45 protein-coding genes and 1 other RNA gene (2 of these 46 running past the window's edge) are annotated in these 57,404 nt (G+C 72.7%); 16 read left to right on the top strand and 30 right to left on the bottom strand.

All coding sequences use genetic code 11. The features are described 5' to 3' along the window. Together QSK10_RS02790 and QSK10_RS02785 are read left to right on the top strand one after the other, a co-directional pair. On the top strand, window positions 1–884 hold the 3' portion of the coding sequence (locus QSK10_RS02790) for a S8 family serine peptidase (protein ID WP_285660979.1). It extends 1,582 nt beyond the left edge of the window; only the last 884 of its 2,466 coding nucleotides appear in the window; its start codon lies beyond the left edge, outside the window; the stop codon is at window positions 882–884. A gap of 2 nt (window positions 885–886) precedes the next feature. Further along, a complete protein-coding gene (locus QSK10_RS02785) occupies window positions 887–3,673 on the top strand; it encodes a hypothetical protein (protein ID WP_285660978.1) in 2,787 nt (928 codons plus the stop codon). Window positions 3,674–3,733: 60 nt separating this feature from the next. Here the strand turns inward: QSK10_RS02785 and QSK10_RS02780 are convergent, their stop codons facing one another. The 5 genes from QSK10_RS02780 to rnpB form a co-directional block, all read right to left on the bottom strand. Further along, window positions 3,734–4,951, bottom strand: coding sequence for a PT domain-containing protein (locus QSK10_RS02780; protein ID WP_285660977.1), 1,218 nt, complete (start codon window positions 4,949–4,951; stop codon window positions 3,734–3,736). Window positions 4,952–5,081: 130 nt separating this feature from the next. Next, window positions 5,082–5,915 (bottom strand): 3-methyl-2-oxobutanoate hydroxymethyltransferase, encoded by an 834-nt coding sequence (gene panB / locus QSK10_RS02775; RefSeq protein WP_285660976.1) that lies wholly within the window; start codon window positions 5,913–5,915, stop codon window positions 5,082–5,084. Window positions 5,916–5,975: 60 nt separating this feature from the next. Continuing rightward, window positions 5,976–7,736: an NAD+ synthase gene (locus tag QSK10_RS02770; protein WP_285660975.1), complete on the bottom strand. Its 1,761-nt coding sequence runs from the start codon at window positions 7,734–7,736 to the stop codon at window positions 5,976–5,978. 31 nt (window positions 7,737–7,767) lie between these two features. Then, window positions 7,768–8,514, bottom strand: a complete 747-nt coding sequence (locus QSK10_RS02765; RefSeq protein WP_285660974.1) for a sulfite exporter TauE/SafE family protein — start codon at window positions 8,512–8,514, stop codon at window positions 7,768–7,770. A 449-nt stretch (window positions 8,515–8,963) separates the two neighbouring features. Continuing rightward, an RNA gene (gene rnpB / locus QSK10_RS02760) (RNase P RNA component class A) lies at window positions 8,964–9,360 on the bottom strand. A gap of 927 nt (window positions 9,361–10,287) precedes the next feature. On the opposite strand from rnpB, the gene QSK10_RS02755 reads away from it, so the two are divergent. Next, a complete protein-coding gene (locus QSK10_RS02755; protein ID WP_285660973.1) occupies window positions 10,288–11,007 on the top strand; it encodes a TVP38/TMEM64 family protein in 720 nt (239 codons plus the stop codon). On the opposite strand, the gene QSK10_RS02750 is transcribed toward QSK10_RS02755, so the two are convergent. The 5 genes from QSK10_RS02750 to npdG form a co-directional block, all read right to left on the bottom strand. After that, window positions 10,958–15,181, bottom strand: coding sequence for a non-ribosomal peptide synthetase (locus tag QSK10_RS02750; protein WP_285660972.1), 4,224 nt, complete (start codon window positions 15,179–15,181; stop codon window positions 10,958–10,960). The genes QSK10_RS02755 and QSK10_RS02750 overlap by 50 nt on opposite strands. Further along, window positions 15,178–16,575, bottom strand: a complete 1,398-nt coding sequence (locus QSK10_RS02745; protein ID WP_285660971.1) for an AMP-binding protein — start codon at window positions 16,573–16,575, stop codon at window positions 15,178–15,180. The genes QSK10_RS02750 and QSK10_RS02745 overlap by 4 nt, the downstream gene beginning before the upstream one ends. Further along, window positions 16,565–16,798 carry an acyl carrier protein gene (locus QSK10_RS02740; protein WP_285660970.1) on the bottom strand — a complete coding sequence of 78 codons (234 nt, stop codon included), beginning with the start codon at window positions 16,796–16,798 and terminating at the stop codon, window positions 16,565–16,567. The genes QSK10_RS02745 and QSK10_RS02740 overlap by 11 nt, the downstream gene beginning before the upstream one ends. Before the next feature lie 66 nt (window positions 16,799–16,864). Beyond that, a complete protein-coding gene (locus QSK10_RS02735; RefSeq protein WP_285660969.1) occupies window positions 16,865–17,602 on the bottom strand; it encodes a helical backbone metal receptor in 738 nt (245 codons plus the stop codon). Between the two features lie 13 nt (window positions 17,603–17,615). Then, window positions 17,616–18,308 (bottom strand): NADPH-dependent F420 reductase, encoded by a 693-nt coding sequence (gene npdG, locus QSK10_RS02730; protein ID WP_285660968.1) that lies wholly within the window; start codon window positions 18,306–18,308, stop codon window positions 17,616–17,618. 130 nt (window positions 18,309–18,438) lie between these two features. Between npdG and QSK10_RS02725 the strand changes: the two genes are divergently transcribed. Next, entirely contained in the window at window positions 18,439–19,791 is a 1,353-nt protein-coding gene (locus QSK10_RS02725; RefSeq protein WP_285660967.1) for a glutamine synthetase family protein, read from the top strand. On the opposite strand, the gene QSK10_RS02720 is transcribed toward QSK10_RS02725, so the two are convergent. Beyond that, a complete protein-coding gene (locus QSK10_RS02720; protein WP_285660966.1) occupies window positions 19,788–20,474 on the bottom strand; it encodes a MerR family DNA-binding transcriptional regulator in 687 nt (228 codons plus the stop codon). The genes QSK10_RS02725 and QSK10_RS02720 overlap by 4 nt on opposite strands. An 88-nt stretch (window positions 20,475–20,562) precedes the next feature. Here QSK10_RS02720 and QSK10_RS02715 point away from each other — a divergent pair, with 88 nt between their 5' ends. Further along, window positions 20,563–21,687, top strand: a complete 1,125-nt coding sequence (locus tag QSK10_RS02715) for an erythromycin esterase family protein (RefSeq protein WP_285660965.1) — start codon at window positions 20,563–20,565, stop codon at window positions 21,685–21,687. Here QSK10_RS02715 and QSK10_RS02710 read toward each other — a convergent pair. Continuing rightward, window positions 21,684–21,953: a helix-turn-helix domain-containing protein gene (locus tag QSK10_RS02710; protein ID WP_285660964.1), complete on the bottom strand. Its 270-nt coding sequence runs from the start codon at window positions 21,951–21,953 to the stop codon at window positions 21,684–21,686. The two genes, QSK10_RS02715 and QSK10_RS02710, sit on opposite strands and share 4 nt — an antisense overlap. Before the next feature lie 65 nt (window positions 21,954–22,018). On the opposite strand from QSK10_RS02710, the gene map reads away from it, so the two are divergent. Beyond that, window positions 22,019–22,783 carry a type I methionyl aminopeptidase gene (gene map / locus QSK10_RS02705; protein ID WP_285660963.1) on the top strand — a complete coding sequence of 255 codons (765 nt, stop codon included), beginning with the start codon at window positions 22,019–22,021 and terminating at the stop codon, window positions 22,781–22,783. On the opposite strand, the gene QSK10_RS02700 is transcribed toward map, so the two are convergent. Further along, window positions 22,773–23,711, bottom strand: coding sequence for a S66 peptidase family protein (locus QSK10_RS02700; RefSeq protein WP_285660962.1), 939 nt, complete (start codon window positions 23,709–23,711; stop codon window positions 22,773–22,775). The genes map and QSK10_RS02700 overlap by 11 nt on opposite strands. Between QSK10_RS02700 and QSK10_RS02695 the strand changes: the two genes are divergently transcribed. Then, a complete protein-coding gene (locus QSK10_RS02695) occupies window positions 23,710–24,480 on the top strand; it encodes a type 1 glutamine amidotransferase (protein WP_285660961.1) in 771 nt (256 codons plus the stop codon). The two genes, QSK10_RS02700 and QSK10_RS02695, sit on opposite strands and share 2 nt — an antisense overlap. Window positions 24,481–24,482: 2 nt before the next feature. Beyond that, window positions 24,483–27,131 carry a bifunctional [glutamine synthetase] adenylyltransferase/[glutamine synthetase]-adenylyl-L-tyrosine phosphorylase gene (locus QSK10_RS02690; RefSeq protein ID WP_285660960.1) on the top strand — a complete coding sequence of 883 codons (2,649 nt, stop codon included), beginning with the start codon at window positions 24,483–24,485 and terminating at the stop codon, window positions 27,129–27,131. Here the strand turns inward: QSK10_RS02690 and QSK10_RS02685 are convergent. Then, window positions 27,119–28,081 (bottom strand): hypothetical protein, encoded by a 963-nt coding sequence (locus QSK10_RS02685; RefSeq protein ID WP_285660959.1) that lies wholly within the window; start codon window positions 28,079–28,081, stop codon window positions 27,119–27,121. The genes QSK10_RS02690 and QSK10_RS02685 overlap by 13 nt on opposite strands. Before the next feature lie 120 nt (window positions 28,082–28,201). On the opposite strand from QSK10_RS02685, the gene QSK10_RS02680 reads away from it, so the two are divergent. Further along, on the top strand, window positions 28,202–30,751 hold the full coding sequence (locus tag QSK10_RS02680; RefSeq protein ID WP_285660958.1) for a penicillin acylase family protein: 2,550 nt from the start codon (window positions 28,202–28,204) through the stop codon (window positions 30,749–30,751). Window positions 30,752–30,756: 5 nt separating this feature from the next. Further along, window positions 30,757–32,130, top strand: coding sequence for a glycosyltransferase family 87 protein (locus QSK10_RS02675; RefSeq protein ID WP_285660957.1), 1,374 nt, complete (start codon window positions 30,757–30,759; stop codon window positions 32,128–32,130). Here QSK10_RS02675 and mptB read toward each other — a convergent pair. Then, entirely contained in the window at window positions 32,086–33,489 is a 1,404-nt protein-coding gene (gene mptB, locus QSK10_RS02670) for a polyprenol phosphomannose-dependent alpha 1,6 mannosyltransferase MptB (RefSeq protein WP_285660956.1), read from the bottom strand. The genes QSK10_RS02675 and mptB overlap by 45 nt on opposite strands. 156 nt (window positions 33,490–33,645) lie before the next feature. Between mptB and QSK10_RS02665 the strand changes: the two genes are divergently transcribed. From QSK10_RS02665 to QSK10_RS02655, 3 genes are read left to right on the top strand one after another with little or no spacing between them, the layout of a single operon-like run. Next, complete coding sequence (locus QSK10_RS02665; protein WP_285660955.1) at window positions 33,646–34,224, top strand: TetR family transcriptional regulator; 579 nt, start codon at window positions 33,646–33,648, stop codon at window positions 34,222–34,224. After that, window positions 34,224–34,754 carry a dihydrofolate reductase family protein gene (locus QSK10_RS02660; RefSeq protein ID WP_285660954.1) on the top strand — a complete coding sequence of 177 codons (531 nt, stop codon included), beginning with the start codon at window positions 34,224–34,226 and terminating at the stop codon, window positions 34,752–34,754. Before QSK10_RS02665 ends, QSK10_RS02660 begins: the two co-directional genes overlap by 1 nt. Before the next feature lie 60 nt (window positions 34,755–34,814). After that, window positions 34,815–35,867 (top strand): glycerophosphodiester phosphodiesterase family protein, encoded by a 1,053-nt coding sequence (locus QSK10_RS02655; protein WP_285660953.1) that lies wholly within the window; start codon window positions 34,815–34,817, stop codon window positions 35,865–35,867. Here the strand turns inward: QSK10_RS02655 and QSK10_RS02650 are convergent. The 3 genes from QSK10_RS02650 to glnA all read right to left on the bottom strand — a co-directional run bounded on the left by QSK10_RS02650 (window position 35,864) and on the right by glnA (window position 39,998). Continuing rightward, a complete protein-coding gene (locus QSK10_RS02650; RefSeq protein WP_285660952.1) occupies window positions 35,864–37,399 on the bottom strand; it encodes a hypothetical protein in 1,536 nt (511 codons plus the stop codon). The two genes, QSK10_RS02655 and QSK10_RS02650, sit on opposite strands and share 4 nt — an antisense overlap. A 103-nt stretch (window positions 37,400–37,502) precedes the next feature. Then, entirely contained in the window at window positions 37,503–38,474 is a 972-nt protein-coding gene (locus QSK10_RS02645; protein WP_285660951.1) for an NAD(P)H-dependent flavin oxidoreductase, read from the bottom strand. Window positions 38,475–38,573: 99 nt separating this feature from the next. Further along, window positions 38,574–39,998 (bottom strand): type I glutamate--ammonia ligase, encoded by a 1,425-nt coding sequence (glnA, locus tag QSK10_RS02640; protein ID WP_285660950.1) that lies wholly within the window; start codon window positions 39,996–39,998, stop codon window positions 38,574–38,576. Between the two features lie 224 nt (window positions 39,999–40,222). On the opposite strand from glnA, the gene QSK10_RS02635 reads away from it, so the two are divergent. Beyond that, window positions 40,223–40,525: an RDD family protein gene (locus QSK10_RS02635; RefSeq protein WP_432705313.1), complete on the top strand. Its 303-nt coding sequence runs from the start codon at window positions 40,223–40,225 to the stop codon at window positions 40,523–40,525. Between the two features lie 45 nt (window positions 40,526–40,570). Here the strand turns inward: QSK10_RS02635 and QSK10_RS02630 are convergent, their stop codons facing one another. The 3 genes from QSK10_RS02630 to lipA all read right to left on the bottom strand — a co-directional run bounded on the left by QSK10_RS02630 (window position 40,571) and on the right by lipA (window position 42,823). Then, complete coding sequence (locus QSK10_RS02630; protein ID WP_285660948.1) at window positions 40,571–41,002, bottom strand: Fur family transcriptional regulator; 432 nt, start codon at window positions 41,000–41,002, stop codon at window positions 40,571–40,573. Between the two features lie 198 nt (window positions 41,003–41,200). Then, window positions 41,201–41,893: a DUF4191 domain-containing protein gene (locus tag QSK10_RS02625; protein WP_285660947.1), complete on the bottom strand. Its 693-nt coding sequence runs from the start codon at window positions 41,891–41,893 to the stop codon at window positions 41,201–41,203. A 27-nt stretch (window positions 41,894–41,920) separates the two neighbouring features. Next, on the bottom strand, window positions 41,921–42,823 hold the full coding sequence (gene lipA / locus QSK10_RS02620) for a lipoyl synthase (RefSeq protein ID WP_285662901.1): 903 nt from the start codon (window positions 42,821–42,823) through the stop codon (window positions 41,921–41,923). A 170-nt stretch (window positions 42,824–42,993) separates the two neighbouring features. Between lipA and QSK10_RS02615 the strand changes: the two genes are divergently transcribed. Together QSK10_RS02615 and QSK10_RS02610 are read left to right on the top strand one after the other, a co-directional pair. After that, the gene (locus tag QSK10_RS02615) at window positions 42,994–46,260 is read left to right on the top strand and encodes a S41 family peptidase (protein ID WP_285660946.1); all 3,267 of its coding nucleotides are present in this window, start codon (window positions 42,994–42,996) and stop codon (window positions 46,258–46,260) included. Between the two features lie 140 nt (window positions 46,261–46,400). After that, window positions 46,401–46,856 carry a hypothetical protein gene (locus QSK10_RS02610; protein ID WP_285660945.1) on the top strand — a complete coding sequence of 152 codons (456 nt, stop codon included), beginning with the start codon at window positions 46,401–46,403 and terminating at the stop codon, window positions 46,854–46,856. 55 nt (window positions 46,857–46,911) lie between these two features. On the opposite strand, the gene QSK10_RS02605 is transcribed toward QSK10_RS02610, so the two are convergent. From QSK10_RS02605 to pstC, 9 genes are all read right to left on the bottom strand, one after another. Then, on the bottom strand, window positions 46,912–47,706 hold the full coding sequence (locus QSK10_RS02605) for a phosphate ABC transporter ATP-binding protein (RefSeq protein ID WP_285662900.1): 795 nt from the start codon (window positions 47,704–47,706) through the stop codon (window positions 46,912–46,914). Window positions 47,707–47,722: 16 nt separating this feature from the next. Continuing rightward, window positions 47,723–48,631: a sortase gene (locus QSK10_RS02600; RefSeq protein ID WP_285660944.1), complete on the bottom strand. Its 909-nt coding sequence runs from the start codon at window positions 48,629–48,631 to the stop codon at window positions 47,723–47,725. A gap of 51 nt (window positions 48,632–48,682) precedes the next feature. Continuing rightward, window positions 48,683–49,468 (bottom strand): LPXTG cell wall anchor domain-containing protein, encoded by a 786-nt coding sequence (locus QSK10_RS02595; protein WP_285660943.1) that lies wholly within the window; start codon window positions 49,466–49,468, stop codon window positions 48,683–48,685. A gap of 86 nt (window positions 49,469–49,554) precedes the next feature. After that, window positions 49,555–50,301 carry an Ig-like domain repeat protein gene (locus QSK10_RS02590; protein ID WP_285660942.1) on the bottom strand — a complete coding sequence of 249 codons (747 nt, stop codon included), beginning with the start codon at window positions 50,299–50,301 and terminating at the stop codon, window positions 49,555–49,557. Window positions 50,302–50,377: 76 nt separating this feature from the next. Further along, window positions 50,378–51,475 (bottom strand): substrate-binding domain-containing protein, encoded by a 1,098-nt coding sequence (locus QSK10_RS02585; RefSeq protein ID WP_285660941.1) that lies wholly within the window; start codon window positions 51,473–51,475, stop codon window positions 50,378–50,380. Between the two features lie 221 nt (window positions 51,476–51,696). Beyond that, complete coding sequence (locus QSK10_RS02580) at window positions 51,697–54,129, bottom strand: hypothetical protein (protein WP_285660940.1); 2,433 nt, start codon at window positions 54,127–54,129, stop codon at window positions 51,697–51,699. 97 nt (window positions 54,130–54,226) lie between these two features. Next, complete coding sequence (pstS, locus tag QSK10_RS02575) at window positions 54,227–55,822, bottom strand: phosphate ABC transporter substrate-binding protein PstS (protein ID WP_285660939.1); 1,596 nt, start codon at window positions 55,820–55,822, stop codon at window positions 54,227–54,229. Next, window positions 55,819–57,033: a phosphate ABC transporter permease PstA gene (gene pstA / locus QSK10_RS02570; RefSeq protein WP_285660938.1), complete on the bottom strand. Its 1,215-nt coding sequence runs from the start codon at window positions 57,031–57,033 to the stop codon at window positions 55,819–55,821. Before pstA ends, pstS begins: the two co-directional genes overlap by 4 nt. After that, window positions 57,030–57,404, bottom strand: partial view of a phosphate ABC transporter permease subunit PstC gene (gene pstC / locus QSK10_RS02565; RefSeq protein ID WP_285660937.1) — the 3' portion only. Its footprint extends 636 nt past the window's final position; 375 of the gene's 1,011 nt are visible here — the last part of the coding sequence; the start codon falls outside the window, past its right edge; the stop codon is at window positions 57,030–57,032. The genes pstA and pstC overlap by 4 nt, the downstream gene beginning before the upstream one ends.

Raw genomic sequence — 57,404 nt, 5'->3', positions numbered from 1 at the left:
CCTCGGCGCGCGTCACGGTCACCGCCGGCGGCACCGCCACCGCCGACCTGCCGATGGCCCCCGCGCCGTCCCAGAAGGTCACCGGCATCGCCAGGGACGCCCGGGGCCGCGCCGTACCGGGCGCGACCGTCGAACTCAAGGGCACGCCCCTCCCGGCCGTCACGACCGACGCCACAGGCCGCTACACGTTCCCCAAGGTCGCCCAGGGCGCCTACACCGCCGACCTCACCGCCCCCGAACCCGCCCTCTGCTACGGCGGCTCCACCACCCCCGTCACCGTCGACGGCGACGAGACCGCCGACCTGAACGTCCCCTGGCGCGCCGACGCGCTCGGCTGGCACTGCGAGGACACCCGGCCCGACTGGGCCGACACCCGCGAGACCCTGACCCTGTCCGGCGACGAGGACGCAACCACCGTCACCCTGCCCTTCCCGGTCACCGTCCACGGCAGGACCTACGCCACGGTCAACGTCACCACCAACGGCACCGTCAACCTCCTCGCGCCCCGCCTCGGCGACTACCAGAACGTCCCCCTCGGCGACGTCCGCCAGCCCAACGGGCTCCTCGCGCCCTTCTGGGACGACCTCACCGTCGACGGCCGCGCCAGCGTCCGCACCGCCACCCTCGGCCAGACCGGCCACCGCCGCTTCGTCATCGAATGGCGCGACGTGCGCCTGTCCGGCACCCGCGACCGCGTCTCCTTCCAGGTCGTGCTCGCCGAGACCGGCGGCGTCACCTTCCAGTACCGGGGCCTGTCCGGCGACGCCGAGCGCGGCGCCTCGGCGACCGTCGGCATCGAGGACGCCGGAGGCGTCACCGCCACCCAGTACTCCTTCGAACTGCCGGTCCTGCGCGACGGCACGGCCATCACCTTCGGGAAGTAGACATGACAGCCAAGAAGCGCACACTGCTGCTGGCCGGGACCCTCGCCCTCGCGCTCGGGCTCTCCGCCGCCGCGCACGCCGACCCCACCGCGCCCGAACCCGCGCCCCAGACCGGGCTCACCGCCCAGCAGCGCGAGGACCTCATGTCCCGCCTGGAGAACCTCGGCGCCACCACACCCGCCGGTGAGCAGGAGACCGCCACCGCGCAGGCCACCGCCGCCAACGGCTGGCGCACCCACGACTTCAAGGAGACCGCCTCCCTGGAGACCGACAATGGACTCGGCGCGCTCGCCGAACTCGACGGCGACAAGCTGCTCATCAACCAGTACGGCACCCTCACCCGCCTCGACGGCGAGCAGAACGTCGTCTGGCGGCGCACCGCCTCCACGCTGTGGCCGGAGTGGAAGCTGACCTACCTGCGGCCCTGGAGCCGGGGCATCCCCGCCTTCCAGGTCAAGGTCGGCACCTACGCCACCAGCTCCGTCGGCGACTGGACCGATCGCGGCTACGCCGTCGGCGACCTCACCGGCGACGGCGTCGACGACGTCGCGTTCATCTCCTACGTCGGCGACACGCCGTCGTCCCCGGTGGTCCTGCCGGAGTCGAAGTCGGGCGCGGCCGGGATCGTCGACGTCCTCGACGGCGCCACCGGCACGACCCTGTGGTCGAAGCGGTACATGAACGCCCGCATGGTCCTCATCCAGGACGGGACGCTCGTGGTGGCCGACATGCCGATCGGCAACCGCCTCTCCGAGCCGACGTCCCTGGCCAAGGCCTACGCCTACACCTTCACCCGCTCCGGCGACACGCTCACCGAGACGCCGAAGTGGACGGTCGACACCGGCTCGCACACCGCCTACTGGAACGTCCTCGAACCCGCCGGGGACGGAAAAGTCGCCCTCGGCTGGAGCGAGAACCCGTCCAAGCGGCTCGGCGGGCACCTCATGGCGCTCGACACCGCCTCCGGCGTCAAGGCCTGGGACGTCGCCACGCCCAACCTGGTCCGCACCCTCGGCCTCGACGGCCGCCGCGGCGTCCTGGTGGGCACCGAGCAGGACACCTACGGCTCCGACAGCGTCGGCTACAAGCTGGTGACCTACACCCTCGCCGGTGGCGCGCGGACCGAACTGTCCACCCGCGTCAACGCGCTCCCGATGGCCATGGACATCGCCGACGTGACCGGCGGGCGCGGCCCGGAGTACCTGGTCACCGAGGGCCTGCCCGACCCGATCGGCTACATCGCCGCCTCGCAGGTCCGCGCCACCGACGGCGGCGCGCAGCTGTGGACCTACACCGTCAAGCGCAGTCCGGACTGGGGCAAGGACGGCCCCCTCATGTTCGGTCTCACCACATCCGGCGGCGACGTCATCGTCAACTGGATGGACGACACCCGCATCGAGCAGGTCGGCACGCGCACCCGCGAGCAGGCCGCCGGGATGGCCGTCCTGCGCGGCCGCGACGGCGAACCCCGCTGGGAGCACCGGGGCGGCCCGCACGCCTCACCGCTCTACGCCCTCCCCGGCGACGGCCGCGTCGCCACCGTCTCCTACGACCAGACCTACCGCGAGTACGGCCTGCGCGACGGCGACGAGGACGTCAAGACGCCGCTCTTCGGCGACTTCAGCCAGCTGGCGACCTACGACGTCAACGGCGACGGCGTGAAGGACCTCATCGTGGGCGGCGAGGCGCACGGCGTGCTCGCCTTCGACGGGACGAGGCTCGGCGCGCAGGCGAGGCCGCTGTGGCGGGCGACCGCGCCCGGCGCGATCCACCGGCTGGCCCTGGCGAACGTCTCGGGCTCCTCGCGTCCCGAGCTGGTGGTCGCGGCCACCGGCGCGGTCATGGTCATCGACCCCCGCGACGGCGACGTGGACGAGGAGTTCGGCGGCGGCCACGGCGACGTGTGGACCTTCGCGGTCGGCGAGCTGTCCGGCGACGCGAAGCACGCCGAGATCGTGGTCCCCACCGACGGCGTACGCGCCTATGACGGTGACGGCGACCGGCTGTGGACCTACGGCGAGGACGAGACCCTCGCCTGGAGCTCGGTGGCGATCGCCGACCGGCAGGTCTACGCGATGTACACCACCCGCGCCGACGCGCAGGGCGCCACTCCACAGCGCGGCAGCGTCGCGGTGACCGCGCGCGGCCGCACGGCGTGGAAGGCCCCGGCGTCCATCGTGGACAGAGAGGCCATCGGCCTGTGGAACGGCGTCTACGCCGACCCGGCGATCCCGTTCGCCGACGGGCACGCCGTCGCCTTCGCGATCGGCTCGGACTCGGTGGACACCGCCTACGAGGTCCGCGACGGGCGCACCGGCGAGCTGGTCACCGCCGTGGGCCCGACCTCCGGGGCCGCCATGCACCGCCAGTTCCTGGTGACCCCGGCGGGGCTGACGCAGGTCCGGCAGATCATGTTCGCCACCGTCGGGCCCGACAAGGTCCCGCACGGCGGCTTCCTCATCCCGAACCCGTTCGGGGCGGCCCTGGCCACCGGTCCCGACGGCGAGCCGCTCATCGTCTCCGGCAACGAGGGCTACCTGGCCACCTGGGACACCTCCGTGCTGACCGCCGACAAGAGCTACGTCACCGCCAAGGGCGACTCCACCGGCGGACTGGAGAACTGGACCGTGATCGTCGACGACCTCGACGGTGACGGGACGCAAGAGATCATCGGCCTCGACCTGGACGCGGTCATGTACGACCGGATCCAGGACCGCACCGGCGGGGGCTACTGGTCGGTCTCTCCGGCGCGCACCGGCGTGGGGATCTTCACGATCGTCAAGCTGTAACCTCATCGCGCCCTAGAGATCACGGCCCGCCGGCGTCGCCACCGGCGGGCCGTTCCGCGTCTATCCCCGCAGCTCGCGCCTGCGCACGGCGGCCAGGAACAGGATCCCGGCGCCCAGGACCGACAGGCCCAGCACGATCGTCACCCACACGGCCCCACCGGTCACCGGGAGGCCGCCGCCGTCACTGGGGGACGGCGACGGGTGGGGCGTGGGCGGAGCGGTGGTCGGCGGTCCCGTCGTGGGACCGGTGGTGGGCGGGACGGTCGGTGAGCCGGTGGGGGAGGACGTCGGGCTCGCGGTCGGCGAGGCCGTCGGGGACGCGGTGGGGCTCGCGGTGGGCGAGGCGGTCGGTGAGGCCGTCGGGGACGCGGTGGGGCTCGCCGTGGGCGAGCTCGTCGGGCTCGCGGTCGGGGAGACGGTGGGGGACGCCGTCGGGCTCTCCGTCGGTGACGCCGTGGGGCTCGCGGTGGGCGACGGGCTCGATGAGGAGGTCGTCGGCGAGGGCACCACGCGCGGCTGGCAGGTGACCTTCACGTGCGCGACCTTCAGGTCCAGCATCGGCCCGGCGTAGAGGACCTTCCCGTCGGCGTCCTTCAGTTCGGCGCCGATGGTGATCTCGTACCAGGCCTCGGCCGAGGCCTCGGTGGGCTCGTTGATCAGGATCTCGGAGGGCTTCACGTTCACCGTCAGGACGCCGGTGGCGACCTTGGGCATGCCGATCTCGGCGCCGGTCACCGGGATCTCCTGCCGGGAGTCCATGATCTCGTGCCCGGCGACGGTGGTGCGGGCGCCGCTGTTGCGGGCGTAGGCGGTGATGGCGGTGCCGTTGACGCAGCTGGCGTAGGCGTCGATGGAGCCCATGGTGATGAAGTCGTCGATGCCGTTGACCTGCATGCTCAGCGCGGTGATGTTGCCGCGCGCGGTGAGCTGGCCGGAGGCGGAGTCCCAGGAGGTCGCCGCGACCTGGGTGCCCTTGGGGCGGACGATCGCCAGGACGCCGTCGGGATCGGAGAAGTCGCCCGGGTCGTCGTCACTGGGCTTGGACAGGTCCGGCGTGGTGGCGATGCCCCAGGTGCCGGTGAAGCCCTGCTGGTCGACGGCCGGGACGTCGGTGATGTCCACGTCCAGCAGCGTGGAGTTCGCCATCCGCAGCTCGGCGCCCTGCGCGCTGCTCATGACCAGCACCAGTGCGATCACGGACGCCAGCAGCGCGGTGGCGGCCAGCGCGGGCCGCGTCCACGACGGCCGGTTGGCCAAGACGGTGGGTGCCTCGGGCACGGGGTCACTCTCCGGGTCTCACGGGATCAAGTAGGCCCGTAGACTGTAATGCACCATTTGCCGGTTTTGAGTGAGACGCGCGGGCACGAAAACGCCGCCCCCGGCCTGCGGGAGCGGCGTCGCGGTGGCGCTAGTGGAAGCCGTGCTCGGGCGCGGGGAACACGCCGTCGCGGACTTCCTCGGCGTACTTGCGCGCGGCGTCCTCGATCACCGTGGCCACGTCGGCGTAGCGCTTCACGAAGCGCGGCGCCTTGCCCCGGCGCATCCCGGCCATGTCCTGCCAGACCAGGACCTGCGCGTCGGTCTCGGCGCCCGCCCCGATGCCGATCGTGGGGATGTCGAGCTCCTTGGTGACGCGCGCGGCCACGTCCGACATGACCATCTCCAGGACGACGGCGAAGGCCCCGGCCTCGGCCACCGCGTGCGCGTCGAGCCGGACCTCCTCGCCCTGCTCGGCGCGGCCCTGGACGCGGTACCCGCCGAAGACGTGCTCGCTCTGCGGAGTGAAGCCCACGTGCCCCATGACGGGCACGCCCGCGCCGGTGAGCGCGGCGATCTGCGCGGCCACGCGGCGTCCGCCTTCGAGCTTGACGGCGTGCGCCCCGGCCTTCATGAAGCGGACCGCCGTCGCCAGGGCCTGCTCGGTGCTCGCCTCATAGGACCCGAACGGCAGGTCGGCGACGACGAGGGTGCGCGTGGTCGAGCGGGCGACCGCGGCGACCAGCGGCAGCAGCTCCTCGACGCTGATGGGCAGCGTCGTCTCGTAGCCGTACACGTTGTTGGCGGCCGAGTCCCCGATGAGCAGCGCGGGGATGCCGATCTCGTCGAAGAGCGCGGCGGTGTACTGGTCGTAGCTGGTGAGCATCGCCCACTTCTCGCCGCGTTCCTTGGCGGCGATCAGGTCACGGGTGCGGACGCGGGTAGATGCGGTCCGGCCGTACAGGACGGGCACGTCAGCAGTCATCTTTGACTCCTTCGAATCCTCAAGGCCCTAGGGGTCCCCGGGTGTGCTGTCGCGGTCAGACTAAGCCTTTTCGACCCACTTGTTGGTGATCGGGAGACGACGGTCACGTCCGAAGTTCTTCACCGAGATCTTCGGGCCGGGTGCGGTCTGGCGGCGCTTGTACTCGGCGCGGTCGACGAGCTTGGTGACCCGGTCCACCACCGCCGGGTCGTGCCCGGCGGCGATGAGCGCCTCGCGGCCCATGTCGCCGTCCACGTAGCCCTCCACCACCGGGTCGAGGATCTCGTAGGGCGGCAGCGAGTCGGTGTCCATCTGGTCCTCGCGCAGCTCCGCCGACGGGGGCTTCACGATCGTGTTCTCCGGGATCGGGGGGACCTCGCCGTTGCGCACGGCCTCCTCGTTGCGCCACGTCGCCAGGCCGAAGACCATGAGCTTGAGGACGTCCTTGATCGGCGCGTACCCGCCCACCGAGTCGCCGTAGAGCGTGGAGTAGCCCGTGGCGTACTCGGTCTTGTTCCCGGGCGCCAGCACGAGGTGCCCGTACTGGTTGGACAGGCCCATCAGGATCAGCCCGCGCACCCGCGACTGGAGGTTCTCCAGGGCCAGCCCGTCGAGGGGGATCTGGCCGGTGAAGGTGTCCACGATCGGCTGGATCGGCTCGCTCAGGTAGTGGCAGCCGGTGCGCTTGGACAGCTCGGCGGCGTCGTCACGCGAGTGCCCCGAGGAGTAGCGGCTCGGCATCGACACCGCGTACACGTTCTGCGGCCCGACCGCGTCGCACGCCAGCGCCGCCACCAGCGCCGAGTCGATACCGCCGGACAGCCCGAAGACGACCGTGCGGAACCCGTTCTTGCCGACGTAGTCGCGCAGCCCGGTGACCAGCGCGTGCCACACCTCCGCCAGGTCCGGCAGCGGCTCGGCCACACCCGCCGTGACCGGCTCGGCCGACGCGGGCAGCGCCTCGGCGCTCAGCGTAGTGTGCGCGATCGTCATCTCCGCCTCACCCGGCGCCGGGACGTCCCCCGCGACCGGCAGCGTCAGGTCGTGCACGAGCAACGTCTCCACGAACTGCGGCCCGCGCGCCAGGACCTCGCCACCGGCGTCCACGATCAGCGAGTCGCCGTCGAAGACCAGCTCGTCCTGCCCGCCGACGATGTTCACGTACGCGACCGTCGCACCCGCCTCGGCCGCGCGACGCCGCACCAGCGGCAGCCGCACGTCGTCCTTGTTCAGCTCGTACGGGGACGCGTTGATGTTGACCACGAGCCCCACACCCGCCGAACGCGCCACCGCGAACGGGCCACCGGCCTGCCAGATGTCCTCGCACACGGTGAACGCCACGTCCACGCCCGCGATCCGCACGACCTGCAGGACGTTCCCCGACACGAAGTACCGGTCCTCGTCGAACACCCCGTAGTTGGGCAGGTGGTGCTTGAAGTACCGCACCGCCACCTCACCCCGGTGCAGCACCGCCAGCGCGTCCCGCGGCCCCCGGTCCGGGTCGGAGTCGGAGCTCATCCGCGCCGGGCCGTCGGCGTCCAGGTAGCCGGTGACGACGACGAGCTCGCCGAAGCCCGCCGCGTCCAGCTCCCGCGCCAGGCTCGCCACCCGCTCCCGCGAGGCGGCCACGAACGACTCGCGGAACACCAGGTCCTCGACCGGGTACCCGGTCAGCTGCATCTCCCCGAACGCGACAACATGCGCGCCCGCCTCGGCCGCCTTCGCGGTCCACTCCAGGACCTGGCGGGCGTTCCCGTCGAGGTCCCCGACGGTCGGGTTCGTCTGTGCGAGCGCGATGCGCAGGGTGCTCGTGGCGGCCATGCTGTCATTCTCACGCATCACCGCGACCCGGTCAGCCGCGTATGAGCAAGTACACTCCGGCGCCCAGTCCCCATGCGACGATGACGACCCGCAGCACCGACGGCTTCAGCACCCGCGCCAGCTTCGACCCCACGAAACCACCGATGAGCGTCATGGGCGTCAGCAACAACACCGCGAACCAGTTCACCGGCCCGAACAGCGCGAACACCGCCACCGTCGTCAGCCCACTCGCCGCCGTGATCACGTTCTTCAGGGCGGTGATCCGCGTGAGACTCTCGGCCAGCACCAGCGACAACACCGCGATCGTGATGACCCCCAGCGCCGCCCCGAAGTACCCCCCGTAGAACGTCGCCGCCCCCACCAGCACATGCCCCAGCCAGACGGGAAGCTGCGCCGGATGCCCCACCATCTTCTGCACCCGCTTCTGAAACGCCAGCAGCAACGCCGCCCCGATCACCAGGTACGGCACCACCGCCTCGAAAGCCGACGCCGGCGTGACAAGGAGGAGGACGGACCCCGCCACCGTCCCCACGATCGCCGTCGGCACGAAAGCCCTGATCCGCGCCGCCTGCCCCGACAGGTCCTTCCGGGCACCGAAAATCGACGCCAGATACCCCGGCGACACCGCGATCGAGTTCGTCACGTTCGCCGGCACCGGCGCCAGCCCCGCCCCGAGCAACGCCGGATAGAGCAACAACGCCCCACCCCCCGCGATGGCATTGACCGTCCCCGCGAAAAGCCCCGCACCGAGCAGCAACAAGATCTGGTGGATCTCCACCCGGGCAGGCTACGCGGAGCGGCGAGAAGGGGAGCGGCAGGCTACGTGGAGCGGCGCGAAAGGTCGCGCGGCGAGAGAGGGGAGCGGGGCGAGAGGGCCAGGCTGTGCGGAAGGGAAGCAGGCTACGCGGAGGGGCGAGAGGGAGGCGACACGCTACGTAGAGCGGCGCGAAAGGTCGCGCGGCGAGAAAGGGAGCAGGTGCGAGAGGGGCGGCGAGGAGGCCTGCGGGGCGGGATGGCCAAGCCGCGAGGAAGGAAGGGGAGGCAAGCCACGTGGATAGGTGAGAAGAGAAGCACAGGCTGCAGGGGGAGACACAAACGGCCGCGTGAAGAAACACGAAAGGCCGCGCGCCACGGAGCAGTCTGCGCGGAGCGCCAGGACAGCCCGCGCGGAGCGCCAGGACGGCTCACGCGGAGCGCCAGGACAGCCCGCGCGGAGCGCAAAAACGGTGGACGAGCGGCCCGATACGCCGGGTTCTGTGACCGGATCGCGTCGCCGCTCACCGGTGACGGCCATCCATCTGGGCCCGCCGTCGCCGACGGGCTCGTGCGGTCCACCCGCGGACTCGGGCGGGCAGCCCTCGAACATCCGCGCAGGGCCCGAAGACCCCTTTTGACCTTGCTCCGGGTGGGGTTTACCAAGCCGTCCCGGTCACCCGGGACGCTGGTGGTCTCTTACACCACCGTTTCACCCTTACCGCGTCCCCAAAGAGCCGCGGCGGTCTGTTCTCTGTGGCACTTTCCCGCGGGTCACCCCGGGTTGCCGTTAGCAACCACCCTGCCCTATGGAGCCCGGACGTTCCTCGACAAGGGCGAAAACCCAAGCCGCGACCGTCTGGACCGCTCATCCACCGCAGACATCGTACCGGCCGAACGAAGAGAAGAAGAAGGAAGAGGAAGACAGGAAGAGGAGAGGGAGAAGGCCGAGCCGAAACAAGCGCGAGACGAAGGCAAGAGCCGGGCAAAACACGCCAGCGATGGGTGAAGCCCGCCCGAAGACAGGTCCGGGGACGATGTGTCGAGCCGGGTGCGATGCGTAGCAGGGTAGGGCTCTTGACCTGACCCGCAGCTTGCAAACCTGCCCGTCACGACAGACGAGGCCCTGCACAACCTTTCCTTCGAGAGCTGGATCTTTCGGCGTGCGGCCTGACGGGTGTTTGGAACGAGGGTTCTGGGGGTGTCAAGACATGTTCTTCCGTCTTGACACCCCCAGGTTCCTCGTTCACCGTCTGCGAGGCCGAACGACGGGAGATCCGCAGGCAGTAACCCGAACGATCAGGGTGGGGATGGAAGGGGACGCGGCAGGGGGAGGGGCGAGATGAGGCCGGTGCGGGCCGGGGTGGTGCGGGGGCGGCTGGAGCGAGGCTGAGGGCGGGGGAGTCGCTGCGGCGGGGCGCCGAGGGGTGAGGTGGCTCCGGGGGCCGGGCGTGGCTGGGGTGAGGTGCGCGGCCCGCAAGCCGAGAGGTGGCGGGGCGAGAGGTGGCGGGGCGGGAGGTGCGGCCGAGGGCCAACGGGGGTTGCGGGGACAGGTCAGGGGGAGGCGTGACGGGGTGGTGCGGGCCGGGGTGAGGCCGAGGGGCGGGGAGGGCGCCGGGGGAACCCGGGAGGCGGGCTGGCGGTGAGGGAGACGGCCCGCACGCCGAAAGACGGTGGGGCGAGTCGGTGGGGGGTGACGCTGAGGGGGGTGACGGTGGGGCGAGTCGGCGGCCAGCGACGGCGGCCCGCGACGGTGACACGAGACCGTGAGAAGACACCCCACGTACCATCGCCCCTAATGACCCGCCAAACCGTCCCCCTCCGCCGGACCCACCCCCTCCGCCGCTTCCTCACCCTCCTGGCCGCCCTCGCCGCCGTAGCCATCACCCTCGCCATCACCGGCCCCCCCGACACCTCCGCCCTCGCCACCGCCGCCGAGCGCGCCGGCAGCGTCGGCCCCCTCGTCGCGGTCCCCGCCTACGCCCTCGGCATCGTCCTGTGCGTCCCGCGCACGGTCCTTTCCTTCGCCTCGGGCCTCCTCTTCGGCTGGCTCCCCGGCTTCGGCTACGCCATGGCGGGCGCTCTCCTCGGCGCCTCGGCGGGCTTCGCCGTCGGCCGTCTGATGGGCCGCGAATACGTCGACGCGCGACTCGCCGCCTGGTCAGAACTCGAATCAGGCCAAAAGGGCCGCCTGGGCATCTGGGTGCGGCAAAAGCTCGCCCTCGCCGACGGCTGGCTGGCGAAGCGAGGTGTCATGGGCGTGTGGATCCTCCGCACGATCCCCATCGCGCATTACGGCGTCACGTCCTACGCGTGCGGGACGTCGGGTGTCCGCTATCGCCACTACTTCATCGGCACGCTGGTCGGTTCCATCCCGGGCGCGCTGGGTTACGCGGCGGTGGGTTCGAGCCTGGTGGACGCGGGGTCCATCCCGCTGATGCTGGGCGTGGCCGCCGCGACGACGCTGGTCAGCCTCGGGACGGCGGCGCTGATCCGGCGGCGTACCGCGACGCCGTGAAGTCGCGCGCGAAGGCGCGGGCGTCGACGGGAGGTGCGGGCACGGAGGGTTCGAAGGTGACCTCGTTCTCCAGGTGCGCCTCCATGCCGAGGAGCCCCAGGAGGGGGTAGGCGGGGTTGCCGGGGTCGGCTTCGACGGTCGCGCGCCAGCGGGACATCGGCACGGTCTCCAGCGCGAAACCCTCTGATCGCAGGGCGTCGGCGATGGCGGGGAGCGTGATCGCGCGTCCCATCGAGAGGTGGTGGACGCCGGTGCCGGTCAGCGACAGCTCCACCAGCGCCGAGGCCACGTGCGCGGCGGAGACCAGGTCGAAGCCCATCGGCACGCCGGGCACGAGCCCGGCGTGGACGCAGCCTTTGAGCAGCACCCACAGGAAGTCCCCGTCGGGCGCGTCGGGGCCGGTGATGCGGGTGGGCCGGTACACCGACACCGGCAGGCCGCGTTCGCGCGCGAAGCCGATGACGCGCTCGGCGGCCCACTTCGACTGGGCGTAGCCGTTGCGCAGGCCGGCGGAGTCGCCCGGCTCGTCCCCGGCGCGCACGGTCCCGGCCTCGGCGGGGAACACGCCCACCGTCGACACGTGATGGACGGGGACGGTCCGGTGGCGCGCGGCCAGGCGCAGGACCTCGGTGGTGCCGTCGACGTTCGCCGCGCGCAGGGACGCGTAGGAGGCGGTCAGGTTGACCGCCGCGCCCACGTGGTAGACGGCGTCCACGCTCGACGCGAGGCGGTCGAAGGCCTCCTCGGTGAGCCCGAGGCGGGGCGCGGCGAGGTCACCGGCGACGGCGATGACGCGTCCGGACCACTCCGCGCGCCACAGCCCGCGCCGCTCCAGCGCCGCGCGGACGCGCCCGGTCCCGCCCCGCACGAGGCAGTGGACCACCGCGCGGGTGCGGGTCAGCAGCTCGGCGAGGACCTGCGCGCCGAGGTACCCCGTCGCGCCGGTCAGCAGCACCGCCGCGGGATCGGCCTCGACGGTGATGACCTCGCGGGCGGCGACGATGTCGGCGGGCAGTTCCACCCGCAGTTCCGGGCTCGCCGTGGCGGAGCCGGTGAGCAGCGCCGCCAGGCGCGCGACGGTCGGCGCGGCGAAGACCTCGGCGAGCCCGAGGTGGACGCCCCACTCGTCGCGGACGCGCAGGAGCAGCCGCACGGCGGTCAGCGAGTCGCCGCCCAGGGCGAAGAAGTCGTCCTCGGCGCCGATGCCGCCGTCGCCGCCGAGCAGCTCGGCGAACAGCCCCGCCAGCCGCTCCTCCACCGGCCCGGACGGCGTGGCGGTGGCCGTATGAGCGCCCGGACGCGGCAGGGCCGCCCGGTCGACCTTCCCCGAGGGCGTCAGCGGGAACGCCTCGACCGGGATCAGCAGCGCGGGCACCAGGTGCGCGGGCAGGATCCGGCCGAGCGCGTCCCGGGCCTCGCGCGGCTTGAGGGGGGTGGTGCGGTGCGGGGGGAGGGCTGCGGAGCCGGGTTCACGGGCGTCCGCGACGGGCCGCTCGTGCACGTCCGCGGTGGTCGGCCCATGTACGTCGGCGATGCCCTGTCCACGTACCTCTACGACGCTCTGCCTATTTACGTCTGCGACGTAGTGCGCGACCAGCCTCCGGTCGCCGCCCTCGCCGTCCACGGTCACCACCGCGTCGGCGACGCCGGGCAGCGCCTTCACCGCCGACTCCACCTCGGCGACCTCCACCCGGTGCCCGCGGATCTTGACCTGCCCGTCGCGCCGGCCGAGGAACTCCAGGCGCCCGTCGGCGTCGAAGCGCGCCAGGTCGCCGGTCCGGTAGGTCCCGGTGAAGGCCTCGCCGAGGTAGCCGAGCCCGACCTGCGGGCCCGTCACCAGGATCTCGCCGGCCGAACCGAGCGGCACGGGCGCGCCCGAGGCGTCCACGACCTCCACTCGGGTCCCCGGCACCGCGCGCCCGATCGGCGGGCGTTCCGGCCACGCCGAGGGCGGTCCCTCCATCAGGTGCGCGGTGACGACGTGCGTCTCCGAGGGCCCGTACTGGTTGTCCAGGACCGCGCCCGGGTGCGCGGCGAAGAACGCCCGGATCGCGGGCGTGACGAACAGCTGCTCGCCCGCGCTGACCACCTCGCGCAGCGAGGGGCACGTCCGCCCGAAGGCCACGGCGTACTCGGCGAGCTGCTGCAGGGCCACGTAGGGCAGGAACAGCCGCCGGACGCCGCGCGCGCCGATCAGGTCGAGCAGGCGCCCGGGGTCGCGGCGCACGGGCTCGTCGACCAGCACGAGGGTTCCGCCGTCGGCCCACGTGCCGAACAGCTCCTGGAAGGACACGTCGAAGCTGATCGGCGCGAACTGCGCCGTCACGCCGCCGGGCGCGCCCGAGCGCGGCCCCTGCCAGTCCACGACGGCCCGCAGGGTCCGGTGCGGCACGAGGACGCCCTTGGGCAGGCCGGTGGAGCCGGAGGTGTAGACGAGGTAGGCCGCGTCGTCGCCCACGGCCGGGGCGTCGGCGCCGCCGCCCGCGGGCGCCAGGGGCAGGACGCTCACCGCGTCCGGCACCGGGAAGGACGCCTCGCCCAGCAGCGCCGTCGCGCCGCTGTCGCGCAGCATGTACTCCAGGCGCGCCGGGGGATAGGCCGGATCGAGCGGCACGACGCAGGCCCCGGCGCGCAGGACGCCCAGGATCGCCGCCGCCTGCTCCGGTGAGCGCGGCGCGTGCACCGCGACGCGCGCGTGGCCGCTGACCGCCCCGGCGACCGCCGCGGACATCGCGTCGAGCTCGGCGTAGGTGACCGTCCGCTCGTCGTGGACGATCGCCGCCCGCCGCGGGTGCGCGCGCATCGCGGAGAGGGCGGGTTCGTGCGCGGCGCCCGAGCTGCGCAGCGGCTCCCCGGTGCTCCAGGACTCGCGCAGCCCGGTCTCGCCGGGCGCCTCGGCGAGGATCTCGCCGAGCGGCGTCTCCGGCCGGGCCACCGCGTCGGCGAGCAGCGCGGCGAAGCGCTCGGCGAGGCGCCGTGCGGAACGGTCGTCGAAGATCTCGGCGGCGTACTCCCAGAGCACGCGCGCCTCGCCGCCCTCGGGGATGACGTGGCAGAACACGTCGAACTTCGCCGTCCCCGTGTGCGGGTACAGGCGCTCGGCGGTCAGCCCGGGCAGGGCGAGGCCGGGGGAGTCGGCGTCGTCGACGGTGAGCGCGACCTGGAACAGCGGGAAGCGCGAGCGCCCGCGCTCCCCGGCCAGCTCGCGCACGAGCTGCGAGCCGGGGATGTTCCGGTGGGCCATGACGGCGCGGACCCCGTCGCGGGTGGCGGCGGCGAACTCGCCGAAGGGGAGGGCGGGGTCGGCGTCCAGGCGCAGCGGCATGACGTCGGTGAGGCAGGCCATCATGTCCAGCAACGAGAGGTCGTCGCGGCGGGAGACGGGCATGCCGATGACGACGTCGCGGTGCCCGCCGACGCGCGCGAGCAGCGCCGAGAGGGCGGCGGCGTACACGGCGAAGGGCGTCACGCGCCGGGCGCGGCACAGCTCGCGCAGGCCGCGGACCGTCGCGGCGGGGACGCGGATCCCGGCACGCCGCCCGGCCGGGGACAGCGCCGCCGGACGCGGGTGGTCGAGCGGGAAGGAGCACTCGGCGGGGGCGTCCTTCATCGTCGCCGTCCAGTACGCGTGCGCCCCGGGGGCGGGACCGGCGGCGCGCTGGGCGGCGGCGTAGGCGCCGAACGCGGCGGGCTCGGGCAGCACCGGCGCGCGTCCCTCGACGGCGGCGGTGTACAGCTCGCCGAACTCCACGTCCAGCATCCGCAGGCCCCACCCGTCGACGACGGCGTGGTGGACGGCCACGGCGAGCACCGCGTCCTCCGGCCCGGCGTCGATCAGGGTGGCGCGCAGCAGCGGCGGCGCGTCCAGCGGCACCGGGACGCGCACGGCGGCGGTGACGGCGGCGTCGAGGTCCCCGGCGGCGTCCACGCGGAGCAGCGGGACCGGCGCGGGCGGCGTGATGCGCTGGCGGGGCCCCTCGGGGGTCATCTCCAGGCTCGCCCGCAGGGCCTCGTGGCGGGCGGCGACGCCGTCCAGCGCCGCCTGGACGGCGTCGGCGTCGAGGGGGCCGCGCAGCCGCCACGTCCACGACTCGACGTAGCGGGAGGTGCCGGGGGCGAACTGGTCGTTCAGCCAGATCGATTCCTGCTCGAAGGACATCGGGTACGAGCTCATGCGGCACCTCCGAGCAGCGCTTCGCGGTCGAGTTTTCCATTGGGGGTGCGCGGGAAGGCCGTCATCCGGTGAACCCGGGCCGGGACCAGGTAGCGCGGCAGGCGCTCGCCCAGCGCGCGGCGGAGCGCGCGCGGGTCGGCCTCGCCGAGGTAGAACAGCGCCAGGTGGGCGTAGCCGCCGTCGCCCGGCACGGGCACGACGGCGGCGTCCCGCACGCCGTCGAGGGCGCGCGCGGCGGCCTCCACCTCGCCGGGCTCGACGCGGTGCCCGGCGACCTTCACCTGCCGGTCGGCGCGGCCCGCGAAGTGCAGAACACCATCGGCGTCGAAGCGGCCGCGGTCGCCGGTGCGGTACATCCGCTCCCCGGCGTGGACGCCGAAGGCCGCCACGGTGAGGTCGGGCCGCCCCAGGTAGCCGATCGCCAGGCCGGTCCCGGTCACGCAGATCTCGCCGGTCTCCCCGGGCGCCACCGGCCGGTCGCCGTCCAGGAGCAGCACGCCCGTCTCCGGGACGGGCCGCCCGATCGGGACGTCCTCGCCCACGTCGGCGGGCGTGACGCGGTGGGCGGTGGTGTAGCCGGTGGCCTCCACGGGCCCGTAGCAGTGGATCAGCGCGATCCCGGGGTGGGCGTCCAGGAAGGCCCGGAACACCGCCGCCGAGGCCGTCTCGCCGCCGGTCATCAGCTGCCGCAGGCCCGTGAAGCACCCGGGGTCGGCGCCGGTGAACAGGTTGAACAGCGCGGTGGTCAGGAAGGCGGTGTCGGCGCCGGCCGCGATGGCCGCGCGCAGGTCGCCGGGCATCAGGTAGTCGGTGGCGGCGACGATCACGGTCCCGCCGCTGGTCAGCGGTCCCCACGTCTCGATGGAGTAGGCGTCCCAGGCCACCGGCGCGGCCTGGAGCATCCCGGTGGCGAAGTCGGCGTAGTCGCCGATGGTCAGCCGGGTGGTGCCCCGGTGCGGGGACACCACGCCCTTGGGCTCGCCGGTGCTGCCGGAGGTGAAGAACACCGACGCGGGCCGCGACGGGTCGACCTCGGGGCCGGTGAAGCCCGCCGGGGCGGCGTCCCAGTCCTCGCCGACGACGACCGGCGCGTCCAGCGAGGCGATGATCGCCTCCCGGCGCGGGGACGGCCACCGCCGGTCCAGCGCGGCGTAGGCCGCGCCGGTCTTCAGGACGCCGAGCAGCACGGCGATCAGCCGCGCGCCGCGCGGCAGCACCACGGGAACCACGCGGCCCGGACCCGCCCCGCGCGCCGCGAGCGCGGCGGCGTGCCCGCCGGAGGCCCGGTCCAGCTCGGCGTAGGTCAGCCGGGTGGCGCCGTCGATGACGGCGGGGGCGTTCGGCGTGCGGAGGGCGTGGCGGGTGAAGGCGGCGTGGATCGCCTCAGGACGCATCGGCGGCGGCGACCGCGGCGAGGAAGTCGGCGATGCGCTCGCCGTCGAAGAGGGCGTCGGGCTCGACCCGGCGGCCCAGTTCGGTCTGGACGCGCACGCAGATGCGCACGGCCTGGAGGGAGGTGCCGCCGAACTCGTAGAAGTCGTCTGCGGGGGTGACGGCCCCCGCGTTGAGAACGTCCTCGATGATCGCGATGACGGCGGCGTCCGTCTCTGCTGACACTGGAGTGCCTTCCTGGGGTGGGATGTCCCGGAAACTACCAGCCGTCGTGAATAGAGTTCACTTGATCTAGATCACAAGCGCGGCGGCCAGGACTTCTCGCGCCTCCACCAGCGAAGGCCCGTGCCAGGTCAGGTGCCGCCCGGACACCAGCGCGCACGGCACGCCCGGGAACGCCTCGGGCCCGTCCTGGGCGGTGAACGCGTAGGGCTCGTCGGGCAGCACGATCAGGTCCGGCCGCAGCGCGAGGATCTCCCCGGGGGTGGTCTTGGGGTAGGTCGCGCCCTCGAACACGTTGGTCACGCCCAGCCGCAGCAGCACGTCGGCGGCGAAGGTCCCGGCGCCCGCCACCATCCACGGTTTCCGCCAGATCGGGACGGCCGCGCGCCGGGTGGCGGGGACGGGCTCGCGCCACGCCTCGCGGGCCGCGGCGATCCACGCGGGTTCGGGCAGGTGGAGGGCGTGGGCGAACATGCGCGCGGCCGCGTCCAGGGCCTCCTCGACCGTCCTGGGCAGCGAGACCCAGACGGTGAGGCCCGCCGCGCGCAGCGCCTCGACGTCCTCGCGGCGGTTCTCCTCGGCGTTGGCCAGGACCACGTCGGGCCGCAGCGCCAGGATCTTCTCCAGTGCGGGGTACTTGCTGCCGCCGACGCGCGCGACGGCCAGGTCCGCCGGGTGCGTGCAGTAGTCGGTGGCGCCGACGAGCAGGCCGGTGGGCGCGACGGCCTCGGTCGTGGACGGCACCAGCGACACCACCCGGCGCGGCGGCCCGGCGGTGTAGGGCTCGCCGAGGTCGTCGCGGATCATCGGTGGGAGCCCGTCACAGGTCGGTGACCCGGATGCCGACGTGCGCCTTGTAGCGGCGGTTGACCGCGATGAGGTTGGCGGTGAGGGCCTCGACCTGCCCGGCGTTGCGCAGGCGCCCGGCGTAGACGCCGCGCATGCCGGTGATGCGCCCGGCGAGGGCCTGGACGAGGGCGGCGGCCTCGCGGTCGTCGCCGAGGACGAGGACGTCGGTGTCGAGGCTGTCGATCTCGGCGTCGGCGAGCGTGACGGCCGAGACGTGGTGGAAGGCGGCGGTCACGCGCGACGCGGGGAGCAGCAGCTCCGCCTGCTGCGCGGCGCTGCCCTCTGCGACGCGCAGGGGATGCGCGCCCTGCTTGTCGAAGCCGAGGGGGTTGACGCAGTCGACGACGACACGCCCGGCCAGCAGCGGGGCGAGTTCGCTCAGCAGCGCGGCGTGCCCGTCCCAGGGGACGGCGACGATGACGATGTCGGCCTCGCACGCGCCGGCGTTGCCGGCACCGGTCACGGGCTCGCCGGTGACGCCGGGGAGCGCGTTGACCGTCGCGGCGGTCTCGGCGGCGCGTTCGGCCGAGCGGGAGCCGATGCGGACGGGGTGGCCGGCGCGCGCCAGGCGGTAGGCCAGGCCGCGTCCCTGCGGGCCGGTGCCGCCGAGGATCCCGACGGTCAGGCCGGTCACGTCGGGTAGCGCCACATCATCGAAACCCATGGAAGCCATACTGGCAGGATCACGAGGTCACCGGCCAGCCGGTGTGATCCGTAACGTGCTGGAAACAGCCCCGGTGCAGACTGGCCTCCCGAAGACCAGGTGTCCCGGGATATCGAGGGAGGCGATTGCGGTGGACCGCCAGCAGGAGTTCGTCCTGCGCACGCTTGAGGAACGCGACATCCGTTTCGTGCGCCTGTGGTTCACCGACGTCCTGGGCACCCTGAAGTCGGTGAGCGTGGCCCCGGCGGAGCTGGAGGCGGCCTTCTCGGAGGGCATCGGCTTCGACGGCTCGGCCATCGAGGGCTTCGCGCGCGTCTACGAGTCGGACATGATCGCCATGCCCGATCCCACGACGTTCCAGGTGTTCCCCTTCGAGGGCGGCGCCACGGGTGAGAGCGCGCGCATGTTCTGCGACATCCTCAACCCCGACCGCTCGCCGTGCTGGGCCGATCCGCGGCACGTGCTGCGCCGGGCCCTGTCGAAGGCCGCCGAGCACGGCTTCACCTTCTACACGCATCCCGAGATCGAGTTCTTCCTGTTCGCCGACCTCCCCAAGGACGGTTCGGCGCCCACCCCCGTCGACGACGGCGGCTACTTCGATCACACCACCCACGCCGTGGCCCGCGACTTCCGCCGCCAGGCGGTGACCGCGCTGGAGCGCATCGGCATCTCGGTGGAGTTCAGCCACCACGAGGTCGCCCCCGGCCAGCAGGAGATCGACCTGCGCTACGCCGACGCGCTGGCCACCGCCGACAACATCATGACGTTCCGGCACGTGATCAAGGAGGTGGCGCTGTCCTCGGGCGTCCACGCGTCCTTCATGCCGAAGCCCTTCACCGACCAGCCCGGCAGTGGCATGCACACCCACCTGTCGCTGTTCGAGGGCGAACGCAACGCCTTCCACGACCCCGGCGACCCGATGAAGATGTCGAAGACCGGGAAGGCCTTCATCGCCGGGCTCCTGCGGCACGCCCGCGAGTACACCGCGATCACCAACCAGTGGGTCAACTCCTACAAGCGCCTCTTCCCCCAGCCGGTGCCCAACCGCACCACCGAGTCGCCCGCCTACGTCTGCTGGGGCCACGCCAACCGCTCGGCGCTGGTCCGCGTGCCCGCCTACGGCAAGCCCAACTCGGCGCGCGTGGAGCTGCGCTCGCTGGACTCGGCGTCCAACCCCTACCTCGCCTTCGCCGTCCTTCTCGGCGCCGGCCTGAAGGGCATCAGCGAGGGCTACGAGCTGCCCCCGGGCGCCGAGGACGACGTGTGGGCGCTGTCCGACCGCGAGCGCAAGGCCGCCGGATACGACGCCCTGCCGGGTGACCTGTCGGAGGCGATCGAGGTCATGTCGCACAGCGAGCTGGTGGCCGAGGTGCTGGGGGAGCAGGTCTTCGAGTTCTTCCTGAAGAACAAGAGCGCGGAGTCGGAGGAGTACCGGCGGCAGGTGACGGCCTATGAGCGGCGGATGTACCTGGGCGCCCTCTAGGGGCGTCCCGTCAGGCTGAGGTAGGCGTCCAGCAACCCCGCCGCCCGCAGCATCCCCCGTCCGCGCGCCGTCAGCCGCGCCTCCCAGTCGGCCAGCGCCGCCGAGAGTTTCGCCGTGCCCCCGGCCTCGCGGACCTGGGCGACCACCGCCGCGATGTCGGCGAGCGGGCGCGCGCCGCGGCGCAGCAGGTGGGCCAGTTCGGCGTCGCGGACGTCGGCGGGGGAGTAGACCCGCTGGCCGGAACGGTCGCGGGCGGGCGCGAGGATCCCGGCCGTCTCCCAGTTGCGCAGGCTCGCCGCGGTCACCCCGAGGCGGCGGGCCAGCTCGCCCACGCTCATCGGCCCGGGGACGGCGCCCGGCGCGGCGGTCAGGCCGCCGATCGCCTCGCGCACGGCGGCCAGGGTCGCCCGGTCGCGCCGGAGGAGCGCGTGGCCGGTGTCGACGGCGGTGAGGGCGGTGTCCAGGTCGCCGGAGTTGACGGCGGCCATGATCGCCCCGGCGGTGGCGTGCCCGTGGGCGGCGACGAGGGCGAGGAAGGCGCGCAGGGCGGCGGCGTGGTCCCCGGTGTAGACGCGGTAGCCGGAGGCGGTGCGCGCGGCGGGCGGGAGGAACCCGGCGGCCTCGTAATTGCGCACCGCCTGGGCCGAGAGCCCGTGGACGGCGGCCAGATCGGACGGCCTCATGCGATCCCGGTTTGAGACTTCGGATGATGTTCACGCGGTCAAGGCGCAGAAAGTCTCAACCGCTCTTTCAAAGTTACCATGAAGTGTCATGAACCGATCGATCAAGGACTTCGTGACGCCCACCCACCGCCTGCTCGCCCTCGGCGAGCCCACGCACCTGGAGCCCGCGTTCCCGTGGGTCCGCAACGACCTCTTCGCCGACGCGGTCTCCCTCGGCTTCCGCTCGATCGCGCTGGAGACCGACCGGGTGGCCGCCCTCGCCGTCGACGACTACGTCCAGGGCGGCGCGGGCGATCTGGACGAGGTGATGGCGGTGGGCTTCTCGCACGGCTTCGGCGCGCTGGAACCCAACCGGCACCTAGTGGCGTGGATGCGCGCGTACAACGAGGGACGCCCGCCGCGCGAGCGCCTGTCCTTCCACGGCGTGGACGCCTCCACCGAGCCGCTGCACGCGCCCAGCCCGCGCGCCTACCTGGAGGCCGCCCGCGACCATCTGGGCCGCGAGCTGGACCTGGCGTCCCTCGCGGGCGACGACGAGCTGTGGGGCCGCGCGGAGGCGGTCCTGGACCACGCGATGTCGCCGGGCGCGACGCCGGGGGCCGGGCGGCTGCGGCTGCTGGCCGACGACCTGGTGACCGCCCTGCATGACGCCGTCCCGGCCGCCCGCGACCGGCGGGCGTGGCTGGCGGCCCGCACGCGCCTTCAGGCCGGTATCGCGCTGCTGCGCTACCACCGCCACGCCGCCGAGCCCGGCGACATGGGCGAGCGGCAGGGACGGCTGCTGGGCGCGCGGGACGTCATCATCGCCGAGAACATCCTCGACATCCGGGCCATCGAGGGCGCCAGGGGCCCGACGATGCTGTTCGCGGCCAACGCCCATCTCCAGCGCGATCGCTGCCGCTGGAGCGGCCACGGCATCACCTCGGAGTGGACCAGCGCGGGCGCGATCGTCGCGGCGGTGGTGGGGGAGGAGTACGCGTTCATCGCCGGCGCGCTCGGCCGCAGTGAGGCCAAGGGGCTCGCCGCGCCCGCGCCGGGCACCTTCGAGGCCGCTCTCGGCGAGGGCGCGTGGGGCCTGTTCGAGCCGGACGGCCTCACCGGTGAGGCGCGGGCCGACCACGTGCCCGGGCAGGGCTACTTCCCGCTCGACCGCGAGACCCTCGACGGCTGCGACGGGGTCCTCTACATCCCCGACGCCTCGGCGGTGGGCTAGGCGGCGCGCTGCCCGGCGGTCTCGGCCCGGTTGATCTCGGCCCACACCACGTCCAGGGACAGGCCGAGGACGTCGGCGATCGCGGCGATGGTGGCGAAGGCGGGCGTGGCCACCCGGCCCGACTCGATCTTGCGGAGGGTCTCCGGCGAGACGCGTGCCGCCAGCGCGGTGGCGAGCATCGAGCGCTCGCCCCGGGCGCGGCGCAGTAGCGCACCGAGGCGCTGCCCGCGCTCGACCTCGGCGGGGGTGAGCGGCAACCTGACCATCACCCGATTCTAATACCGGGATAGTATTACCGGGATAGTTATTGGAGATGCGTGAAGGACGGCCCATGATCGAGATCCTGAACCCCGCCCAGCTCGCCCGGGCCCGGGAGACCGGAGCCCTGGTCGCGGGCATCCTGCAAGGCCTCAAGGACCGCGTCACCGTCGGCACCAACCTCCTGGACGTCGACCGCTGGACCAAGACCATGATCGCCGAGGCCGGGGCGACGTCCTGCTACGTCGACTACGCCCCGTCCTTCGGGCAGGGCCCCTTCGGGCACTACATCTGCACCTCGGTCAACGACGCCGTCCTCCACGGCCGCCCCCACGACTACCGGATCGCCGACGGGGACCTGGTGTCGCTGGACCTGGCCGTCATCCTGGGCGGCGTCGCCGCCGACGCCGCCATCAGCTTCGTCGTCGGTGAGCGGCGGGACCCGGAGAGCCTCGCGCTGATCGAGGTCACCGAACACGCGCTGGCCGCCGCGATCGCCGCCGCCCGCCCCGGGGCGCGCATCGGCGACCTGTCCCACGCCATCGGCACCGTCCTCGGCGAGGCCGGATACCGGGTCAACACCGACTACGGCGGCCACGGCATCGGCTCGACCATGCACCAGGACCCGCACATCCCCAACACCGGCCGCCCCGGCCGCGGCTTCACGCTGCGCCCCGGGCTGCTGCTGGCCCTGGAGCCGTGGGTCATGGCCGACACCGCCCGCCTCGTCACCGACGCCGACGGCTGGACCCTGCGCAGCGCCACCGGCTGCCGCACCGCCCACACCGAGCACACCATCGCCGTCACCGACGACGGCGCCGAGATCCTCACCGCCTGACCGCGGCCTCCACCGTCAAGGTCCCCGCCACGGGATCGACCGTCGCCGTCGTGCCGTAGGGCACGGTCTCCTGCCGGACGCCGTGCCCGATCGGCAGGCCCCCGACCACCGGCACCCCCAGCCCCGACAGGGCCTCGCCGACCACGTCCACGACGTCGACGTCCCACTCGTCGGCGCAGTCGGTGAAGTTGCCCAGCGCCACCCCGGCGAGCCCGTCGAGGGCGCCCGCCCGGCGCAGCTGCGTCAGCGCGCGGTCCACCCGGTAGGGGTCCTCGTTGATCTCCTCGATCAGCAGGATCGCCCCCGCGTAATCCAGCGCCGTGCGCGTGCCCACGGCGTCCACGATCAGCGACAGGTTCCCGCCCAGCAGCGGGCCCGTCGCGCTCGCCGAACCCGAGGTGAGGCGGCCCGTCGGCTCGTATTCGGCCGTCCTCACCACCACCGGGTCATCGGTGAACAGCGCCGCCCGCAGCGACTCCGCGACCGGCCCGCCGGCGTCCTCGGGAGTGTGGAACGACGCCAGCACCGGCCCGTGGACGCCCGCCACCCCCGCCCGCCCGAACCCGGCCATGTGCAGCGCGGTGATGTCGGAGTACCCCACCACCGGCTTCGGGTCGGCCCGCAAGGCCGCCCAGTCCACGCCGTCGATGATCCGGGTCACTCCGTACCCGCCGCGCGCGCAGAACACCGCCCGCACCGACGGGTCCCGCAAAGCCGCGTCGAACTCGGCCAGCCGCGCCGCGTCGGTACCCGCCAGATACCCGTGCCGCTCGTACACACTGGGCGTGACCTGCGCGTCCAGCCCCCACGACGCCAGCAGCGCCAGCCCGTCGGCCAGCCGCTCCGGCTGCGGCGGACCCGACGGCGTCACCACCCGCACCACATCACCGGGACGAAGCGCGAGCGGGCGAGTGACGGTGGACTCCATGAGCCGAAAAGATACGCTCGGCGGCATGGGTGGTGACACGCGATACGCGCTGGTGGTCGAGAACGACCCGACCTGCGACCTCTGCCTCCTCGGCGGATGGCTCAAGGACTCCGGGCTCGCGCTCCAGGTGATCCGGCCCCACGCGGGCGACACCGTCCCCGACAGCCTCGACGCGCAGGCCCTCATCGTCCTCGGCGGACGCCAGCACGCCTACCCCGACCGCGAGGGCAACCGCGACGCGGCATGGCTCCCCGCACTCGACACCCTCCTGCGCGACGCCGTCGCCGCCCGCGTCCCCACCCTCGGCCTCGGCCTCGGCTCGCAGCTCCTCGCGCAGGCCCTCGGCGGCCGCGTCGGCCCCGCCGACGCCCCGGTCAACGGCCCCCGCCTCCTCACCCGCCGCGACGCCGCCGAGTACGACCCCCTCTTCGCCGCCGCGCCCATGGCCCTCGACGTCGTCCTCTCCCGCACCGACGAGATCAGCGCCCTCCCACCCGGCGCGACCCTCCTGGCCGCCTCCCCCTACGGCGCCATCGAGGCCTTCCGCGTCGGCACCGCCGCCTGGGGCATGCAGTTCCACATCGAATGCGACACCGCCATGCTCAACCGGTGGGTCGCCGGGACCGGCCTCGACCCCGTCGCCGCCGCCCGCGCCGTCACCGTCCTCGACGACGTCGCCGAGACCTGGAAACCCATCGCCGAGCGCTTCGCCACCCTCGCCCTCGGCCGCACCGGCGCCGGAACACCGCTCCCCATTCTGGAGAGCTAGCGATGGACGCGGTGGACGAGCGACTGGCCCGCCTCACCGAGGCCGACCCCGCCCTGTCCCGCGCGCTCGCCGACCACCGCGTCGTCGAGCGCCTCAACGCCGTCCTCACCGCCTCGCCCGCCCTCGCCGACCACCTCCTCGTCCACCCCGGGCAGTGGCGCGCCCTCACCGAAGAGACCCACCCCGAGGCCATCGCCGCCGCCCGCGACCGCGACGAACTCCGCCTCGCCTACCGCCAAGGGCTCCTGCACGTCGCCGCCCGCGACCTCACCGGCGACTGGGACTACCCCCGCGTCGCCCAGGGCCTGTCCGACCTCGCCGACCTCACCCTCCGCGCCGGACTGCGCCTGGCCGACCCCGCACCCGGCGACCACCGCCTCGCGGTGATCGCCATGGGCAAACTCGGCGGCCGCGAACTCAACTACGTCAGCGACGTCGACGTCGTCTTCGCCGCCGAAGGCGACCTCGACGCCGCCGCCCGCGCCGCCGCCCGCATGATGGAGATCTGCGGCCACGCCGCCTGGCCCGTCGACGCCGGGCTGCGCCCCGAAGGCGCCCAGGGCCCCCTCGTGCGCACCCTCGCCGCCCACCTCGCCTACTACAAGCGGTGGGCCCGCACCTGGGAGTTCCAGGCCCTCATCAAGGCCCGCCCCGTCGCCGGAGACGACGGCCTCGGCCGCGAATGGCTCGACGCCCTCACCCCCCTGGTGTGGACCGCCGCCGACCGCGGCGAAGTCGTCGACGAGGTCCGCGCCATGCGCCGCCGCGTCGAGGCCCACCTCCCCAAGGCCGACGCCGAGAAGGAGATCAAACTCGGCCGCGGCGGCCTGCGCGACATCGAGTTCGCCGTCCAGCTCCTCCAGCTCGTCCACGGCCGCAGCGACCCCGCCCTGCGCTCGGCCACCACCCTCACCGCCCTCGAAGCCCTCACCGGCGGCGGCTACCTCGGCCGCGACGACGGCGCCCTCCTCGCCGAGGCCTACGCCTGGCTGCGCACCGTCGAACACCGCATCCAGCTCCACCGCCTCCGCCGCACCCACCGCATCCCCGACGACCCCACCGACCTCGGCCGCCTCGCCCGCCTCCTCGGCCACCGCAACGGCGAGGAGTTCCTCGACCACTGGCGCCGCTACGCCCGCGAGGTCCGCCGCCTCCACGAGAAACTCTTCTACCGGCCCCTCCTCGAAGCCGTCGCCAAAGTCCCCACCGGCGACCTGCGCCTCACCCCCAAGGCCGCCCGCGAACGCCTCACCGTCCTCGGCTACGCCGACCCCGCCGGCGCCCTCCGCCACATCTCCGCCCTCACCGACGGCGTCGGCCGCACCTCCCTCATCCAGCGGCAGCTCCTCCCCGTCCTGCTCGGCGAGTTCGCCGACGCCCCTGAACCCGACCGCGGCCTGCTCGCCTACCGCCAGATCTCCGACGCCCTCGGCCGCACCCCCTGGTACCTCGGCCTCATGCGCGACGGCGGGCCCATCGCCCAGCGCCTCGCCGGGCTCCTGGGCACCTCCCGCTACGTCACCGACCTCCTCTCCCGCGACCCCGCCGCCCTGCGCATGCTCGCCGACGACCGCGAACTCGCCCCCCGCGACCGCGACGTCCTCGCCGACGGGATGCGCGCCGCCGCCGCCCGCCACGACGACCCCGCCACCGCCGTCGCCGCCGTCCGCGCCATGCGCCGCCGCGAACTCCTCCGCGTGGCCAGCGCCGACCTCCTCGGCCACCTCACCCTCGACCAGACAGGCGCGGCCCTCACCGCCGTCACCGACGCCGTCCTCGCCGCCGCCCTCACCATCGTCGACCCCGACGGGCGCCTCGCCGTCATCGGCATGGGACGCCTCGGCGGCGCCGAAACCGCCTACGGCTCCGACGCCGACGTCCTCTTCGTCTGCGCCGACGGCGACGAGACCGCCGCCGCCGAACGCGCCGAACGCCTCCGCGCCCTCCTCTCCGCCCCCGCGCCCGACCCGCCCCTCGGCGTCGACGCCGACCTGCGCCCCGAAGGCCGCCAGGGCCCCCTCGTCCGCTCCCTGAGCGCCTACCGCGCCTACTACGGCCGCTGGTCCCGCGTCTGGGAGGCCCAGGCCCTCCTGCGCGCCCGCTTCGTGGCCGGCAACCCCGAACTCGGCGCGGGCTTCACCGCGCTCGCCGACACCGTCCGCTACCCCGCCGGCGGGCTCACCGCCGCGCAGCTCACCGAGATCCGCCGCCTCAAGGTCCGCGTCGACACCGAGCGTCTGCCGCGCGGCGCCGACCCGACCACCCACACCAAGCTCGGCCGGGGCGGGCTCTCCGACGTCGAGTGGAGCGTCCAGCTCCTCCAGCTGCGCCACGGCCACGACACCCCCGGGCTGCGGACGCCCGCCACGCTCCCGGCGCTCTCGGCCGCCGCCGACGCCCGGCTCATCGCCCCCGGCGACGCCGAGGCCCTCGGCCGCGCCTGGCGGCTGGTCTCTCGCGTCCGCAACGCCCTCGTGCTGACCAAGGGGAAGGCCACCGACCAGCTGCCGAAGCAGGGGGTGGCCCTCGCGGGTGTCACGCGCGCCCTCGGCCGTCCCAACGATGAGGAGCCCGGAGCGTTCCTCGACGAGTACCTGCGCCTCACCCGCCAGGCGCACGGCGTGTCCGAGACGGTCCTCTACGAGACCTGATCTCCTGAAGCCGATTTCAGGCTCGCGGCGGCGTGCGCGACCAGGAGGGTGAAGCCCGCCAGGATCCCGACGGTGAAGCGGCCCAGGGCCTCGAAGCTGGTCAGATCGGGCGAATACCGGACACCGATGCCGGTGTCGCTGGCCAGCAGCACCACCAGGGTCCACATGCCCCACCCGAACATCGCCCCCGAGCCCAGCCACAGCGCCACCGTCGCCGTCCAGCGCCGACGTCCGCGCAGGTGACCGCCGGTGGCCAGCAGCCCGTAGGCGGCCACCGCGAACACCGCCGCGACCGCCACCTCCGCCGCGCGCACCGGCACCCCGAACGTGGCCACGTGATCGGCGCTGATCCCCCAGGTGGAACCGGCCGCGAGGGACAGGTGGAACAGCGCCAGCAGGCCCGTGACCACCGCCAGGATCAGCGACACCGGACGCAGCAGCGCCCGCAGGGGAGAGGCGTCGTCGGTGCGCCCGGTGAACGCCCCGGCCCACCGCTCCCGCGCGTACAGCGCGAAAGCCGTGACCAGCGCGACCCCCTGGAGGCAGAAACCGGCGTAGACCACCAGGTAGACCCACGAGTGCACGGCCGTGTCGGCCTTGCCCGAGGCCACCGCCTCGCCACTGAGCACCGACGCCGCCAGCTGCGTCGGAACCTGCACCAGCAGCTGTCCCAGCAGGCCGGTGCCGACCCAGATCGGGAAGACCGGCAGCCAGGCGGGTGCGCGCAGCCCGCGCCGGAAGAAGAACACCCCGGCCAGCAGGAACGCCACCGCGTCCATGCCCGCCGTGAACCCGTTCAGCGCGGTCAGCTGCGCCGAATCGGCCAGGTCCCCCAGACCCAGGCGGCCACCGGCCAGCCAGGAGATCTTCAGGGACAGATACGGGAGCGTGCCCGCCGCCAGCGTCACCGCGGCGGCGCGACGCACGATTGTCGTTGCCTTCGCGTCCATGCCACCACGGTCGTCCGCGCGAAGCCGATGCGCCCGACCCCCCGGCGGGATCCGTCTCCCCCGAGCGGGGGATCAATGCCCCAGGGACGCCCCAGAGACGCCTACTGGGAAGATGGCCCGATGGATCGCGCTCGCTTCCTCCGTCTTTTGCGCCGCATCGGGTTCTGGACCCTGGCGGTGGTGACCGTGCTGCTCCTGGTGGTGTCCCTCGGATTCGCCTGGATCGTGCGGCGCTCGTTCCCGACGGTGGACGGTGAGCTGCAGGTCAAGGGCATGTCCGGGAAGGTCGACGTGTGGCGTGACGAGCGGGGCATCCCGCAGATCTACGCCGACACCGCCACCGACCTGTTCCGGGCCGAGGGCTTCGTGCACGCCCAGGACCGCTTCTGGGAGATGGACTTCCGCCGGCACATCACCTCCGGGCGCCTCTCGGAGATGTTCGGCGAGTCGCAGGTCGCCACCGACTCGGCGGTGCGGGCGATGGGCTGGCGCAAGGTCGCCGAGCAGGAGTGGGAGATCCTCGACGCCACCACGAAGTCCTACTTCACCGCCTACGCCGAGGGCGTCAACGCCTACCTGGAGCAGAACTCCGCCGGGAAGGTCAGCCTGGAGTACACCGTGCTGGGCCTGTCGAACCCCGACTACGAGATCGAGCCGTGGTCCCCGATCGACTCCCTGGCCTGGCTGAAGGCGATGGCCTGGGACCTGCGCGGCAACCTCACCGACGAACTCGGCCGCGCCACGCTCGCCTCGGCGGGCCTGACGCCCAAGCAGATCGCGCAGCTCTACCCCCGCTACCCCGGCGACCGGCACAACCCGATCGTCGGCGGCGGCGAGGTCGAGAAGGGGGTGTTCACCCCCGGCGACAAGAAGAAGGACGACAAGGGCGGCGCCGGTGGCGGCGGCGGTGAGGGCGACGGAGCCGCGCTCCAGCGCGCCCAGGGCGCCTTCGACGCCGTCTCCAAGGTCACCGGTCCCGCCATCGACGGCGTCGGCTCCAACTCCTGGGTGATCTCCGGCAAGCGCACCGAGACGGGCCTGCCGATCCTGGCCAACGACCCGCACCTGTCCCCGGCGATGCCCTCGGTCTGGTACCAGGTGGGCCTGCGCTGCCGCACGGTCGGTCCCGAGTGCCCATACCAGGTCACCGGCTTCACCTTCTCCGGCGTGCCCGGCGTCATCATCGGCCACAACGCGTCCATCGCGTGGGGCTTCACCAACCTCGGCCCCGACGTCACCGACCTCTACGTCGAGCGCGTCGACGGCGACAAGTACCTCGTCGACGGCAACTGGCTGCCGGTGGAGAGCCGCCAGGAGACCATCAAGGTCGCCGGCAAGGACCCGGTGAACATCACCGTGCGGACCACCAAGCACGGGCCGATCATGTCCGACTTCGGCGACACCTACACCGGCCTGGCCGAGAAACCGCCCACACCCGAGATCGACGGCCCCGGCCAGTACGCGGTCTCCCTGCGCTGGACGGCCCTCGACCCCGGCAAGACCGCCGAGGCGATCTTCGCGCTGAACAAGGCGAACAACTGGCCGGAGTTCAAGGCCGCCGCCTCCCGCTTCGAGGTGCCCGCGCAGAACATGATCTACGCCGACACCTCCGGCAACATCGGCTACCAGGCGCCCGGCCGCATCCCGATCCGCGGGACCGGCGACGGCACCTGGCCCTCCCCGGGCTGGGACTCCGGCTACGACTGGACCGGTTACATCCCGGCCCCCGAACTGCCCTTCGTCGTCAACCCCGACGACGGGTTCATCGTCACCGCCAACAACGAGGTCATCGGCGAGGAGTACCCCTACCTCCTCACCGAGGACTGGGCCTACGGGTACCGCAGCCAGCGGATCCGCTACATGATCGAGGCCAGCGAGAAGCTGCTCACCATCGACGACATCCGGCAGATGCAGATGGACGGCCGCAACGGCGGCGCCGTCCCCGTCGTCCCGAAGCTGCTGGCGATACCCACCGACGGCAAGGTGAAACCGGCCCAGGACCTCCTGCGCGACTGGGACCTGCAGTCCGACCGCGACTCGGCGGCCACCGCCTTCTACAACGCCACCTGGCGGCACCTGCTCATCGACACCTTCGACGAACTGCCCCAGGACCTGGCACCCGGCGGCGGCGAGCGCTGGTACGAGGTCGTCGGCACCATCATCGACGAGCCCGACTCGCCGTGGTGGGACGTCAAGGCCACCCCCGAGAAGGAGGACCGCGACGCGATCCTCAAGCGCGCCATGGCCGAGGCCGTCGACGAGCTCACCCAGAAGCTCGGCCCCGAGCCCACCGAATGGCGCTGGGACGAGCTGCACACCCTGACCCTGCGCAACCAGAGCCTGGGCACCTCCGGGATCGGGTTCGTGGAGTGGCTGTTCAACGAGCCCCCGGTCGGGGTGTCCGGCGGCGACGGCATCGTCAACGCCACCGGCTGGGACGCCTCCGAGGGCTACGAGGTCGACGCGGTCCCGTCGATGCGGATGGTGGTGGACCTGGCCAACTGGGACGGCTCGTGGTGGGTGAACCTCACCGGGCAGTCCGGGCACGCCTTCTCCGCGCACTACGACGACCAGGTGCAGATGTGGCGCACGGGCGCCCTCACGCCGATGCGCTGGTCGGACCGCGACATCGAGGTGACCACCCGCGACCGGCTGACCCTCGTCCCCTGATCCGCATGAGCTCGCCCGTCCGGACCGAAGCGCACAGAGAGACCACATTGGACACCACCACGAAGGCCGCGCCCACCGGCCCGCGCGCGTTCCTGCGCCGCAAGGGCACGGTGACGGCTCTCCGCATCGCATTGATCGTGCTGCTGATGGCGGCGGTGTGGATCCTGGCCGACAAGTTCGGTGAGCATCACCGGCTCTTCGACTTCCGGATCTACCGCAAGGCGGTCCTGTTCTGGCTGGACGGGGACAACATCCTCTACAACTACTCCCAGCCCGACAAGATCAACTTCAACCTGGGCTTCACCTACCCGCCCTTCGCCGCGCTGATCATGATCCCGCTGGCGATCCTGCCCTACGGGCTGGCGAAGTGGATGCACCTGACGCTGATGTCGGCGGCCCTGGCCTTCATGTGCTACTGGGTGGCCACGCCCCTGGCCCGGCGCTTCAAGCAGCCCGCCTGGTTCGTGTGCGGCATCGCCGTCCCCCTGGCCTTCGCGCTGGAACCGATCCGGGAGTCCCTCAGCTTCGGCCAGATCAACCACGAGCTGGCCATCCTCATCATCGGCGACCTGCTCTTCCTGGTCCGCCGCGGCTCCAAATGGGGCGGCGTCGGCGTCGGCCTGGCCACCGCCATCAAGCTGACCCCCGGCATCTTCATCGTCTACCTCCTGGTCACCAAGCGCTGGCGGGCCGCGATCACCTCGATGTTCGCCGCGATCATCGCCACCGTCCTGGCCGCCGGCTTCGACCTGCGCTCCTCGGCCAAGTTCTGGCTCACCACCTTCTGGGACTCCGGGCGCGTCGGCATCCTCGACCAGACCTCGAACACCTCTATCAACGGGATCCTGCTGCGCTGGTTCAACGAACGCGACCCGAACTACCCCAAGGCCGTCTTCGTCCTCGGCGTCGTCCTGGTCATCGGCTTCGGCCTGTGGCGGGCGGTGCGCGCCCACAAGGCCGGGGACGAGATCTGCGCGATGACCATCGTGGGCCTGGTCGGCGTCATGGTCAGCCCCGTGTCGTGGATCCACCACAACTTCTGGATCGTGCCCGCCCTGGTCGTGCTCGCCGACGTGGCGCTGCGCTCGGGCCTGTGGACCAAGCGGTTCTGGGCGTGGACGGGCATGTTCCTGCTGATCTACCTGCCCTTCGCGCTGACCATGAGCCTGCGGTACTCCGAGGTCACCACCAAGCACTGGCTGCACGGCCCGTGGTGGTGGCTGGGGGAGAACTCCTACGTCCTGCTGTCGGTGCTGCTGATCGTCATGCTGCCGATCCGCGCCGGGACCGACGAGGTCGACCTGGCGCGCGGCAACTTCTGGCCCCGGTGGCCGCTATGGCTGGCGCGCCTTCCTCAGCGACGTGCCAAGGCGGCGTAGGCCGTACACGGCGGCGGCGATGACGAGCCCGCTCATCGCCACCGCCCCCACCAGCTTGGTGCGCAGGGCGAGGTTGTCGCCGTCGGGGACGGTCAGGAACGGCAGCCCGACCGCGGCCACGCGCGCCGGGGTCCAGTCGGGCATGGTGACCGCGATGACGGCCATCGGCCACAGTGCGTACCAGGGATGGAACACCGGCGAGAAGGCCAGCACCGCCAGCAGCGCGTAGGCCAGGTACCGCAGCGGGTTTCCGTGCTTGAGCGCGCGCAGCCAGATCCACACCAGCGAGACCGCCAGGGCCACCCAGCCGAGCAGGCGGCACACCTCGATCGCGCCGGTGGTCACGTCGTGCCCGAGGGCCTTGGACAGCGCGCCGACGGCCATGCCGAGCGCGGTGGGCGGCGCCGTCCACTGCACCGAGTCGCCCGAGGAGGCCAGGCCCCGCAGCCAGCCGAAGCCCAGGCCGCTGGCGAGGGTGATGACGCCGAAGGCGACGAGGGTCCCGGCGAGCGCGGCGGCGGTCCGGGTGAGGAACTCGCGGACGCTCCGCTCGCGCATGAGCATGAGGACGGCGAAGGGCAGCGCGATCCCGGCGGTGGCCTTGACCGCGATGGCGGCCCCGAGCAGCCCGCCGGCCAGGAGTCCCCGCCGTTTCTGGGCGGCGACGAGCCCGGCGAGTGCCAGGCCTATCATCACCGCGTCGTTATGCCCGCCGGACACCAGGTGGATCACCAGCAGCGGGCTGGCCAGGCCGAGCCAGATCGCGCGCGTGGGGTCGGTGCCGGCCGCGCGGGCCAGCGCCGGGATGGCCCAGGCCATCAGGACCACGCCGAAGACGGCGGCGATGCGCAGCGCGAGCAGCGCCGTCCACAGGCTGCTCCCGGCGATGACGATGGCCAGGCCCGCCATGAGCACCCAGATCGGGCCGTAGGGCGCGGTGGTCTTCTGCCAGCCGAGCGACATCGAGCTCAGCCACGGGCACGGCAGCGCGTTCGAGCCGACCTCGTAGGGGTTGAGGCCCCCGCGCAGGGTGGCGCCCTGGCAGGCGTAGGCGTAGATGTCGCGGCTGGCCAGCGGTGGCGCGATGAGCAGCGGCGCCGCCCACAGCGCGGCGGTCCACAGTGCGCTCTTGACCGTCAGGTCGAGCTTGCGGATCTGCCACCAGGCGTAGCCCAGCGCGATCAGGCCCACCGCCCAGAGCACGACGCCGGTGGCCGACTCGGGTTTGGCCAGCGCCTTGAAGATGTTGGACCGCAGGTCGGTGTGCGGCCTGGCGCCGCCGAGCCAGGCCCCGGCCGCGAGGAAGAGGCCGCCGGCCAGTCCGATGTAGGTGATCAAAAGGCGCCGCACGCGGCTCATGGTCGCACGCGGAGGTGGAGGGGATGACGTGGACCGGGAAGCCGGCGAACGGCGACTCCGCGGAGAGCCGCCGAGCCGGTCCCCGATCCCCGCCACCGATAGTAAATGAACCGCCATTTATTAACGTGCTAGAGTCGATCACCGAAGGAGGGACACATGCCACGACCCCGCGCCACCAGCGACGCCGACCTGCTCGCCGCCACCGCGCGCGCCATCGGCCGCCACGGCCCCACCCGCCTGACCCTCGCCCTCGTCGGCGCCGAGGCCGGAGTCGCCGCCGCCACCCTGTCCCAGCGCTTCGGCTCCAAACGCGGCCTGCTCCTCGCCTTCGCCGCCGACGCCGCCGCCCGCGCCGCCGAACCCTACGAACGCGCCCGCCGAGCACACGCCTCACCGCTGGCCGCGCTGCACGCCGTCGCCGCCGAGATCGCCGCCCACATGAACACCCCCGAGGAGATGGCCAACCAGCTGGGCATGCTCCAGCTCGACCTCTCCGACCCGGACTTCCGCGTCCACGCCGCCGCGCACGCCCGCGCGGTCGGCGAGGCCCTGACCGGCCTGCTCGCCGAGGCCGTCGAGGGCGGCGAGCTGCCGCCGGGCACCGACGTCCCGCGCCTGGCGCGCGCGGTCCAGATCACCACCGACGGCTCACTACTGCGGTGGGCGCTGACCGGCGAGGGCGACCCCGCCGCACAACTGCACGACGACATCGATCACCTTCTGTGGAGGAACTGATGGCCTTTTCCACGACCGTCTTCATCGGCACCAGCCTCGACGGCTACATCGCACGTCTCGACGACGACATCACCTGGCTCACCGAGCGCGGTGAGCAGGCCGGGGACCTCGGCTTCTTCGCGTTCCTGGAGTCGGTGGACGCCGTGGTCATGGGCCGCAACACCTACGACACCGTGGTCGGCTTCGGCGAGGAGAACTGGCACTACGGCGACCGCCACGTCGCCGTCCTGAGCACCACGATGCCCGCGGACGCCGACCCGCGCGTGACCGTCCACCGCGACCTGGACGCCCTGATCGCCGACCTGGACGCGCGGGGCGTGGAGCACGTGTACCCCGACGGCGGGCGGCTGATCCAGGGCTTCATCGCCGCCGGGCGCGTCGACCGCTTCGTCATCAGCGTGGCACCGGTCCTCATCGGTTCCGGACGGCGGCTCTTCGGCGACCTGGCCGCCGACGTCCCGCTGCGCCTGGACTCGGCCACCGAGGCCGGTGGCGGGTTCGCGCAGCTGCGGTACTCGGTGGAGAAGTAGCACCCGCAAGATCGCCGAGGCGACACCCGGCGTTCACTCCCGTCCGGGATGGTGTCGCCCATGAAGCCCATTCGCCTCACCATCGCCGCCGTCCTGGGCGCGGCCGCGGTTCTCGCCGCGGCCGTCCCGGCCTCGGCGCACCCGCACCACAAGCGGGACTTCGACCTCCAGGCCCACCGGGGCGGGATCGGTCTCGTCGTGGAGAACACCATCTCGTCGTTCTCCAACGCGCTGGAGCTGGGCGTCACGACGCTCGAACTCGACGTCCAGATCACCGAGGACGGCCGGGCCGTGGTCACCCACGACCGGAAGGTCACCGGCGCGAAGTGCCTGGACACCGCCCCGGCCGTGCCGGGCGATCCGGAGTTCCCCTACGTCGGCAAGTACATCAAGACCCTCACCCTGGCCCAGGTGAAGACCCTCGACTGCGGATCCCTGGCGCAGCCGTCCTTCCCCGGCCAGGAGACGCACCCCGGCGAGCGCATGCCGACCCTGCGGGAGGTCTTCGACCTCGTCCACCGCTACCGGGCGAACAAGGTCATGCTGAACGTGGAGACCAAGGTCGAGGCGGGCGCGCCCGAGCAGACCGCCCCGCGCGAGCAGTTCGTCCAGGTCACCGCCGCCGAGGTCCGCCGCGCGGGCCTGCTGCGGCAGGTCACCGTCCAGAGCTTCGACTGGGGCGCGCTGATGCGCATGGGGCAGGTCGAGCCGCGACTGCCGCTGGTGGCCCTCACCAACTACGACTTCCTGCAGACCGGCAAGCCCGGCGCGTCGCCGTGGCTGGGCGGCATCGACATCGACGACTTCGGCGGCGACCCGATCGCGGCGATCGCGACCTTCGGCGCCGGCGCGTTCTCGCCCGTGCACGGCTTCCCGCAGAACGGGCACGTCGGCGACCCCGGCTACCGCCCCTACGTGACCGCCGAGATGGTCCGCCACGCGCACGCCTACGGCATCAAGGTCGTGCCGTGGACCGTCGATGACGAGGCGACCATGCGCAAGCTCATCGACGACGGCGTCGACGGCATCATCACCGACTACCCGGACGTGCTGCGCTCGGTGATGGCCGACTACGGGTTCAAGCTCCCGAAGAAGTACCACCGGCACCACTAGGCCACCGTGTACCGGCCCGGTCCGGACACGGTGACGACGGTCCAGGCGCCCTGCGTTCGCCATCGCGGGGCGCCCGGGCCGTCGACGCTCAGCCAGCGCAGGGGCCGCACGCGCACCAGGTAGTCACCGGCGGCGGGCGCGTCGAAGACGACCCCGGCGGCGGTGGACGAGACCAGCGTCGCCGGCGCGGCCACCAGCGGGGCCGGGTCGGCCACGGCGTAGAGCGTCCAGTGCGCGTCGCTCCAGACCGGCGTCAGGTACGGCAGGCCGCCCGCGATGAGCGCGGCCTCCGGGCGTCCCACCCACGAGAAGGACGTGTCGGGGACGGCCACGTACGACACGCCCGCGTCGAGCAGCCAGGCGCGGTAGGAGTCCGGGGTGAGCGCGACGCCGGTGCCGCCGCGTCCGGGCGTGGTGGCGAAGAACAGCGGGTTCCGCGCGATGTCGAGCTGCCGCAGCCAGCCGCGGGCGAGGGGGACGTCCACGTAGGCCGCCTCCCAGTAGTCGCGCGTCGGGGGGATCTCGATGCGCCCGACCGGTCCCCGCCGCGCCAGCTCGGCCAGCAGCGGCGCGTAGTACCCGCGCGAGGCCGAGGTGTTCCCCGCGTCCTTCACGTCGCCGATGTTCACCGGAGGCAGCCACCACGCCACCGCCACGAGCGCGACCGTGAGGACCAGTGCCTTACCCCGGCGCGGCAGCGGGGTGATCGCGGCCAGCACCGGCAGCGCGAACAGCACCGTCAGGCGCATCGCGTTGGCGCCGACGGGCGTCTTGAGCAGGTAGGACAGCGTCAGCCCCACCGCGACCGCCACCGCGCCGGCCAGGACTTCCCGCCGCTTCGCGAACCATCCGGCCACCGCGACCAGCAGCGTGACGCTGAGGGCGCGCCAGAAGTCGTCCGGCGAGAAGTTCATCCACCCCCCGTCCCCGAACAGGACGGTCATCACCCCCATCGGCACCGCCGCCGCGACGCCCACCACCAGCACCGCCCGCCACCGCACCGCCAGCAACGCCACCGCCGCGACGCCCACCACCAGCGCCGCCACCGGGCTCGTCGCCCCCGCCAGCACCGCCGCCGCGGCCGCCCACGGCAGCCCCCGCCGGTGGGTGAGCGCGAACAGCGCCGCCAGCGCGAAGGCCACGCCGAGGGCGAAGGTGACCCGCCCCGAGACCAGGTTCCCCGCCATCGTCACCGCGCCCAGCAGCCCGCCCAGGAGCGGCCGCGCCACCCCGCACCGCGCGAACAACGCGGCCAGCAGACCCGCCGAGGCCGTCGCCGCGATGACGCCGGTGGCAGTGACGCCCAGCAGCGCCATCACCGGCGGCGAGACCAGGCTGTACCCGAGCGGCTGCGCCCCGCCGTACCAGGCGAAGTCGATGAGCGCGAAACCGTGCGCGGCGAAGAACGACGCGTGCGCCTCCTGCGCGGAGGTGTCGGTGCCCATCGTCGGCGCGAAGGCCCACACGAGCGAGAGGACGAGGGCCGCGGCGCCGGAGAGCGGGACCGGGGTCAGGAGGCTACGGGTGCGCATCGGTTGACATGGTCGCACGCGAGCCGGGGATGAGCCGACGCGAGCGACACCGAAGCGTGGCCCGGCCCCGGGCGGTCCCACGACCCGCTCGCGTCGCGCCACCTCACCCCCGCGCCGCCCTCCCCATCTCCTCCACCGCGCGTACCGCCGTCACCGCCTCGGCCGCCAGCCGCTCGGTCAGCTCCTCCGCACCCGGCAGGTCGCGGATCAGGTCCACCGACTCGCCCGCCCACTGCGGCAGCGCCGGGAGCTCGCCGCTCGCCACGCCCTCGTCGTACGCGCGGCGCGCCCCGGCGTCGGCGGCCAGCTCCTCCTCGCGCCCGCGCCACTCGTCCAGGAACCGGTGGGCGAGGGTGCGTGCGGTGTACCGGGACGGCCACGCCGAGCCGCGCGCGATGTCCAGGACGCGGTTGCGCTCGGTCCGCTCACCCGCCGCCGCCACGATCGCCTTGGCCGTCGACTCGGGCACCAGCGCCTCGGCGGTGGCCTGGTAGCGGGTTCCGATGAGCGCGCCGGACGCCCCGAGCGCCAGCGCCGCCGCCACCCCGCGCCCGTCGCCGATGCCGCCGGCGGCGAGCACGGGCGTGGGCGCGACGAGGTCGGCGACGGCGGGCACGAACGGCAGGGTGGACCGTCCGCGGCGCGCGCCGTGCCCGCCGCTCTCGGTGCCCTGCGCGACGATCAGGTCGGCCCCGGCGTCCACCGCCCGGCGGGCCTCGTCGAGGTCGGTGACCTGCACGATGAGCGGGATCCGGGCCTCGCGCACGTGCCGGGCGTGGGGGAGCGGGTCGCCGAAGGAGAGCATGACCGCGTGCGGGCGGTGCTCCAGCGCGCGGGCCACGGCGCCGTCGCCGAGGGTCCAGGTGAGGAAGCCGATGCCCCACGGCAGCCCGGTGACCAGCGGCACCTCGCGGGCCAGCCACGCCGGGTCGCCGTCACCGGCGCCGAGCAGGCCCAGTCCGCCGCCGCGGGAGACGGCCGCGGCGAGCGCGCCGCCCGCCGAGCCGCCCATCGGTGCCAGGGCGATGGGGTGCCGGACGCCGAACATGCGCGTGAAGGGAGTCGAGAAGCTCATGCCCGCCATCGTGCCCCGGACACGACGAAGGCCCCACCGTCGTGCCACGGCGGGGCCTCCCTCAGACGCGTAGGCGGGGGCGCTTACACGTCGAAGTCCCTATACGTCGAAGTACAGAGCGAACTCGTGCGGGGTGGGCCGCAGGCGGATCGGGTCCACCTCGTTCTCCCGCTTCCAGCCGACCCAGGTCTCGATCAGGTCGGGGGTGAAGACGCCGCCTTCGAGGAGGTAGTCGTGGTCGGCCTCCAGCGCGTTCAGGACCTCCGGCAGCGAGCCGGGGACCTGGGTGACCTCGCCGAACTCCTCGGGCGGGAGCTCGTAGAGGTCCTTGTCGACCGGCGCCGGGGGCTCGGTCTTGTTCTTGATGCCGTCGAGGCCGGCCATCAGCATCGCCGAGAAGGCCAGGTACGGGTTGGACGACGGGTCCGGCACGCGGAACTCGACGCGCTTGGCCTTCGGGTTCGAGCCGGTCACCGGGATGCGGGTGCAGGCCGAGCGGTTGCGCTGCGAGTAGACGAGGTTCACGGGGGCCTCGTAGCCGGGCACCAGGCGGCGGTAGGAGTTCACCGTCGGGTTGGTGAAGGCCAGCAGCGACGGGGCGTGGGCGAGCAGGCCGCCGATGTAGTAGCGGGCCATGTCCGACAGCCCGGCGTAGCCGGTCTCGTCGTAGAACAGGGGCTCGCCGCCCAGCCACAGGCTCTGGTGGGTGTGCATGCCGGAGCCGTTGTCGCCGAAGAGCGGCTTGGGCATGAAGGTCGCGGTCTTGCCGGCCGCCCAGGCGGTGTTCTTCACGATGTACTTGAACAGCTGCATCTGGTCGCCGGAGTGCAGCAGCGTGGAGAACTTGTAGTTGATCTCGGCCTGACCGGCGGTGCCGACCTCGTGGTGGGAGCGCTCGACCTCCAGGCCCACGTTCAGCAGCTCGCGGACGATGCCGTCGCGCAGGTCGGCGAAGTGGTCGACGGGCGGGACGGGGAAGTAGCCGCCCTTGACCTTCGGCTTGTAGCCGCGGTTGCCGCCCTCCTCCTCGCGACCGGAGTTCCAGGCGCCTTCCTGCGAGTCGATGTAGTAGAAGCCGTGCTGGACGTCGGTGTCGTAGCGGATGGAGTCGAAGATGTAGAACTCCGCCTCGGCCCCGAAGTACGCCTTGTCGGCGAAGCCGACCGACGCCAGGTACTGCTCGGCCTTCTTCGCCACGTTGCGCGGGTCGCGGCTGTAGGCCTCGCGCGTGAACGGGTCGTGGATGAAGAAGTTGATCGCGATGGTCTTCTGCGCCCGGAACGGGTCCACGAACGCCGAGGTGACGTCGGGGAGGAGCAGCATGTCCGACTCGTGGATCGCCTGGAACCCGCGGATGGACGAGCCGTCGAAGGCCAGGCCGTCGGTGAAGACGTCGGCGCCGAAGGCCTCGACCGGCACGTTGAAGTGCTGCATGACGCCGGGCAGGTCGCAGAAACGCACGTCGATGAACCGGACGTCGTTGTCGCGGATGTAGCGGAACAGCTCGTCGGGGTTGGCGAACACGATGGGTCCTCCGTCGCGGGGAGAGCGCTGGCTTCGACGACGAAGGTATGGCGGCGCTATTGCCCGCCCGTGTCCCTCTTGTTTCGGCCGTGTTACGCGCCACCGGGCGTGCCGTTCACCCGGTCACGCACACCCGGTACCCTCGGTCCGTGGCGACCACGAGCGGTGAGAAGACGGCCGGCGAGACCCGTCCGGCGACCTTCGGCGAGCGTTTCCTGGCGCTGCTGGTCGACTGGGTCCTGTGCCTGCTGCTGGCCGCGGCGGTCATGCCCAAGCCCTACGGCAACCTGTGGGCCTCGGCCTTCCTGGTGCTGGAGTACGGGGTGTTCATCGGTTTCTTCGCGCAGACCCCCGGCATGCGGGTGGCGAAGATCCGCTGCGTGCGCGTCACCGACGGCGGCCGCATCGGCGTGTGGCGCGCGCTGGTGCGCGGCGCCCTGGTGGCCCTGGTGATCCCGGCGCTGATCATGGACCGCGACCGGCGCGGCATCCAGGACAAGGCCGCCGAGTCGATCGTCCTGCGCTAGACCGGTTCCCGCTGGTTCACCGTCGCGGCCAGTCCCGCCACGGTGCTAGTTGACGGTCGCGGCCGGTCCGGCCTTTTGGCAATCCGCGCACAGCCCCCAGTAGGTGACCTCGGCCTCGTCGATGAGGTACCCGTGGTCGGGGGAGCCCTCCAGGCACGGCGCGGAGCCGACCGCGCAGTCGATGTCCTCCACGTGCCCGCACTGGCGGCAGACGGCGTGGTGGTGGTTGTCGCCGGTGCGCGCCTCGAAGCGGGCGACGTGCCCGGCGGGTTCGATGCGGCGGGCCAGCCCGGCGGCGGTGAGGGTGGCCAGGACGTCGTAGGCGGCCTGGGTGGACAGGGAGCCGACCTTCGGGCGGGCCCTGGTGATGATCTCGTCCACGCCCGGGTGGCCGCCTTCGGCGAGGACGTCGAGGACGGCGAGCCGCTGCTTGGTGACCCGCAGGCCCTTGCCGCGGAGAAGGGGTTCGCCGTTCATGTGTTCAACCCTCGCATCCAGAATGGAACCGATCAAGAAAAGCATAAGGTGACGGTGCTCATGCCCTCGGTGCCGGGCCGTGCTCCGGGTCTCGCGGTTGCTCCACCGTAGTGGACGCGACGGAAAGCGGAGATGTCACTTCGGATACAAAAAGCCGCCGCGCCCGGGGTTCGGACGCGGCGGCTGGCGCGGGCTGGATCAGCGTCCGCGCATCGCCTTGTGCATGCCCTTCGGGGGCCGCATGTTGCCGGGGATCGGGCCCTTCGGGATGGGCGCCGAGCGGGCGGAGATGGCCTCCAGGCGCTTGATCAGCCCGGCCACCTCCTTGGAGGTGATGACCTTCGGGAGCTTGGTCATCGTCGTGCGCAGCTTGCGCACCGACAGCTGACCCTCCTCCTCGCCGATGATGTAGGCGTGGACGGGGGCGTCGCCCACGATGCGCGACAGCCGCTTCTTCTCCTGGGCGATCATGCTCTTCAGGCGGCCGGGGCTGCCCTCGGCGAGCAGGACCACGCCGGAGCGGCTGATCGCGCGGTGGACCATGTCCTGGTGGGTGTTCACCTGGACGGCGGGCGTGGTCGTCCAGCCGCGCAGGATGTCCAGGAGCGCCAGGGCCGCGCCGGGCTTGCCGACGGCCTCGTTCATCACCGCGGTGTTGACCCGCAGGTTCAGCACGATCATGGCGGCCAAAAGGGACGCCATGACCCCGACGGGGATGATCCACCAGCCGATGTCGAAGAAGCCGACGAGGAAGGCGACGATGATCAGCGGAGCCAGGACGGCGGCGATCACCAGGGGAATGAACGCCTTGTCCCGCTTCGCGGTGAAAGTGAACGCCTGGCCGATCTGTTTGATCCGCTGGCCGAAGGAAACCTTCTCGGGCTCTGCCATAACGTCAAGCTTAAATGTAGGCGCGCGTCACACCGGCTGCCGGGCGTCCAAAGCCTGCCGGTAGAGACGCCCGGCACGGTACGAGGAACGCACCAGCGGGCCGCTCATGACACCGGCGAAGCCGATCGCCTCGGCCTCGGCGGCCAGCTCGACGAACTCCTCGGGCTTGACCCAGCGCTCGACCGGGTGGTGGCGCGGGGACGGGCGCAGGTACTGGGTGATGGTGATGATCTCGCAGCCGGCGGCGTGCAGGTCCTTGAGGGCCTGCGAGATCTCCTCGCGCTCCTCGCCCATGCCCAGGATCAGGTTGGACTTGGTGACCAGCCCGGCCTCGCGGGCCTGGGTGATCACCGACAGGGACCGCTCGTAGCGGAAGCCGGGGCGGATGCGCTTGAAGATGCGCGGGACGGTCTCCACGTTGTGCGCGAGGACCTCCGGGCGCGCGCCGAAGACCTCGGCGAGCTGCTCGGGGACGGCGTTGAAGTCGGGGATGAGCAGCTCGACGCCGCAGCCGGGGACCTCGGCGTGGATCTGCCGGACGGTCTCGGCGTAGAGCCAGGCGCCGCCGTCGTCCAGGTCGTCGCGGGCGACGCCGGTGATCGTGGCATAGCGCAGCTCCATCTGCTTGACCGACTCGGCGACCCGGCGGGGCTCGTCGCGGTCGAGCGCCTGGGGCTTGCCGGTGTCGATCTGGCAGAAGTCGCAGCGGCGGGTGCACTGGTCGCCGCCGATGAGGAACGTCGCCTCCCGGTCCTCCCAGCACTCGTAGATGTTGGGACAGCCGGCTTCCTGGCAGACCGTGTGCAGGCCCTCGCGTTTGACCAGCCCGTGCAGCTCGGTGAACTGCGGGCCCATCTTCGCCTTGACCTTGATCCAGGACGGCTTGCGTTCGATCGGCGTCTCCGCGTTGCGCGCTTCGATGCGCAGCATGCGTCGGCCTTCGGGCTGTACGGAGGTCACCGGTGAAGCCTACGTCGTGGCGGTCGCGCCCACTCGTGGGCTTGCTCACGTGGCGTCGATGTGATGTCATGGTGATGCCGCGATCAGCGGTCGCTCCACTTCCAAGGGCTCCACTCACTCCACCCCACGGAGGTCCCCCGATGGCCAACGGCTATCCCCGTTTCCCGACGATTCACGGCGACACGATCGTCTTCGTCTGCGAGGACGACCTGTGGTCGGTGCCGAGCGGCGGCGGTACCGCGCGCAGGCTCACCGCGGGCGTGGGCGCCGCCGACCACCCGCGCGTGTCCCCGGACGGCTCCCTCATCGCCTACAGCGGCCGCGAGGAGGGCCCCACCGAGGTCCACGTCGTCCCCATCGAGGGCGGCGAGTCGCGGCGGCTGACCTTCGAGGGCGGCGCGCGCAAGAGCGTGACCGCCTGGACGCCCGACGGCGCGGGCGTCGTCTACTCCACCAACGCGTTCAGTGACAACTACGAGCCGCGCCTTCGCAGCGTCCCGGCCGGTGGCGGGGAGTCGGCGGAGCTGCTGTGGGTGCGCGGCACCGAGATCGCCCACGGCGAGGGCGGCGTGACCGTCATCTGCCGCGGCTACGGGCGCGACGCCGCCCACTGGAAGCGCTACAAGGGCGGCACCGCCGGGACCCTCTGGATCGACGCCACCGGCTCCGGCGAGTTCGCCCTCCTGCCGAGCCTGGGCTCCAGCGTGGCCAACCCGCAGATCATCGGCGAGCGGCTGTACTTCATCTCCGACCACGAGGGCTACGGGAACGTCTACTCGGTCGCCTTCGACGGGACGGACCTGGCCCGGCACACCGACCACGACGACTTCTACGCCCGGCACCTCTCGGGCGACGGGCACCGCCTCGTCTACCACTGCGGCGGCGAGCTGTACCTGCTCGACCCGGCCGAGGACGCCCCCCGAAAGCTGGACGTGACCATCGGCGTCACCCGCACCCAGCGCGCCCGCCGCTTCGTCGACACCGGCGAGTTCCTGCACACCGTCGAGCTGTCCGGCGACGGTTCGCGCCTGGCGATCACCAGCCGCGGCAAGCCCTTCTCCTTCGGCGGCTGGGAGGGCGCGGTCGTGCAGCACGGCGCGCCCGACGGGGTCCGCTACCGGCACCTGACCTGGCTGCCCGGCGAGGACGACCTCGTCGCGGTCGCCGCCGACACCGGCGAGACCGAGACCCTGGTGACCCTGCCCGCCGACGGCGGCCCCGAGCGGCGCCTGAGCGGGCTGGACCTGGGCCGGGTGGCCGAGCTGGCGGTGTCCCCGAAGCGGCGGCACGTCGCGGTGGCCAACCACCGCAACCAGATCCTGCTGGTCGACCTGAGCGAAGAGCAGCCGGTGGTGCGGGTGGTCGACACCAGCTCCTACGGGCAGATCACCGGCCCGGTGTTCTCCCCGGACGGCGACTGGCTCGCCTACGCCAGCCCCGCCCAGGCCTCGCAGGCCGACTCCGCCAGCCGCACCGAGATCCGCCTCGCCGAGGTCGCCACCGGCGCCACGCACGTGGCCGCCGAGCGCGTGCTGCGGGACGAGGGCCCGTCCTTCGACCCCGACGGCAAGTTCCTGTACTTCGTGGGGCACCGCGAGTACAACCCCGTCTACGACGAGCTGCACTTCGACCTGGGCTTCCCCGCCGGTTCGCGCCCCTACGCCGTGGTCCTCAAGGCGGACACGGCCGCGCCCTTCCGGCCTTCGCCCAAGCCGCTCGTGGAGGATAACGGCAAGGACGGCAAGGGGACGGGCGCGGCCGAGGACGAGTCTACAAAGGACGACGAGGCCGCCGCGCCCGAGGTGTCCCTTGTGGACGTCGAAGGGCTGTCCGGCCGCGTGGTGCCGGTACCGGTGCCCGCCGGAAGCTACGAGCGGGTCCTGGGCGCCCCCGGGAAGGTCCTGGTCCTCTCCCGCCCCGTCCAGCACACCCTGCCCTACGGCTCCGACGAAGGCCCGCACGGCGTCCTCGACATGGTCGACCTGACCACCGGCAAGGTCGAGCGCGTCGCCGACGCCGTCTCCTGGGCCGGCAGCGGACCCGACGGCAAGACGATGATGTACGGCTCCGGCGACCGCCTGCGCGTCCTCAAGGCCGGCGAGAAGGCCCCCGAGGAGACCGGGACGACCCGCGAGTCCGGCTGGATCGACCTGTCCCGCGTCAAGGTCTCGGTCCGCCCCGAGGCCGAATGGCCGCAGATGTTCCGCGAGGCCTGGCGCCTCATGAGCGAGCACTTCTGGAACCCCGAGATGTCCGGCGTCGACTGGCCCGGCGTCTACGAGCGCTACTCGCCGCTCGTCCACCGCGTCTCCACCCGCGCCGAGCTCTCCGACCTGTTCTGGGAGATGAACGGCGAACTGGGCACCTCCCACGCCTACGAGCGCGCCGGTGAGGACCGCCCCGGCCCCTACTACGGCCAGGGCCGCCTCGGCGTCGAGTTCGACGTCACCGACGGCGTCTACACCTTCGCCAAGATCCTGCGCGGCGACACCTGGAACGCCGCCGCCACCTCGCCCCTCACGCTCCCCGGCGTGGGAGTCGAGGAGGGCGACGTGCTCCTGGCGGTCAACGGGCAGCCCGTCGGCGGCGAAACCGGCGTCACCCCCGGCCAGCGCCTGGTCAACCAGGCCGGGCAGGAGGTCGCGCTCACCGTCAAACGCGGCGACGGCGAACCCCGCACCGTCACCGTCACCGCCCTCAGCGGCGAGGGCCCCCTCCGCTACCGCGAATGGGTCGAGGCCAACCGCCGCCGCGTCCACGAGGCCACCGGCGGCCGGATCGGTTACCTCCACGTCCCCGACATGGCCCCCCAGGGCTTCGCCGAGTTCCACCGCGGCTTCCTCGCCGAACACGACCGCGACGGCCTCATCGTCGACATCCGCTTCAACGGCGGCGGCCACGTCTCGGCACTGCTCATCGAGAAGCTCGCCCGCCGCCGCATCGGCTACGACTACTCCCGCTGGACCACCGTCGAGCCCTACCCCGTGGAATCCCCCCGCGGGCCCATGGTCGCCATCGCCAACGAGCTCGCCGGATCCGACGGCGACATCTTCGCCCACGCCTTCAAGGTCTACGGCCTCGGACCGCTCGTCGGCACCCGCACCTGGGGCGGCGTCGTCGGCTACACCGACCGCGAGGGACTCTCCGACAACACCTTCCTGTCCCAGCCCGAACTCAGCTTCCACTTCGACGACGGCGGCTGGGGCGTGGAGAACCACGGCGTCGACCCCGACGTCGAGGTCCACCAGTCCCCCCAGGACTGCGCCGCCGGACGCGACCCGCAACTGGAGACCGCCATCGAGCTCGCCCTGGTCGAGGTCGAGAAGCGGCCCGGTGACATCCCGTCGCCGACCGACCGCCCGGTGCTGACCCCGCCGCCCCTGCCGCCCCGCCCGCAGAACCGGTAGCCCACGGTGGCGGCGTCCCCACACAGGGACGCCGCCACCTCGCCGATGCCGCGTTGGCACAGATCCGGGAGAATGAGCGTCCCGGCGCCGCCTATGGTTTGGTGCACAGGGTTGAACCGGATTTTGGGGAGAGTAGAGCGATGAGCGAAGGACCGTGGATCGACTTCGACGGTGACGGCGACGGCGACGAGTACTCGGCCACGGTCGGTGACGACGGCGCGGACGAGTACCGCTACGACGCCGATGGTGATGGTGACGCCGACTCGATCGCCGTGGACTACGACCACGACGGCCTGATCGACGAGCTGCAGACCGACACCGACGGCGACGGCACCGTCGACAACTACCAGCTGGACACCGACGGTGACGGCTACATGGACGAGACGCACGACTTCGAGGACGCTCCGGCCGACTCGTCCGAGGACACCGCTCCGGCCCCCAGCGGCGACCCGGAGAGCGTGATCCCCGGTGGCCTCTTCGGCTCCGACCCCACGCACGAGGACGACCCGGCCGCCGACCCGGCCGCGCCCGCCTCCGACCCCGAGGGCACCGCCCCCGACCTGTCGAGCCTGATCGATCCCTACACGGCGAACTAGCCGCGAAAACGCCAGACGCCCCGGCCACCGGCCGGGGCGTCTTCGTGTCCGCCGCTCAGCCGAAGCGGCCGTTGACGTAGTCGAGGGTGCGCGGGTCCCGCGGCCGCGAGAACATCTCCTCGGTGCCCCCGTGCTCCACGATCACCCCCGGCCGCCCCTGCTCGGCCAGGAAGAACGCGCACTGGTGCGACACGCGCGCCGCCTGCTGCATGTTGTGGGTGACGATCACGACCGTCACCTCCGCGGCCAGCTCGGCGATGGTCTCCTCGATCCGGCGCGTGGACGTCGGGTCCAGCGCCGAGCACGGCTCGTCCATCAGCAGCACCCGCGGCCGCACCGCCAGCGCCCGCGCGATGCACAGACGCTGCTGCTGCCCACCGGACAGCGCGCCACCCGGCTGCCGCAACCGCCCCGACACCTCCCGCCACAGGCCCGCCTTCGACAGGCACTCCTCGACCAGCGCGTCCTTCGCCCGCCGCGAGACCCGCGTCCCCGTCAGCCGCAGCCCCGCCAGCACGTTGTCGTAGACCGACATCGCCGGGAACGGATTCGGCTTCTGGAACACCATCCCGATGTGCCGCCGCGCGTCGGTGACCCGCCGGTCCGGCGCGTACACGTCCCGCTCGTCCAGCAGCACCTCACCGGCCAGCTTCGCGCCGCCCACCAGCTCGTGCATCCGGTTCAGCGTCCGCAGGAACGTCGACTTCCCGCAGCCCGAGGGACCGATCAGCGCCGTCACCCGGCCCGCCGGCATCGTCAGCGACACCCGGTCCAGCACCAGGTGGTCGCCGAACCACGCGGACACCTCCCGCGCCTCCAGCGTCGCCGGGCCGCCCTCAACCAACGTCATCGTCACGCCGTGCTCCTCACAGTAGGTTCGGCATCAGCCGGGACAGTTCCGAGCAGAAGAACAAACCGGTGGCCGCCAGCGCGGGCACACCGACCACCCACGCGTGCCAGCCGCCCTTGCGCAGCCGCACCCAGATCACCGCCGCCACCGCCAGCAGCAGCGACTGCGCCCACAGCAGCAACGCCACCAGCGCGCCCGGCTCCCAGCCCATCGCGTCCTCCGACGCGTCCAGGGCCCGCGTGGCCAGCGGACGCGGCGGCGCCGGCTGCGCCTGGCTCGTCAGCTCCGCGTCGACCCACACCGCGCCGTCCGGCATGAACGGGGTCCCCTCGGCCGTCACCAGCGTCAGCCGCCCGGCCCCCGCCGCCACCGGCGCGGGCTCCGGCGCGCCCGCGCGGCGCACCCCCGTCACCCGGAACGCGTGCTCGCCTTGGCCGGTGACCACGCCGAGCACGTCGCCGGGACGCAGTTCGCCGATCCGCCCGAACGGCCCGCCGTAGCTCGCCTGCCGCCCGTACACGTAACTCCAGCCCTCCTGGCCGGGCAGGACGGTGTCGCGGCGGTGCCCCGGCCCGTCCATCAGGACGCCCGAGGAGGTGCCCTCGAAGACGACCTCGCGCAGGCCGATCGAGGGCGCGGTCAGCAACGCCACCGGCGTGCCCTGATCGATGAGGCGGCCGGTGGCGGCGTCGGTCTGCCCGACCGGCGCCGTCCCGTCGGCCAGCACCCGGCGGAAATCGGCGAAGGCGGTCTGCTGCGCGCGGTCGTGACGCAGCGCCGACAGGACCGTCAGGTGCGCGGCGAAGGCCAGCAGCAGCGCCGAGACGATCGTGACGGTGGTGCCGAAGACGCGGCCCGGCGCGCCCGGAGCGCGCTCGCCGGGGCTCGCGGCCCGGGTGGCGGCCGGGGTCTCAGTGATGGTCATGATGCCTCCCTGGCGGGCGCGGCCCGGCGAGCGGGCCGCGCCCCTCGTCGGTCAGTCCGCGTTCCGGCGCCGCCGCACGCGCAGCAGCCACGCCCCGGCGAACAGCAGCGCGAAACCGCTCAGCGCGATCGCCACCACCGGCGCGCCCGTCGTCGGCAGGGAACCACCGGGCTTCTTCGTCGGCGAGGTCGACACCGAACGGCTCGGGCTCGCGCTGGAGCTCGACGGCGACGAGGACGGCGAGGCCGAAGCCGGGGGCGAGGACGTCGGGGCGGTGGTCGGCGGCGCGGTCGTGGGCGCCGTGGTCGGCGGCGTCGTCGGGGTCACGACCTGCTTGACCTGCCAGGCCGTCCCGGTGACGGTGATGGTCACCGAGAAGACGTCGGCGTGCTTCCCGGCCTCCTGGCTGAAGCACTCGGCGTAGATCTCGTAGTCCCCGGCGGCGGGCGCCGGCACGGGGGTCACGTTCCCGGACAGGGCCCGGGCGAGGGAGAAGCGGATGTCGCCGCCGGAGAAGGCCACCGGCGAGGTGTCGTAGCCGCCGGCGCCCTTGACCGGGCCGAAGGCGTTGCCCGCCGCCGCGCCCGCGGCGCGCACCCGCAGCGAGGCGTTGGCGCCGTAGCCGGTGGGGCAGGCCTTGCTGGTGGTCGCCGTCGTCACGAACGCCGTCGTGGGCGTGTCGGCGCCGACGGATCCACCGGCGGGGGAGAGCGTGATGGTGCCGAGGGGAGCGGCCTGGGCGGGCTCGGTCCCGAACACGAACAGCACGCCCGCGACGAGCGCGAGCGCGGCGGCCAGCGGCGCGATGAGGCGCGCGAGGGGTCTGGTGTCTTTCACGTGTCGTCCTCTGTGGGTGGTGGTGGAAGAGAGAGGTGCGACCGGGCGGCCGTGTCGGCCGCCCGGTCATCGGTGAGGAGGGGAGGTCAGTAGACGTAGACCCACCACGAGCACTTGCTGGACGAGGCCAGCTGCGCGCGGGGGTCGTCGGGGGTGAAGGAGGCGCCGATCTGGTGCCAGCCCTTGGCCAGGCCCGTGGTGGCGAGCGTGGCGGTACCGGCGGCGGCCTGGACGGTGCCCAGGGCGGTGGTGCCGTCGGTGAAGGTCACCGGGCCGTTCCCGGCGGGGGTGACGGCCGCGGTCAGGGTGAGGGTCCTGCCCGCCTTGACGACGTGGGCCGAGCCGCGCACGGTCGTGGTGGTCGCCGCGGCGGCCTTCACGCGCCAGTCGGCGCCGGTGACGGTGATGTAGGTGGAGAAGCTCTTCGGGTGGACCCCGGTCAGGACGCCCGAGCAGGTCACGACGACCTCGTAGTCGCCGTCGGCGGGGGTGCCGCCGAGGACGGTGGTCAGCGAGCGGGACGCCGGCAGGGTGACCGACGCGGCGGTGTCGTAGCCGCCGTCGCCGCCGATGCGGCCGAGCAGCGCGTAGGGGCCGCCGGGCTTACCGGCCCGCAGGGACGCGTTGTCGCCGTATCCGCTGGGGCAGGGCGCGTTCGTGGTCGCCGAGGCGACGAAGGGCGTGTCGGTGACGGTCCCGGAGGCCGCGCTCAGCGACAGCACGCCCAGGATCGGGCTCTCCGCCTGGGCGGGCGAGGCGGAGACGAGGAGGGTGAGGGCGGTGGCCGCGGTGGCGGCCAGGAGGGCGATGACGCGGGACAGGCGCGTGCGCACTGGCCGTTCTCCGATCGTTCTCTGTGGGGATGGAACGGGCCGGAGGGCCCCTGGTGGAGGCCCTCCGGTGGTCGGGTTACTTGTCGCCGGTCAGGACGTCGACGCCGCAGCCGAGCTTGTCGGTGCCGGTGCCCACGGTCGTGGCGCGGTGGCCGAAGCCGAAGAGCTCGGTGACGCGCTTGGCGGTGCCGCCCACGAGGACGGTCTTCGTGCACAGCGCCGACGAGGAGCCGACGAACATCGTGCTGAAGGGGGCGGTGGTCTTCTTGGCGGTCGGGATGACGTTGTAGACGTCACGCACGACCGGGAAGGAGGTGTTCAGGTTGCCGCTGGACACCGGGTTCACGCCGTTGACCGACACCAGGATCGCCGGGCCGCGGCGGTCGGTGACGCTCACGCCCGTCGCGGTCTGGATCGCCGCGGAGTTCGACTGCGCCAGGTACTGCGCCACCGAGAAGGGCAGGATGTAGTCGTCGTGCCCGTTCAGGACGCGGCCGTCGTGCTCCTGGACGGTGTTGCCCAGGTCGGTCAGGCACGGGTACAGGCCACCGGAGATGTCGGCCTCGGTGACGCCCATCTTCGCCAGCCAGAACTGGCGGGTGCCCGAACCGGACTGCGGCAGCAGCGGGGTCACCGGCTCGCCGCCGATGTTGTTGTCCAGGCACTGGTAGATGCGCTGGATCTGGGTGAAGGTCACGTTGGTGGGCAGCAGGCTGTTGGAGTTGATCGCCACCGTCACCGCGTCCACGCCGAACGGGACGTAGGTGTACTTGGTGCCGCTGGCGCGCGGGCCGGCCGAGGAGCGGGCGAAGTCGACGCAGTTGGTGATCGTCTGGCCCTGCCACGCCGTGCCGTCGGTGGAGGCGATGAGCGCGTCGCGGCCCTGGCTGGAACCGTTGGGGCGGGCGATGTTGGAGCAGCCGCTCGCCTTGGTCTTGAGGGCGGCGCCCTGGGCGTTCCAGCTGTCGATGACCGGGTTGCCGGAGGCGTCGTCGATGACGGCCGCGAAGCCGTTCAGGACGTCCTGGGTGGTGTCGGAGCCGACGCCGGCGAGCTGGCCGTAGGGCGGGGGAGCCGGGTTCGGGTCGGCCGAGGCCGGGGAGGCGGTCAGGGCGAGTGAGAGGATCGCCGCGCCGATTCCGACGATCGTGGCCGAGAAGGTACGGACCTTCATGGTGTCTCCATGCCTTTCGTGAACTGACAGAACTCGAATCGGTGGAGCCGATCGCGCCCTTCGAATCTCACGACTTCGAACGATGCGATCGACATCAGGATGGATCACCGTCGGTGAACGTGATCAGCTCGATTTCGGAAACAGTTCGCAGTCTGTTCTTTCGCCATCATTGCCGCCGAATGAACTGGCCGCCGACATCAATTCTCTGCGCCATTCGTTGTTCATTTCGCTCCATTGGTGGTGGACGCGCGCCGCTCGGCGAAACGCCGGATCGAGGGCCCCGCCAGGACACCCGTGGCGCCCAGCAGCAGGGCCGCCGCCACGGCGAACCGCACGATTCCCAGCACGATCGCCTGCGTCCGGCTCTCCTCCGCCGCGGCGTTCACCGGCGTCCCCGCCGGTGCGGACGAGCCGCTCGGCCCGGATCCCGGCGAGGGCGCGCCGTTGACGCCGTTCCCCGGCGCGGCCGGGGTGGGCGAGGGCTTCGTCGCGGCCACCGCCTCCAGCGAGTCGGCGGCCTTGCGCGCCGCCTCCCGCAGGTTCGCCGGGAGCGGCGCGTACCCGGCCGGCAGCTTCCCGGCGGACTTGCCGGGCTCCTGACCGGGACCGGCGGCGTGCCGCAGGAAGGCCGCGTAATCGCGCAGGGCGGCGGCGTCCTGGGACTTGGCCACGGCGGCGTAGGCGACCATCGCGAGCGGATACGCGCCCGCCGTCGCGGCGCCCGGCACGCTCTGCAGGACACCGTCCACACTCGACGGCCTCATCGCCGCCGCGCCCGCCAGCAGCCCCTGCGCCGTGGGTTCGACGAACTCGCCCGCCCGGTTGCGCAGGGCGGCGGTGTAGAGCCCGTAGCGCGCCGCCGAGGCGGCGTCGGTGATCGCCAGGTTGAAGCGCCGCCCCGGGCTGCGGGGGCTGCTCGCCACGAACTGCGGCGGGACCTTCAGGGGGTCCCACACGATCTTCTGGCGGGCGTCGCCGCGCAGGGTCTGGTAGGCGGCCTGGTGCATGGAGTTCATGTAGGGCCGCAGGTCCAGGCCGCAGTATCCGGGCGCGGGCACCGAGTCGTTGACGCGATGGCAGCTCGGGTCGGCCTTCGGGAAGTCCAGGCGGGTGTCCAGCACGGCCGGGTCGGTGAGCTTGTAGTACGGGTTGACCTTCATGCCGCCCTCGTCGGGCGTCCCGGTGAGCCAGTCGCGGGCCTGCTGGTCGGCCAGGATCCACCGCCACACCTCACGCGCGGCCGCGCTGTCGCCGATGGCGACCAGCAGCCCGTCCGGCTGGTAGGACAGCGCCGGGAAATTACGGGCCACCGGATTGAGCTCCAGGAACTCCGGATCGTTCACCGGGGACCTCGGGTTGCCCTTGAGATGCTCGGCCCGGCCCTGGTTGCCGCCGGGGACATCGCCCAGATAGGACTGGGTGAGCAGCTTCGCCACCAGCCGCGGCGTGAGCTTCAGGTCCTTGACGGCCGTGGCGTCCAGCGCGCGCAGCGCCGGATCGGCCGCGCCGTGGAAGTCGGCGTCGATGTTGAACGCGACCACCGCGCCCGACAGCGCCACCGGCCCGTGCGCGACCGCCGACGCCCCGTCCTCACTCGTCACCGGCGAGGACGTGAAGGCCATCCCCGGCGCCCCGGGACGCCCCGAGGCGACCTGGCGGCGCGCCTCGCCGTCCCCGGTCTGGCTGTACCCGAAGACCGGGCCCTCGCCCGCGCACAGCGCCGGCTGCCAGGACGTGACGGCCTCGGCGACCAGCTCCGAGCCGACCGTGCGGCGCTCGCGGGCGCCCAGGCGGCAGAAGGAGCCGATCGGGTCGAAGGCGAGGGGCACGACCATCTTGTGCGCGAACGTCGATGTCCGCAGTGGGCTCCCGGAGAGCCTGCTCAGCTCGGGCACGGCATCGCCGTTGAGGTAGGTGTCGCCGCGCGGGACGATGACCAGCCAGCAGGCGCGCGGGTGCGTCCCGGCGGCGTCGGTGATGGTCAGCCCGCAGCCCAGGGCGGGTGCCTCGACGGCGGTCTGGGCCTCGAAGACGACGCGGCCGGTGCCGTCGCCGGTGGTGCGGGCGGCGGTGATCTCGTTGGTGGAGTACTGGTCGAAGTGGGGGCTGAGGGTGAGCAGCTCGTTGGTGCCCGCCGGGATCGGGTCGGCGGCGCTGCCGTCGGGGGTGCGCTGCCCGCCGACCGAGCGGAACGGGACGATCGTGGCGTCGCCCGGCAGCGGGTCGGCCGGGTCGGGTGTGGTGAGCAGGCCGCCGCGCGCGGCGGTGTAGGGCCCGGTCAGCCCGTCGTAGAGGGCCGAGGCGGCGGAGTTGCCGTACTGGCAGGTCTCCCGGAAGTCGGCCGCGCCGGGGTCGGGTCCCCAGCACTGCATGAAGGTCAGGTAGTTCGCCTCGAAGTTGTTGCGGGTGGCCTTGCCGCCGGTCCAGGTGACCTCGATGGCCTGGCTGGTGACGTGCTTCGTCTGGGCGACGGTGACCTTGAGCCCCTTGAAGGGCCCCTCGGGGGCCTCGACGGTGACGGCGGAGTTCTCGCCTTCGGCGGCGTAGGCGGCGGGGGCGTCCGGGACGATCGGCGCGGCGGCGAGCCCGGCGGCGGTCAGGACCAGGACGGCGGCGGTGAACACCCGCCGCGAGGTGGGGCGGACGAGTCTCATCTGCGGTTCCTCCGGCGCAGGCGGGCCAGCGGTTCTGGGGGCTCGGGTGGGGAGAAGATGGCCGCGGCCGGGGTGGGGGAGGCGGCGAGAAGGTGTCTCATCTGCGGTTCCTCCGGCGCAGGCGGGCCAACAGGGGTGGTGAGAACATCGCCGCGGCCAGGCCGAGTCCGGCGGCGAGCATGGCGGTGTGGCGGGGGCGCCAGCCGCGTTCGGCGTCCAGGGACACCGGTACGGCGATGACGTCGGAGTCGCCGCCGGGGGTCCAGTCGGCGCCGTTCTCGGGGTTCGTGCCCTGGCCGGGCGCGCCGGACGGGCCGCCGCTGGCGCCGGTGCCGGGCCCGTGGGAGCCGCGCGCGCCGGGCGAGACCGGGGTGGGCGCGTCGGCGCCGCCGGTGCCGGTGGCGCACTGGGTGGAGCCCTTGCGGTCGCAGTCGGGCGGCTGGGGCGCGTTGGCGGCGAGGGTGTTGGAGCCGTCGCGGGAGAAGGTGGGGTTGTTGCATCCGGCGATGTTGATGTTCTTGTCATCGGCGCCCGAAAGGGTCCGGACCTTTTTGATCTGCTCGAATCCGGCCTGCACGAGATTGATGGGCAGCGGTGAATATCCCAGGACGTCGGCCTGTTGCTGTCCCTCGCACAGGAAGTAGTAGCCGAATTCGCTGACGGTGTAGGCCTTGTCGGGGGTGAGCCCGTTCTCCAGCCTGGTCGGAATGATCATGTAGGAATAGGAGGAGAGCGGATAGGCGCGTTTGTCGCCGTTGCGGTAGACGCCTTCGAGCCGCTGCGTCAGATAGGCGGGGGAGCCCTCGTCGGTGTTGATCTGGGCGCCCAGGAGGCCGACGGCGACGGCCGCGGCCTTCGGTTCCACGTAGTACCCGGAGGAGTTGAGCACCTTGGCGACGGGGAACCCGGCGTTGAGGGCGTAGGAGTACTCGACGTAGGTGATGGCGCCCTCGGCGTAGTCCTGTTTGACGTACCCGGCGACGCCGTTGGAGCCGTTGGCCTTGATGAACTCGGTTCCGGCGACGGGGTAGTAGGACGTGAGCCCGCAGGGTGTGGCGATGCCCAGGCGGGCGCAGTAGGCGTTCCACGCGTCGGGCTGCTCGGTCTTCATCCACGTGGTGAGCTGCGCGGTGGTCCCGGACCCGTCGGAGCGCACGACCGGGACGACCTTGCGCGCGGGGAGGGTGAGGCCGGGGTTGTCCGCCTTGACCGCCGGGTCGTCCCACTGGGTGATGACGCCGGTGAAGATCTTGACGAGGGTCTCGCCGGACAGCCGCAGGTTCGTCACCCGCCGCCCGCCGATCTTGAGGTTGTACATGAAGGACGTGCCGCCGGCCACGATGGGCATGTAGGCGTAGCCGCGGGCCGGTGGCGGGTCGGAGTTGTGGTCGACGGCGTCGGAGAGCCCGTAGGGGATCTCGGAGACGGCCAGGTCGACGGTGCCCTCCTTGAACTGCCGCCGCCCGTCGGAGGAGCCGGTTCCGGCGTAGTTGACGACGATGCCGTACTGCTGGACGTTGGCCGCCCACTGGTCGATGGCGTTCTGGCTCCAGGTGGACCCGGCGCCGCTGATGGGCACGTAGCTCGGGGCGGCCTGGGCGATGTCGGGCAGGGCGAGGGTGAGGATCACCGCGACGGCCAGGACCCGCAGGACGAGGAGGCCGGGGCGCGTCCGGGGCTTTCGGGGGGTCATGGGCTCGCTCCGGGTGGCGGTGGAGTGGTGGTTGGTGGGGGAGCGGCGACGGTGGGCTGGACGAGGGTGTCGCCGTCGCGCGTGAACCTCCTGGCGTCCCGCGCGGAGGACCGGGTCCGGGCGCGCGCCTGCCGCGCCGAGAGGTGCCCGGCGCCGCGTCCGCCGATGAGCCGGGCGATCACGAACAGCACCAGCACGAGGGCCATCAGCGCGGCGGCGGTCCCGAATCCGCGCGCCACCATCGACGGCTCCGGCGAGCGGGTGAACTCGTAGGTGGCCAGGGGCAGCGAGATCTGCGGCCCGGAGAACGGGTCGGCGTTCAGGGTCTTGGTGAAACCGGCGGTGAGCAGGACCGGTGAGGTCTCCCCGATGCCGCGCGCGGCGCCGAGGATCACCGAGGTGGTCAGCCCCGAGCGGGCGGTGGGCAGCACGACGTGCCACACGGTCCGCCACTGCGAGGCCCCGAGGGTCAGCGACGCCTCCCGCAGGGTGCGCGGCACAAGCCGCAGGACCACGTCGGCGGCGCGGATGATGATCGGCAGCATCATGACGCTGATGGCCAGGGAGGCCGCGAAGCCCGACTTCCCGAAGCCGAGGACGAGCACGATCGCGGCGAACACGAAGAGCCCGGCGACGATGGACGGCAGCGCGGTCATCGCCTCCACGACGGTGCGCACGAACCGCGTCCCGGGCCCGCGGACCTCGGAGAGGTAGACGGCGCAGGTGATGCCGAGCGGGACGGTGATGGCCAGCGAGATGGCCATCTGCTCCAGCGTGCCGATCGCGGCATGCAGGATCCCGCCCATGGTGAGCGGGTCGAGGGGGCCGGTGACCGACATGTCGGCGGTGAAGAAGTTGGCGTGCGGGAGCGCCTTGGCGCCTTGGGCGAAGGTGTAGCCGACGACCACGATCAGCGCGGCCAGCACCAGGAACCCCAGGCTGTGGACGGCGACGCCGGCGAGGCGGTCGCGGACGGCCGGGCCGGGCTCGTCCAGCCAGGTCAGGAGCGTGTAGCAGGCCAGGAACAGCAGGTAGGCCACGACGATGAAGCCGACGGTCCCGGTGAACGGGGTGAGGTAGGTGAACAGCAGCGCGGTCGCCGACAGGGACGCCACGGCCGCGCCGGACACCGCGAACGCGTCGCCGCGCTGCCGGGTCCGCCGGTGCGGCCTGGTGTCGGCGCCGGTGGGGCGCTCGGGGATGACGGTCACGCGTCGCCCTCCGCTCCGGAGCGGCTGCGCGCGATGATCGAGGACGCGGCGAAGTTGACGACCAGGGTCAGCAGGAACAGCGTGAGCCCGGCCGCCATCAGCGCCGAGACGGCGAAGGGCGAGGCGTCGCCGTAGCGGTTGGCGATGAGGGCGGAGATGGAGCTGGCGCCGGCTCGCAGGATGTGCGGCTGGATCTGGTAGACCAGCGAGATCGTCATGACCACGCCGATGGTCTCGCCGAGCGCTCGGCCCAGCCCCAGCATCGTCCCGCCGATCATGCCGCCCTTCCCGTAGGGGAGGACGACCGCGCGGATCATGCCCCAGCGGGTCGCGCCCAGGGCGTAGGCGCCTTCGCGTTCACCGGCGGGCGC

Source organism: Actinorhabdospora filicis, assembly GCF_030269765.1.
Lineage (GTDB): Bacteria > Actinomycetota > Actinomycetes > Mycobacteriales > Micromonosporaceae > Actinorhabdospora > Actinorhabdospora filicis.
The sequence above is the reverse complement of the archived record's forward strand: the minus strand, read 5'-3'. Positions and strand labels throughout refer to the sequence as shown.

What these genes read in the sequence shown, in the direction of transcription:
- QSK10_RS02785 (WP_285660978.1), top strand. Translation starts at nt 887, where the DNA reads ATGACAGCCAAGAAGCGCACACTGCTGCTGGCCGGGACCCTCGCCCTC.
- panB (WP_285660976.1), bottom strand. Translation starts at nt 5,915, where the DNA reads ATGACTGCTGACGTGCCCGTCCTGTACGGCCGGACCGCATCTACCCGC.
- QSK10_RS02770 (WP_285660975.1), bottom strand. Translation starts at nt 7,736, where the DNA reads ATGGCCGCCACGAGCACCCTGCGCATCGCGCTCGCACAGACGAACCCG.
- QSK10_RS02755 (WP_285660973.1), top strand. Translation starts at nt 10,288, where the DNA reads ATGACCCGCCAAACCGTCCCCCTCCGCCGGACCCACCCCCTCCGCCGC.
- QSK10_RS02750 (WP_285660972.1), bottom strand. Translation starts at nt 15,181, where the DNA reads ATGAGCTCGTACCCGATGTCCTTCGAGCAGGAATCGATCTGGCTGAAC.
- QSK10_RS02745 (WP_285660971.1), bottom strand. Translation starts at nt 16,575, where the DNA reads ATGCGTCCTGAGGCGATCCACGCCGCCTTCACCCGCCACGCCCTCCGC.
- QSK10_RS02735 (WP_285660969.1), bottom strand. Translation starts at nt 17,602, where the DNA reads ATGATCCGCGACGACCTCGGCGAGCCCTACACCGCCGGGCCGCCGCGC.
- npdG (WP_285660968.1), bottom strand. Translation starts at nt 18,308, where the DNA reads ATGGGTTTCGATGATGTGGCGCTACCCGACGTGACCGGCCTGACCGTC.
- QSK10_RS02720 (WP_285660966.1), bottom strand. Translation starts at nt 20,474, where the DNA reads ATGAGGCCGTCCGATCTGGCCGCCGTCCACGGGCTCTCGGCCCAGGCG.
- QSK10_RS02715 (WP_285660965.1), top strand. Translation starts at nt 20,563, where the DNA reads ATGAACCGATCGATCAAGGACTTCGTGACGCCCACCCACCGCCTGCTC.
- QSK10_RS02710 (WP_285660964.1), bottom strand. Translation starts at nt 21,953, where the DNA reads ATGGTCAGGTTGCCGCTCACCCCCGCCGAGGTCGAGCGCGGGCAGCGC.
- map (WP_285660963.1), top strand. Translation starts at nt 22,019, where the DNA reads ATGATCGAGATCCTGAACCCCGCCCAGCTCGCCCGGGCCCGGGAGACC.
- QSK10_RS02695 (WP_285660961.1), top strand. Translation starts at nt 23,710, where the DNA reads ATGAGCCGAAAAGATACGCTCGGCGGCATGGGTGGTGACACGCGATAC.
- QSK10_RS02700 (WP_285660962.1), bottom strand. Translation starts at nt 23,711, where the DNA reads ATGGAGTCCACCGTCACTCGCCCGCTCGCGCTTCGTCCCGGTGATGTG.
- QSK10_RS02690 (WP_285660960.1), top strand. Translation starts at nt 24,483, where the DNA reads ATGGACGCGGTGGACGAGCGACTGGCCCGCCTCACCGAGGCCGACCCC.
- QSK10_RS02685 (WP_285660959.1), bottom strand. Translation starts at nt 28,081, where the DNA reads ATGGACGCGAAGGCAACGACAATCGTGCGTCGCGCCGCCGCGGTGACG.
- QSK10_RS02680 (WP_285660958.1), top strand. Translation starts at nt 28,202, where the DNA reads ATGGATCGCGCTCGCTTCCTCCGTCTTTTGCGCCGCATCGGGTTCTGG.
- QSK10_RS02675 (WP_285660957.1), top strand. Translation starts at nt 30,757, where the DNA reads ATGAGCTCGCCCGTCCGGACCGAAGCGCACAGAGAGACCACATTGGAC.
- mptB (WP_285660956.1), bottom strand. Translation starts at nt 33,489, where the DNA reads ATGAGCCGCGTGCGGCGCCTTTTGATCACCTACATCGGACTGGCCGGC.
- QSK10_RS02665 (WP_285660955.1), top strand. Translation starts at nt 33,646, where the DNA reads ATGCCACGACCCCGCGCCACCAGCGACGCCGACCTGCTCGCCGCCACC.
- QSK10_RS02660 (WP_285660954.1), top strand. Translation starts at nt 34,224, where the DNA reads ATGGCCTTTTCCACGACCGTCTTCATCGGCACCAGCCTCGACGGCTAC.
- QSK10_RS02655 (WP_285660953.1), top strand. Translation starts at nt 34,815, where the DNA reads ATGAAGCCCATTCGCCTCACCATCGCCGCCGTCCTGGGCGCGGCCGCG.
- QSK10_RS02650 (WP_285660952.1), bottom strand. Translation starts at nt 37,399, where the DNA reads ATGCGCACCCGTAGCCTCCTGACCCCGGTCCCGCTCTCCGGCGCCGCG.
- QSK10_RS02645 (WP_285660951.1), bottom strand. Translation starts at nt 38,474, where the DNA reads ATGAGCTTCTCGACTCCCTTCACGCGCATGTTCGGCGTCCGGCACCCC.
- QSK10_RS02630 (WP_285660948.1), bottom strand. Translation starts at nt 41,002, where the DNA reads ATGAACGGCGAACCCCTTCTCCGCGGCAAGGGCCTGCGGGTCACCAAG.
- QSK10_RS02625 (WP_285660947.1), bottom strand. Translation starts at nt 41,893, where the DNA reads ATGGCAGAGCCCGAGAAGGTTTCCTTCGGCCAGCGGATCAAACAGATC.
- lipA (WP_285662901.1), bottom strand. Translation starts at nt 42,823, where the DNA reads ATGCTGCGCATCGAAGCGCGCAACGCGGAGACGCCGATCGAACGCAAG.
- QSK10_RS02615 (WP_285660946.1), top strand. Translation starts at nt 42,994, where the DNA reads ATGGCCAACGGCTATCCCCGTTTCCCGACGATTCACGGCGACACGATC.
- QSK10_RS02610 (WP_285660945.1), top strand. Translation starts at nt 46,401, where the DNA reads ATGAGCGAAGGACCGTGGATCGACTTCGACGGTGACGGCGACGGCGAC.
- QSK10_RS02605 (WP_285662900.1), bottom strand. Translation starts at nt 47,706, where the DNA reads ATGACGTTGGTTGAGGGCGGCCCGGCGACGCTGGAGGCGCGGGAGGTG.
- QSK10_RS02600 (WP_285660944.1), bottom strand. Translation starts at nt 48,631, where the DNA reads ATGACCATCACTGAGACCCCGGCCGCCACCCGGGCCGCGAGCCCCGGC.
- QSK10_RS02585 (WP_285660941.1), bottom strand. Translation starts at nt 51,475, where the DNA reads ATGAAGGTCCGTACCTTCTCGGCCACGATCGTCGGAATCGGCGCGGCG.
- QSK10_RS02580 (WP_285660940.1), bottom strand. Translation starts at nt 54,129, where the DNA reads ATGAGACTCGTCCGCCCCACCTCGCGGCGGGTGTTCACCGCCGCCGTC.
- pstS (WP_285660939.1), bottom strand. Translation starts at nt 55,822, where the DNA reads ATGACCCCCCGAAAGCCCCGGACGCGCCCCGGCCTCCTCGTCCTGCGG.